The organism is Lederbergia galactosidilytica (genome assembly GCF_017873565.1).
Classification (GTDB): Bacteria; Bacillota; Bacilli; order Bacillales; family Bacillaceae_C; genus Lederbergia; species Lederbergia galactosidilytica.
Genome location: NZ_JAGGKH010000016.1, coordinates 1 through 57,671 on the forward strand (window position 1 = coordinate 1; position 57,671 = coordinate 57,671).

At 35.6% G+C, this 57,671-nt stretch carries 63 protein-coding genes, 1 pseudogene and 2 riboswitches (1 of these 66 running past the window's edge); of the genes and pseudogenes, 10 read left to right on the forward strand and 54 right to left on the reverse strand.

What is annotated here, in order from left to right; translation table 11 throughout:
- Positions 1–270 precede the first annotated feature (270 nt).
- Entirely contained in the window at positions 271–795 is a 525-nt protein-coding gene (locus J2Z23_RS15780; RefSeq protein ID WP_238482804.1) for an ABC transporter permease, read from the reverse strand.
- Positions 796–1,059: 264 nt separating this feature from the next.
- Between J2Z23_RS15780 and J2Z23_RS15785 the strand changes: the two genes are divergently transcribed.
- Complete coding sequence (locus J2Z23_RS15785; RefSeq protein WP_082881339.1) at positions 1,060–1,380, forward strand: DUF3889 domain-containing protein; 321 nt, start codon at positions 1,060–1,062, stop codon at positions 1,378–1,380.
- Positions 1,381–1,409: 29 nt separating this feature from the next.
- On the opposite strand, the gene J2Z23_RS15790 is transcribed toward J2Z23_RS15785, so the two are convergent.
- The 5 genes from J2Z23_RS15790 to bla form a co-directional block, all read right to left on the reverse strand.
- Positions 1,410–2,228, reverse strand: a complete 819-nt coding sequence (locus J2Z23_RS15790; protein ID WP_209974522.1) for a DUF817 domain-containing protein — start codon at positions 2,226–2,228, stop codon at positions 1,410–1,412.
- Positions 2,229–2,293: 65 nt separating this feature from the next.
- Positions 2,294–2,509, reverse strand: coding sequence for a helix-turn-helix domain-containing protein (locus J2Z23_RS15795; protein WP_057986494.1), 216 nt, complete (start codon positions 2,507–2,509; stop codon positions 2,294–2,296).
- Positions 2,510–2,519: 10 nt separating this feature from the next.
- Positions 2,520–3,002: a DUF2975 domain-containing protein gene (locus J2Z23_RS15800; RefSeq protein ID WP_209974525.1), complete on the reverse strand. Its 483-nt coding sequence runs from the start codon at positions 3,000–3,002 to the stop codon at positions 2,520–2,522.
- A 298-nt stretch (positions 3,003–3,300) separates the two neighbouring features.
- Positions 3,301–3,654, reverse strand: coding sequence for a DUF2200 domain-containing protein (locus J2Z23_RS15805; RefSeq protein ID WP_057986490.1), 354 nt, complete (start codon positions 3,652–3,654; stop codon positions 3,301–3,303).
- Between the two features lie 194 nt (positions 3,655–3,848).
- Positions 3,849–4,748 carry a class A beta-lactamase gene (gene bla / locus J2Z23_RS15810; protein WP_064468198.1) on the reverse strand — a complete coding sequence of 300 codons (900 nt, stop codon included), beginning with the start codon at positions 4,746–4,748 and terminating at the stop codon, positions 3,849–3,851.
- Positions 4,749–5,034: 286 nt separating this feature from the next.
- Between bla and J2Z23_RS15815 the strand changes: the two genes are divergently transcribed.
- Entirely contained in the window at positions 5,035–5,595 is a 561-nt protein-coding gene (locus J2Z23_RS15815) for a PadR family transcriptional regulator (protein WP_209974527.1), read from the forward strand.
- Positions 5,588–6,082: a DUF4188 domain-containing protein gene (locus tag J2Z23_RS15820; RefSeq protein WP_057994754.1), complete on the forward strand. Its 495-nt coding sequence runs from the start codon at positions 5,588–5,590 to the stop codon at positions 6,080–6,082. The genes J2Z23_RS15815 and J2Z23_RS15820 overlap by 8 nt, the downstream gene beginning before the upstream one ends.
- A 229-nt stretch (positions 6,083–6,311) precedes the next feature.
- Here the strand turns inward: J2Z23_RS15820 and J2Z23_RS15825 are convergent, their stop codons facing one another.
- The 10 genes and pseudogenes from J2Z23_RS15825 to J2Z23_RS15870 all read right to left on the reverse strand — a co-directional run bounded on the left by J2Z23_RS15825 (position 6,312) and on the right by J2Z23_RS15870 (position 15,830).
- Positions 6,312–6,887 (reverse strand): sugar O-acetyltransferase, encoded by a 576-nt coding sequence (locus J2Z23_RS15825; protein WP_057986482.1) that lies wholly within the window; start codon positions 6,885–6,887, stop codon positions 6,312–6,314.
- 590 nt (positions 6,888–7,477) lie between these two features.
- Positions 7,478–8,740, reverse strand: a complete 1,263-nt coding sequence (locus J2Z23_RS15830; RefSeq protein ID WP_064468206.1) for a cation:dicarboxylate symporter family transporter — start codon at positions 8,738–8,740, stop codon at positions 7,478–7,480.
- 132 nt (positions 8,741–8,872) lie between these two features.
- Positions 8,873–9,024: riboswitch (cyclic di-AMP (ydaO/yuaA leader) on the reverse strand.
- Positions 9,025–9,423: 399 nt separating this feature from the next.
- Positions 9,424–9,984, reverse strand: coding sequence for a GNAT family N-acetyltransferase (locus tag J2Z23_RS15835; RefSeq protein WP_057986480.1), 561 nt, complete (start codon positions 9,982–9,984; stop codon positions 9,424–9,426).
- Between the two features lie 390 nt (positions 9,985–10,374).
- Complete coding sequence (locus tag J2Z23_RS15840) at positions 10,375–10,920, reverse strand: histidine phosphatase family protein (RefSeq protein ID WP_057986478.1); 546 nt, start codon at positions 10,918–10,920, stop codon at positions 10,375–10,377.
- A gap of 114 nt (positions 10,921–11,034) precedes the next feature.
- Positions 11,035–11,742 carry a nucleotidyltransferase domain-containing protein gene (locus tag J2Z23_RS15845; RefSeq protein ID WP_338018437.1) on the reverse strand — a complete coding sequence of 236 codons (708 nt, stop codon included), beginning with the start codon at positions 11,740–11,742 and terminating at the stop codon, positions 11,035–11,037.
- Between the two features lie 195 nt (positions 11,743–11,937).
- Positions 11,938–12,465, reverse strand: a pseudogene (locus tag J2Z23_RS15850) (DNA topology modulation protein).
- Complete coding sequence (locus tag J2Z23_RS15855; RefSeq protein WP_057986473.1) at positions 12,462–13,019, reverse strand: histidine phosphatase family protein; 558 nt, start codon at positions 13,017–13,019, stop codon at positions 12,462–12,464. The pseudogene J2Z23_RS15850 and the gene J2Z23_RS15855 overlap by 4 nt, the downstream one beginning before the upstream one ends.
- A gap of 110 nt (positions 13,020–13,129) precedes the next feature.
- Positions 13,130–13,606: a GNAT family N-acetyltransferase gene (locus J2Z23_RS15860; protein WP_209974529.1), complete on the reverse strand. Its 477-nt coding sequence runs from the start codon at positions 13,604–13,606 to the stop codon at positions 13,130–13,132.
- A 487-nt stretch (positions 13,607–14,093) separates the two neighbouring features.
- Positions 14,094–14,924, reverse strand: a complete 831-nt coding sequence (locus J2Z23_RS15865; RefSeq protein ID WP_238482805.1) for a formate/nitrite transporter family protein — start codon at positions 14,922–14,924, stop codon at positions 14,094–14,096.
- Positions 14,925–15,419: 495 nt separating this feature from the next.
- Entirely contained in the window at positions 15,420–15,830 is a 411-nt protein-coding gene (locus tag J2Z23_RS15870) for an Lrp/AsnC family transcriptional regulator (RefSeq protein ID WP_057986470.1), read from the reverse strand.
- A gap of 130 nt (positions 15,831–15,960) precedes the next feature.
- On the opposite strand from J2Z23_RS15870, the gene J2Z23_RS15875 reads away from it, so the two are divergent.
- Positions 15,961–16,722 (forward strand): MBL fold metallo-hydrolase, encoded by a 762-nt coding sequence (locus J2Z23_RS15875; protein ID WP_057986468.1) that lies wholly within the window; start codon positions 15,961–15,963, stop codon positions 16,720–16,722.
- Positions 16,723–16,953: 231 nt separating this feature from the next.
- Here J2Z23_RS15875 and J2Z23_RS15880 read toward each other — a convergent pair whose 3' ends face one another.
- The 9 genes from J2Z23_RS15880 to J2Z23_RS15920 form a co-directional block, all read right to left on the reverse strand.
- Positions 16,954–17,535, reverse strand: coding sequence for a DUF4256 domain-containing protein (locus tag J2Z23_RS15880; protein ID WP_057986466.1), 582 nt, complete (start codon positions 17,533–17,535; stop codon positions 16,954–16,956).
- Between the two features lie 417 nt (positions 17,536–17,952).
- Entirely contained in the window at positions 17,953–18,192 is a 240-nt protein-coding gene (locus J2Z23_RS15885; RefSeq protein ID WP_057986464.1) for a hypothetical protein, read from the reverse strand.
- A 240-nt stretch (positions 18,193–18,432) separates the two neighbouring features.
- Positions 18,433–18,639 carry a copper chaperone CopZ gene (gene copZ / locus J2Z23_RS15890; protein WP_057986462.1) on the reverse strand — a complete coding sequence of 69 codons (207 nt, stop codon included), beginning with the start codon at positions 18,637–18,639 and terminating at the stop codon, positions 18,433–18,435.
- 57 nt (positions 18,640–18,696) lie between these two features.
- A complete protein-coding gene (locus J2Z23_RS15895; protein ID WP_057986460.1) occupies positions 18,697–21,081 on the reverse strand; it encodes a heavy metal translocating P-type ATPase in 2,385 nt (794 codons plus the stop codon).
- Between the two features lie 12 nt (positions 21,082–21,093).
- Complete coding sequence (locus tag J2Z23_RS15900; protein WP_057986458.1) at positions 21,094–21,396, reverse strand: metal-sensing transcriptional repressor; 303 nt, start codon at positions 21,394–21,396, stop codon at positions 21,094–21,096.
- Between the two features lie 1,042 nt (positions 21,397–22,438).
- Entirely contained in the window at positions 22,439–24,340 is a 1,902-nt protein-coding gene (locus J2Z23_RS15905) for an endonuclease MutS2 (RefSeq protein ID WP_057986456.1), read from the reverse strand.
- A gap of 1,192 nt (positions 24,341–25,532) precedes the next feature.
- Positions 25,533–25,928, reverse strand: coding sequence for a YbaN family protein (locus J2Z23_RS15910; RefSeq protein ID WP_338018438.1), 396 nt, complete (start codon positions 25,926–25,928; stop codon positions 25,533–25,535).
- Between the two features lie 581 nt (positions 25,929–26,509).
- Positions 26,510–27,601: an NAD(P)-dependent alcohol dehydrogenase gene (locus tag J2Z23_RS15915; RefSeq protein WP_057986454.1), complete on the reverse strand. Its 1,092-nt coding sequence runs from the start codon at positions 27,599–27,601 to the stop codon at positions 26,510–26,512.
- A gap of 409 nt (positions 27,602–28,010) precedes the next feature.
- Positions 28,011–28,643, reverse strand: coding sequence for a LysE family translocator (locus tag J2Z23_RS15920; RefSeq protein WP_057986452.1), 633 nt, complete (start codon positions 28,641–28,643; stop codon positions 28,011–28,013).
- Between the two features lie 218 nt (positions 28,644–28,861).
- Positions 28,862–28,958, forward strand: a riboswitch (guanidine-I (ykkC/yxkD leader).
- A 62-nt stretch (positions 28,959–29,020) separates the two neighbouring features.
- Between J2Z23_RS15920 and J2Z23_RS15925 the strand changes: the two genes are divergently transcribed.
- Both J2Z23_RS15925 and J2Z23_RS15930 read left to right on the forward strand, forming a co-directional pair.
- On the forward strand, positions 29,021–29,362 hold the full coding sequence (locus J2Z23_RS15925) for a DMT family transporter (RefSeq protein ID WP_057986450.1): 342 nt from the start codon (positions 29,021–29,023) through the stop codon (positions 29,360–29,362).
- Positions 29,362–29,676 (forward strand): DMT family transporter, encoded by a 315-nt coding sequence (locus J2Z23_RS15930; RefSeq protein WP_057986448.1) that lies wholly within the window; start codon positions 29,362–29,364, stop codon positions 29,674–29,676. Before J2Z23_RS15925 ends, J2Z23_RS15930 begins: the two co-directional genes overlap by 1 nt.
- Positions 29,677–29,878: 202 nt before the next feature.
- Here J2Z23_RS15930 and paiA read toward each other — a convergent pair whose 3' ends face one another.
- Both paiA and J2Z23_RS15940 read right to left on the reverse strand, forming a co-directional pair.
- Positions 29,879–30,397, reverse strand: coding sequence for a spermidine/spermine N(1)-acetyltransferase (gene paiA, locus J2Z23_RS15935; RefSeq protein WP_057986446.1), 519 nt, complete (start codon positions 30,395–30,397; stop codon positions 29,879–29,881).
- A gap of 24 nt (positions 30,398–30,421) precedes the next feature.
- On the reverse strand, positions 30,422–30,874 hold the full coding sequence (locus J2Z23_RS15940; RefSeq protein WP_057986444.1) for a MarR family winged helix-turn-helix transcriptional regulator: 453 nt from the start codon (positions 30,872–30,874) through the stop codon (positions 30,422–30,424).
- 146 nt (positions 30,875–31,020) lie between these two features.
- Between J2Z23_RS15940 and J2Z23_RS15945 the strand changes: the two genes are divergently transcribed.
- On the forward strand, positions 31,021–31,473 hold the full coding sequence (locus tag J2Z23_RS15945) for a GNAT family N-acetyltransferase (RefSeq protein WP_057986443.1): 453 nt from the start codon (positions 31,021–31,023) through the stop codon (positions 31,471–31,473).
- A gap of 125 nt (positions 31,474–31,598) precedes the next feature.
- Here the strand turns inward: J2Z23_RS15945 and J2Z23_RS15950 are convergent, their stop codons facing one another.
- A complete protein-coding gene (locus tag J2Z23_RS15950; protein ID WP_057986442.1) occupies positions 31,599–31,925 on the reverse strand; it encodes an AzlD domain-containing protein in 327 nt (108 codons plus the stop codon).
- The gene (locus J2Z23_RS15955; protein ID WP_057986441.1) at positions 31,922–32,647 is read right to left on the reverse strand and encodes an AzlC family ABC transporter permease; all 726 of its coding nucleotides are present in this window, start codon (positions 32,645–32,647) and stop codon (positions 31,922–31,924) included. Before J2Z23_RS15955 ends, J2Z23_RS15950 begins: the two co-directional genes overlap by 4 nt.
- 95 nt (positions 32,648–32,742) lie before the next feature.
- Here J2Z23_RS15955 and J2Z23_RS15960 point away from each other — a divergent pair, with 95 nt between their 5' ends.
- Complete coding sequence (locus J2Z23_RS15960; protein WP_209974531.1) at positions 32,743–33,294, forward strand: helix-turn-helix domain-containing protein; 552 nt, start codon at positions 32,743–32,745, stop codon at positions 33,292–33,294.
- A gap of 656 nt (positions 33,295–33,950) precedes the next feature.
- On the opposite strand, the gene J2Z23_RS15965 is transcribed toward J2Z23_RS15960, so the two are convergent.
- The 11 genes from J2Z23_RS15965 to J2Z23_RS16015 all read right to left on the reverse strand — a co-directional run bounded on the left by J2Z23_RS15965 (position 33,951) and on the right by J2Z23_RS16015 (position 43,685).
- A complete protein-coding gene (locus tag J2Z23_RS15965; protein ID WP_238482807.1) occupies positions 33,951–34,868 on the reverse strand; it encodes a sensor histidine kinase in 918 nt (305 codons plus the stop codon).
- Positions 34,869–34,891: 23 nt separating this feature from the next.
- Entirely contained in the window at positions 34,892–35,641 is a 750-nt protein-coding gene (locus J2Z23_RS15970) for an ABC transporter permease (protein ID WP_057986438.1), read from the reverse strand.
- Positions 35,634–36,557, reverse strand: a complete 924-nt coding sequence (locus J2Z23_RS15975; protein WP_057986437.1) for an ABC transporter ATP-binding protein — start codon at positions 36,555–36,557, stop codon at positions 35,634–35,636. Before J2Z23_RS15975 ends, J2Z23_RS15970 begins: the two co-directional genes overlap by 8 nt.
- Before the next feature lie 79 nt (positions 36,558–36,636).
- Positions 36,637–37,329, reverse strand: coding sequence for a response regulator transcription factor (locus tag J2Z23_RS15980; RefSeq protein ID WP_209974534.1), 693 nt, complete (start codon positions 37,327–37,329; stop codon positions 36,637–36,639).
- Positions 37,330–37,377: 48 nt separating this feature from the next.
- A complete protein-coding gene (locus J2Z23_RS15985) occupies positions 37,378–37,797 on the reverse strand; it encodes a hypothetical protein (protein WP_057994759.1) in 420 nt (139 codons plus the stop codon).
- A gap of 688 nt (positions 37,798–38,485) precedes the next feature.
- Positions 38,486–39,247 (reverse strand): CPBP family intramembrane glutamic endopeptidase, encoded by a 762-nt coding sequence (locus tag J2Z23_RS15990; protein ID WP_057986433.1) that lies wholly within the window; start codon positions 39,245–39,247, stop codon positions 38,486–38,488.
- 346 nt (positions 39,248–39,593) lie between these two features.
- Positions 39,594–40,202, reverse strand: coding sequence for a class I SAM-dependent methyltransferase (locus J2Z23_RS15995; RefSeq protein WP_174517087.1), 609 nt, complete (start codon positions 40,200–40,202; stop codon positions 39,594–39,596).
- Between the two features lie 38 nt (positions 40,203–40,240).
- Entirely contained in the window at positions 40,241–40,693 is a 453-nt protein-coding gene (locus tag J2Z23_RS16000) for a MarR family winged helix-turn-helix transcriptional regulator (protein WP_057986431.1), read from the reverse strand.
- A gap of 230 nt (positions 40,694–40,923) precedes the next feature.
- Positions 40,924–41,475, reverse strand: a complete 552-nt coding sequence (locus tag J2Z23_RS16005) for an NADPH-dependent FMN reductase (protein WP_064468191.1) — start codon at positions 41,473–41,475, stop codon at positions 40,924–40,926.
- 525 nt (positions 41,476–42,000) lie between these two features.
- Entirely contained in the window at positions 42,001–42,885 is an 885-nt protein-coding gene (locus tag J2Z23_RS16010; RefSeq protein WP_057994761.1) for a helix-turn-helix transcriptional regulator, read from the reverse strand.
- A gap of 386 nt (positions 42,886–43,271) precedes the next feature.
- Complete coding sequence (locus J2Z23_RS16015; RefSeq protein WP_057986425.1) at positions 43,272–43,685, reverse strand: MarR family winged helix-turn-helix transcriptional regulator; 414 nt, start codon at positions 43,683–43,685, stop codon at positions 43,272–43,274.
- A 131-nt stretch (positions 43,686–43,816) separates the two neighbouring features.
- Between J2Z23_RS16015 and J2Z23_RS16020 the strand changes: the two genes are divergently transcribed.
- Positions 43,817–44,863 carry an NADH:flavin oxidoreductase/NADH oxidase gene (locus J2Z23_RS16020; RefSeq protein WP_209974536.1) on the forward strand — a complete coding sequence of 349 codons (1,047 nt, stop codon included), beginning with the start codon at positions 43,817–43,819 and terminating at the stop codon, positions 44,861–44,863.
- 395 nt (positions 44,864–45,258) lie between these two features.
- Here J2Z23_RS16020 and J2Z23_RS16025 read toward each other — a convergent pair whose 3' ends face one another.
- From J2Z23_RS16025 to J2Z23_RS16035, 3 genes are all read right to left on the reverse strand, one after another.
- Positions 45,259–45,432 carry a hypothetical protein gene (locus J2Z23_RS16025; protein WP_209974538.1) on the reverse strand — a complete coding sequence of 58 codons (174 nt, stop codon included), beginning with the start codon at positions 45,430–45,432 and terminating at the stop codon, positions 45,259–45,261.
- Positions 45,423–45,608, reverse strand: a complete 186-nt coding sequence (locus tag J2Z23_RS16030; RefSeq protein WP_057986422.1) for a hypothetical protein — start codon at positions 45,606–45,608, stop codon at positions 45,423–45,425. The genes J2Z23_RS16025 and J2Z23_RS16030 overlap by 10 nt, the downstream gene beginning before the upstream one ends.
- Before the next feature lie 144 nt (positions 45,609–45,752).
- Positions 45,753–46,043 carry an alpha/beta fold hydrolase gene (locus J2Z23_RS16035; RefSeq protein WP_209974540.1) on the reverse strand — a complete coding sequence of 97 codons (291 nt, stop codon included), beginning with the start codon at positions 46,041–46,043 and terminating at the stop codon, positions 45,753–45,755.
- Positions 46,044–46,493: 450 nt separating this feature from the next.
- Between J2Z23_RS16035 and J2Z23_RS16040 the strand changes: the two genes are divergently transcribed.
- Entirely contained in the window at positions 46,494–47,210 is a 717-nt protein-coding gene (locus J2Z23_RS16040) for a ferredoxin reductase domain-containing protein (RefSeq protein WP_057986419.1), read from the forward strand.
- 409 nt (positions 47,211–47,619) lie between these two features.
- Here the strand turns inward: J2Z23_RS16040 and J2Z23_RS16045 are convergent, their stop codons facing one another.
- The 11 genes from J2Z23_RS16045 to J2Z23_RS16095 all read right to left on the reverse strand — a co-directional run.
- A complete protein-coding gene (locus tag J2Z23_RS16045; RefSeq protein ID WP_238482814.1) occupies positions 47,620–48,303 on the reverse strand; it encodes a Pr6Pr family membrane protein in 684 nt (227 codons plus the stop codon).
- Positions 48,304–48,392: 89 nt separating this feature from the next.
- Positions 48,393–48,998 carry an ABC-2 transporter permease gene (locus J2Z23_RS16050; RefSeq protein ID WP_057986416.1) on the reverse strand — a complete coding sequence of 202 codons (606 nt, stop codon included), beginning with the start codon at positions 48,996–48,998 and terminating at the stop codon, positions 48,393–48,395.
- On the reverse strand, positions 48,991–49,857 hold the full coding sequence (locus J2Z23_RS16055) for an ABC transporter ATP-binding protein (protein WP_064468189.1): 867 nt from the start codon (positions 49,855–49,857) through the stop codon (positions 48,991–48,993). The genes J2Z23_RS16050 and J2Z23_RS16055 overlap by 8 nt, the downstream gene beginning before the upstream one ends.
- Positions 49,858–49,862: 5 nt before the next feature.
- Positions 49,863–50,234: a GntR family transcriptional regulator gene (locus tag J2Z23_RS16060; protein ID WP_057986412.1), complete on the reverse strand. Its 372-nt coding sequence runs from the start codon at positions 50,232–50,234 to the stop codon at positions 49,863–49,865.
- A gap of 15 nt (positions 50,235–50,249) precedes the next feature.
- Entirely contained in the window at positions 50,250–50,549 is a 300-nt protein-coding gene (locus tag J2Z23_RS16065) for a YfzA family protein (protein WP_238482808.1), read from the reverse strand.
- 281 nt (positions 50,550–50,830) lie between these two features.
- Positions 50,831–51,334 (reverse strand): PadR family transcriptional regulator, encoded by a 504-nt coding sequence (locus J2Z23_RS16070; RefSeq protein WP_057986408.1) that lies wholly within the window; start codon positions 51,332–51,334, stop codon positions 50,831–50,833.
- 4 nt (positions 51,335–51,338) lie between these two features.
- Positions 51,339–53,801: an ABC transporter permease gene (locus tag J2Z23_RS16075; protein WP_057986405.1), complete on the reverse strand. Its 2,463-nt coding sequence runs from the start codon at positions 53,799–53,801 to the stop codon at positions 51,339–51,341.
- Entirely contained in the window at positions 53,770–54,489 is a 720-nt protein-coding gene (locus tag J2Z23_RS16080; protein WP_057986403.1) for an ABC transporter ATP-binding protein, read from the reverse strand. Before J2Z23_RS16080 ends, J2Z23_RS16075 begins: the two co-directional genes overlap by 32 nt.
- Positions 54,490–54,656: 167 nt before the next feature.
- The gene (locus tag J2Z23_RS16085) at positions 54,657–55,754 is read right to left on the reverse strand and encodes a PQQ-dependent sugar dehydrogenase (protein ID WP_057986401.1); all 1,098 of its coding nucleotides are present in this window, start codon (positions 55,752–55,754) and stop codon (positions 54,657–54,659) included.
- A gap of 141 nt (positions 55,755–55,895) precedes the next feature.
- The gene (locus tag J2Z23_RS16090) at positions 55,896–56,936 is read right to left on the reverse strand and encodes an NAD(P)-dependent alcohol dehydrogenase (protein ID WP_057986399.1); all 1,041 of its coding nucleotides are present in this window, start codon (positions 56,934–56,936) and stop codon (positions 55,896–55,898) included.
- A gap of 304 nt (positions 56,937–57,240) precedes the next feature.
- On the reverse strand, positions 57,241–57,671 hold the 3' portion of the coding sequence (locus tag J2Z23_RS16095; protein ID WP_057994768.1) for a YfiT family bacillithiol transferase. It continues 79 nt past the right edge of the window; 431 of the gene's 510 nt are visible here — the last part of the coding sequence; its start codon lies beyond the right edge, outside the window — the gene reads right to left on this strand; it ends in the stop codon at positions 57,241–57,243.

The following is a 57,671-nucleotide window of genomic DNA, read 5'->3' on the forward strand; positions in this document are numbered from 1 at the left end:
CTCCGTCGGTTCGGGATTTTGCCGCCGGCTTCCTTCAGATTCCACCTCACGGTGGACACCCTTGCCTTAAGCTAACAGTTCCTACTGCCAAGCCTGTAGTGGACTTTCACCACCAAGTTATAGCCCATGCCGGGCGCACTATAAAAACCGCCCCATGTGGGAACATGGAACGGCTTTGGTATCACCTCTTCCAAGAGAATTCACCGAAGTGAGTTAAGATGAGCACCAATAAGGATAACTATGTTGAATAGATTAGTTCATCTATTCGACCTATTCTGCCAATAAACCGTAAACAGAAATCTTTTTAATTCTCCGAGATACAAACATAGAGACAATATAGGCTAAAATTAAGATCCCTGCACAAACCATTAGAATAATCGAGAAATGAACAATAAAGTCTAAACGCTTTACCCCCGCACTTGATAGTAATATGGAAAGCATAGGATTCGTAAAAAAGTAGCCAAGTAGCCCCCCCATTACAACCCCTATGATAATTATAGGCAAAAAACTAATGGATATTTGATTCTGCAATTGAATCGTGGAATAGCCAATTGCTTTCATAACACCAAACTCTTGCTTACGCTTAATAATGATCGTTTTAATCACCAGATACAGGATCAGCACAACGACTATAACAGTAATGCTTAAGACCATTAACATAACAGCAAACACGGCAGCTGTATACATCCCTGTTTGGCTTTCGATATTTTCATCGATATCTAAAATTTCAGCTACGGATTCCCCGTATTCTTCTTGGACATTATCAATAAAGTCTTTATTCGATATTCCATCCAAGTACACATAAAGAGTCGATGATTTTCCTTGAATGTATTTCCTTTAATTGGATACTCATCTCATCACCCTTCCCTTTTTACAAATCTATTTATATGTGGAATCATATCTTTTCTTTCATACTTAAAACCTAATCAAAGCTCCGTTCTTAACAGGCAACTCTTACTCCAACGTTTTCATAAGGTTTAACGTATAGATTGAATCAACAAGTAAAGAATAAAGTAAAAAGAAGGTGAAAAAATGATAAGAACCCTATCCATATCGTTAATGATTGCCTTATTCTTTTTTAGTGATTTTATTCCCCAAAAACCTCATCTTGATGTAAAAATAGCAGAAAACGAGCCGTCGTATAGTGAATGGGGAAAAATAGCAATGGAAAAGACGAAAGAAAAATATCCTCAAGCAAAAATTGTAGATTATCTTCATCTTGGCAAAGAAAAAGGTGCAAAATACTCCACAGAAAAATTTAAGCTATGGTTAAAAAGGGATCAAAAAGAATTTGGTGTATTTGTTAATATAAAATTTGATAATGAAACAGAGCAAATTATAAATATAACATACCAGAAAACAGACAGATCAAATTTATAGTTGCAGGGATTTAAAAAGCATGAACTCTCCTAATGTGAACTTCCTTTCACACGCTTCAACATGGCCACAATTAAAAAACTAACTATTACTAATAAGACCCAAGAACTAACTTTACCTAGATGCACAAGACTCCATGCCTCTGCCTGATTTGGATATTTCCAGGCACCAAAGAATGTGGCAAAATTTTCTGCAATCCATATAAAAAATCCAATCAATACAAAAGATAGAGCAAGTGGCATCCGATATTGGGAGTCATTCACTTCATATGTGACCCATGTTTTCCAGAAGACCAGGATAACAAGTGCGGCTAACCACCATCGAATATCGATCCAATAATGATGGGTAAAAAAATTCAGGTAAATGGCCGCAGCAAGCGGTGCAACAAGTAAAAACGGCGGCCATTTGATGAGATCAACCTTCAACCTTCTCCATGCCTGGCAAAGATAACTCGCTACACTAGCATACATAAAACCACTATATAAAGGTACACCAAATATTTTGAAATATCCTTCTTCTGGATAAGACCAAGAACCCATATGTACTTTAAACAGTTCGAGAGCAAGCCCGATTAAGTGGAACAATGTAATTACCTTCAGCTCATCCCCTGTTTCAAGACCAGAACGCACCATCCACCACTGCATACTTAGGCAAATGATAAGTAGCCAATCATATCGTCCAAGGAACGGCAAAGGAATAATTTGAGTCAAAGCTAAAGAAGAAAAGATCACAACAGGAAACAAACAGGATAGCGCCTGCTCCCAACCGAAACGGAAGAGTTGTTGACAGGCTTTTGTCATTTTCCCCTTCAAAGTCTTTCTCTGCAATTCGTTTTGAATGGTTACGTTCATCAGCAATCCCTCATTTTCTTGAATATCATTTTTAGAAGCTCTATCTTCTTAAAAACTTCCTACTCCTAAGTCTTTTCATCACTTTCGTATTCCAAAAGATCACCTGGCTGACAATCCAACGCCTTACAAATTGCATCTAATGTTGATAGGCGAATCGCTTTTGCTTTACCATTTTTTAATATCGAGAGATTCGCCATTGTGATTCCAACCTTCTCCGAAAGTTCTGTCACACTCATCTTCCTTTTTGCTAGCATGACATCAATATTGATTATAATCGCCATCTCATTCACCTCAGACCGTTAAGTCATTTTCTGATTTTATATCGATTGCCTCTTTTAAAAGTCTTTGAAGAACAGCAGAAAAGACAGCAATCACCATGGAAGCAAAAACAATGACTAATCCAATCAAAATAATTCCTGGGGCATCATCGATCTCTGCCATAAGATATAAAAGCGGCATCCCCATTAGATAAAAGAGACTAATTGCAATCGCACAATACTTTATTTTTTTTAAAGCTTTTACAGATATATCTGCGAACGCTTTGTTTTTGTCAATATAAGTTAAAAGTTTGAATGCCTGATACAATGCAAAGAAAAACGGGATCGCGGACGCATACATCACAATTAAAATCCCGTAAAGTATATAAGCGAATTCCGATTGACTTTCTGTTGCCTCTATAGCGATCATGGGTAAACCAAATATACATAAAGCTAGAATCGGTGTGCCAATCAGAAAGACAGTTATTTTTAAAAAGAGTGTCGAACCTCGTTTCACAAAAAACACCTCACTTATTCAACGTCAAAATGATTCTAACATGTCATTTATCGATTTACAATAAATTTTTATCATTTTAGATGCTATTTTTATTGCTTAACGAATAAACCCAAGTAAATTCCTCTAAGTATGGCTCAGTAAAATTTTAAATTATTTTCTACACCATGTTGCTTAAAAACAGAAGAAGAATCCATTTTTAAAAAATGGATTCTTCTCTAACAAATTTTAAATTTTGATTTCAAAAAGATGGTTGAGCATGTTTTATTGAACACATTTGATAATGCAATTCTTTTTTTGCTTAGGGTTTTCGCAAAATCTTCTCCATCGCTTTTCCTTTTGCTAATTCATCAATTAACTTATCCAAATAGCGAATTTCCTGCATTGTTGGTTCTTCGATATCTTCCACTCGGATACCGCAAACTACACCTTTGATTAAAGCTCGGGAAGAATTCAATTGGGGAGCCTCTGCGAAGAAGGTCTCAAAGTCTGTCTCTTTTTCCAATTGTACCTCTAACTCTTCCTGACTATAGCCTGTCAACCAGCGGATGATTTCATCGACTTCTGATTTTGTCCGTCCTTTTTTCTCTGCCTTTGTAATATAATGGGGATAGACTTTTGCGACACTCATTGTATAAATCTTATGTTTAGTCATAGCACATTCTCCTTTGATGACTCTATTAAATGCCCGATTTTTAGATTCAACCCAATCCAGCTATTAACTTAATTATATCAAAGTTTTTTATACTTTATGGAACTCCCCTATTGTGCTTGGTAATATCACTTTTTATTTCCTAGCTTTCTCCTCACTATAGTACTAATTTATCTTCTTTTTATAGCCATCCTTGCTCACTCCTGAGCGCTGTCTTTAAGTCCAGCAATGACTGTTTCAGCTGCTTGCTCAATTAGTTTATCATCATAATCTGCATCCTCTGTAGCACGATCAGATAGTATTGCTAGAATAATAGGATCTTCGTTTGGCGGCCAGATTATAGCAATATCATTTCTTGTACCATATAAAGCGGCTCCGGATTTATCCGCTACTTCCCAGTCCTTTGGTACCCCAGCACGAATTAATGTATCACCCGTAGTACTGCGTTTCATCCAATCTACTAACATCAAACGTTTTTCCTTTTGTAGTTCATCTTCAAGTGTAAAGGCCTTAAGACTAGTAGCAAGCGCCTTAGGTGTACTTGTATCATGAGTTTCTCCTGGTTTAACCTCATTTAAACTTGGCTCAAAGCGCTCAGGTTTTGTGATATCATCTCCTATTTTCTTCAGTGCTTTTTTGAATTCATCAGGTCCCCCCAGTTCCTTTAAAATGAGATTTCCTGCCGTATTGTCACTATAGCGTAGAGATGCTTCACTTAACTCACTAAGGGTCATTCCTTTATCCACATATTTCTCCGTAATTGGACTATAATTTACAAGGTCACCCTCTGCAAATATTACTTTTTGATTGAGATCTTCAATAGAAATTTGTTGCAACAATGCCCCTACAGCTAAGGCCTTATGAGTAGATGCATAAGCAAAACGCTCATCCGCTCGGTAAGAGATCGTTTCCCCAGTACCAGTATCGAGCGCAAAGACGCCAAGCCTAGCATCAAATTCTTCTTCAAGTTTAGCAAAATCAGCGTCCTGGTGTTTAGGTTGAGCTGAATCTTTACTATCCTCAGCACAACCCGCTATTACCAAACATAAAAGCAATAACATAGGTAATGTACTAAACGTCAAGCTTCTTAATTTCATAATATCCAACCTCTTTCTAAATTATTAACATCCTTGCATGTGCACCCATTATTACGACTGTTTGCTTGCTAAAATAGGCCATAAAGGATTAACCTCCTTAAAATACTACACTTGTAGTATTAAGCTGTCAAATATTTTTTTAAAACCTTTTATCAAAAATCGCTTATCCTACTGTTTAGCTGTACATTACCGCAAAAAATAATCTACATTTCATCATTGACATAGAAATAGCCTATATCGTAATATGTATCCAAAAGATACATATCAATTAGATAGGTGGGATTCAATGAAAAAATATAATCATACAACCTATGCTATTCTTGGGATTTTGACAACGGAATGCAGAACAGGATATGCGATTAAACAACTTATAGATCGAAGTTTAAATCATTTCTGGAAAATCAGCTATGGTCAAATTTATCCTACTTTAAAATTAATTATTGAAGATGAATTAGCAACAGTCCAAACCTTATCAGAAGAAGGAAAGCCTGAACGAAATGAATATTCTTTAACTGCTAAAGGTATAGAAGTTTTAAAAGATTGGTTGGAAGCGCCGATTGAACAAATACCAGTTGAACGGAATGAAGTTTTATTAAAATTGTTCTTTGGCCGCCATCAATCCAAAGAAAACAGCTTGCTACATTTGGATAATTATAAGCATAAGTTGGTTGAATCCTACCAAGTTTATCAAAATATCGAAGAAGTCATTATCAGCAACCAACAAAACAATGAAGACGTGACCTATTGGTTATTTACTTTAGATTATGGAAAAAGAGTAACAAAAGCTGCGATTGAATGGTGTGAGGCAACGACAAATTATTTTAATAAGGAGGATCATCATGGCTAAAAACATCCATACTGGACGTTTCACTACTGAAAATAATGATGATATTGTCGTCTTTCTAATTGGAATGCGTGTGAATAAGCTCTTAGCCATCCATAAATGGGGACCTGTATTTACCGCAATGCCTGGCATGATCAAAGAGCTATATACTCATAAAGAGGAGTTGGGCTTTCTCTCCTTGGAAAGCTATTTCGGCCTAAGAACTACTGTTATGATTCAATACTGGCGGTCTACTGATGATTTATTAGCCTATGCGAAAGGGAATAAACATCTGCAAGCATGGAAAAACTTCAATACTAAAGTCGGAAGTAATGATGCTGTCGGTATATATCATGAAACTTACGAACTAAATAAAGGGCGTTATGAATCAGTCTATGTGAATATGCCTTTATATGGATTAGGAAAGGCGATGAAACATATCCCTATTACGAAAGAAACTATAACTGCAACAAAACGCCTTAAACGGTATACCTTACGTGATTACAGCTAATTTTATCGACCCTACATTCATTTCACTACACTCTTTTTGCCATCAATTCCCCTGTGATGATTGCCCACCCCTCAGCATAGAGAACAGCTTATAGCAGAACCCGGAAAAGAAAGGATAGCTATATAAATACAAAAACAGCCTTTTCCCAATTGAACTAGGAAAAGGTCATTTGCATAAAACTTAATTAAACAGCCGTAAGTGGCGCTTTCTCACGGTTGAAGTAAAGTATTTAAAAAGTAGGGGTTAACCTTTCTATTTGTTTAATAATTTTAGCGGGGTTCCCCCCCACTACCACGTTATCTGCTACATCCTTCGTCACAACTGCTCCAGAGGCAATGACAACATTATCACCTATCGTTACTCCCGGATTGATAATTGCACTTCCACCAATCCAAACATTATTTCCGATCGTAATCGATTTTGCATATTCTTTACCCGAATTCCGTTCTCCTGGATCAAGTGGATGTGTTGCTGTATAAATCTGCACACTAGGTCCAAGCATACAATTATCTCCAAATCGCACTTCACAAACATCTAAGATTGTACAGTCAAAGTTCGCAAAAAAGTTTTCTCCGACATATGTGTTATATCCATAATCAAATCTAATATTTGGTTCCATATATACATTTTCTCCAGTTGAACCAAGTAATTCCTTTAATAATTGAGTCCGTTTTTCTCCATCTGTTTCCAAAGTTTGATTATATATTCTCACCTTTCTTCTAGCTTCCTCACGTTCAGTTAATAACACCGGATCTGCGGGATCGTACATTTCCCCAGCCAACATTTTCTCTTTTTCTGTTTTCATTTTTTAAGACCCACTTTCTCATCTTCTCTTTAGTAACCAATTTTACTAGCACTATTCCTCAATGAATTAGTTCCAAGGTTTTAATCCTTCCAAATCATCTTTTAGCAAAAAATTTACTTATGTTGAGTCAATTTCATAATAGAGATTTTAACCTTCAAATCCGAATAACGTTGATTTCCGCTTCTGGTGGATGCTTTCCGGAGGGGCGTGCGGTGAGCTTCCTCGTCGCTTGCTCCTTCGGGATCTCACCTGTCACGCTAACGCTAATCCCCCAAGAGTCGCCACCTTCCGCTTCAATCAACTAAGTTAAGGCAATATATTGACTAACTATTCAATCCCTTTTAACAATAACGTTCGTGTATTGATCATTAATAAGCAATTATGAAATTGATTCATGTTATGTTATGAAACTTAATTTTGTAATACTGATAAGTACGAAATAACTTATTAAATAGGTTTAATAAGTGACGTTGATAATATATCATAGACTATTACAAGAAACAAGAACGACATTTTCTCGTTCATGTCCTAAATTTAGCAAAGAAAATGAAAAAACACTCACCTCGATTGGGAGTGTTTTTCAAATAATATTATAAAGGTTGTTCAATTAGTTCTTCTTCAGTTGGAGGATTAAATTGGCCTTCCCATTTCGCAATAACTATTGCTGCAAGTGAATTCCCGACAACATTCACTACAGTGCGGCCCATATCAAGAATCCTGTCGATTCCTGCAATGAATGCTAACCCTTCAGCAGGTAAGCCGATTGTACTAAATGTAGCAAGTAACACGACAAACGATACGCCTGGGACTCCAGCCATTCCTTTGGATGTTACCATCAATACTAACATTAAAGTAATCTGTTGTCCGATGCTTAATTCTATTCCATACATTTGTGCAATAAATAACGAAGCGATCGCTTGGTATAAAACAGATCCATCTAAATTAAAAGAGTAACCTGTTGGAATAACGAATGAAGCAATATGTTTCGGACTTCCTGCTTGCTCCATCTTGTCCATAATTCGTGGAAGTACTGTTTCTGAACTTGATGTAGAGAAAGCCAAAATCAATTCTTCTTTAATCATTTTTAATAATGTAAAGATCCGAAACCCAACAACTCTAGCCACCAAACCTAATATAACAATGATAAAGAATGCCATCGTTCCATATACCGTAAAAGCTAACTTACCTAAGGGAATCAAGGATTTAAAACCATATTTAGAAATTGTTACACCGATCAAGGCGAATACCCCAATTGGTGCATATCTCATAATTAAGTTTGTGACATAGAACATCGCATTGGCCATACCTTCAAAAAATTTCAATACTGGCTTGCCTTTATCACCAATTGCTGCGATTCCAAGTCCAAATACAACAGCAAAGAAAATAATCGCTAGCATATCGCCTTCAACCATCGCTTGGAGTGGATTAGTTGGTACGATATGCAAAAGGGTATCTGCTATTGATTTCCCCTCTTGTTCTTTCGATGTTTCGACATAACTTGAAATATCACTTTTCTCAAGGCTGTCCATATTTAAACCAGCGCCAGGCTGAAATAAATTACCGGCAATAAGACCAATCCCAATAGCAACCAATGTCATCCCAATAAAATAAGTTAATGATTTAGCACCAAGTTTACCTACGGATTTCAAATCTCCAACTCCAGCAATGGCAACGATAATACTAGAAAGAACAATCGGGACAACAATCATCTTAATTAAGCGAAGAAACAGGTCACCGAATGGTTGTAAGATCCCTTGTGCCGTATCGCTTCCGTAGAAGATACCGCCAATAACTATCCCTAAAATAAGACCAATAAAAATCTGGTTAGCTAAACTTAATTTAAATTTTTTCATCAATTACCCTACCTTCTCGTTCGTAATATATATGTGTTTAGGCAAGGAAAACAAAGATGATTGAAATAAAAACGATAATTGACCAACAAAAAAAGACACGGGTTGTGTCAATTCCCACCATATCATATACTCATTTGTTTCCTTAAACGCTGACGAGGTTAGCTTTCGGGTTAGGACTATGGGAAACAATCAGCCCATCCGTTGATAGGATTCACCCCACGCGGACATGCCGCCATAAAAATTGGGTCCCCCGCTCTTAACAAAAGATTAAGCGAAAATATTAAAAGTCGCTTTTTTATTATACTAATATAATTACTTTTTGTAAATAGCAGAAGTTTCATGGAAAAGTGTTCTTTTTGCTTAACGTACGCTATCCTTTTATTTTTCAACCTAGTTAGTTTTTCCCGATAACTTTCCGTATAAACCTCATGTATCATTATTTTGGTATATGATTGTATTTATCTAGCTAGCCAGCACTTCATCTCAAATTTGATCCTTTAGTAAGGATTTATGGTAATTTGAGCTAATACTTTTTATCTTCACAAGATTTTCCGCTACTGTTTACAAGCACCGATATTCTCCATTGTTAGTCTTCATTTATCATAGACCTTCTCTACACATAGATGGCAATCTAATCGTTTAACATGAAAGGGTTGTTATATGCACTTTCTAGAAAGGCCATCTCATACTATTTTTGCGTATATACAAGTATCTCTTAATTCGTTAGTATCTGGAGAAATAGCATCATTTTTTAAAGTCCCTTCTAAAGAAAAACCTAATTTTTCTGGGATCGCTCTGCTTTTTATATTTTTGGCATCACATCTAATCTCAACCCGTCTGGCTAGTAATTCCTGAAAGGCAAATTCAGCAATTCCTTTAACCGCTTCTGTCATATAGCCTTTCCCACTAAAACGGCTATCAATCCAGTATCCTATTTCAAATTTAGGAATCGACCAATCGATTCTGTGTAACCCAGAAGAAGCAACATATTCTCCTGTATCCTTTAAAAATACTAGTAATCTTAAATCCTCTCTCTTCATAAAGGAAATATAAGCTGACCTAATATTTACTTCTACATCTTGTTCTGACTGCTCTTTCTGTGCAAATGGCATCCAAGGTTTAAGTTCATTTATGGAGGCGGTTATCGCGCTATGTACGACCTTACCATCTCCTGGTCTTGGCATTCGAATAACTAATCGATCTGTTGTAAATTCTTCTGGAAATTCCTTCAGTACTGGATCCATTCTCTTCTCTCCTATCCATCCCCAAATCTTTTTTACTTGAATCAATTTCGTAATAGAAATTTTAGCATCAAATCCAAATTACGTTGATTTATGCTTCTGGTGGACACTTTCCAGGGGGCCTGCAAAATGCAGGCACACAGGCTTTGCGACGTACATGGACGTACAAGTGGTAGGCGAAGCAACAGGAGGCTGCGGTTCGAGCCTACCACTAAAACCTTACCTGTCATCCTACTCCCCAGGAGTCGTCATCTGTCGTTGCAATCAACTGAGTTAGGGAAATATATTACTAATAACTTGATCTTCTTTAATAATTATCATTCACCAGCCATTATTAAATTTGATTCTCCTCCTAAAATATAAACACCTGTAAATATAGTGATTATCCCCCTCTTAATTTTCCCATAAACGTTTAATAGCAACGTCATTCTGTGAGTGACTTAATAGATATATGTCTGGATTCCCTAAAGCCTTCCATTGCTCAAACCCAAAGTTTTTATCATAATGATTTAATAATAATGATATAATCCCTCCGTGCGCCACAACTATTGTATGTTCAGCATCACTTGCCAAAATATCATTTACAACTCCAATAATCCGATTTTTAGCTTCATTACTGGATTCTCCACCTTCATACTTTAAGTTCAAATCTTCGAATGTCGCTTCCAGTTTTTCCATCCAATCCGAATAAAAAATAGAACTAAGTATACGCTCAGTCAATCGGCCCTCCATCTCAATGTCAATTTTCTTCTTCTCCGCAAATGGCTTGATCGTTTGAACAGCTCTTAAAAAAGGACTAGAAATAATCCTATCAACCTTTACATCAGCTAGAAAATTAGATAATTCATTCGCTTGAACGAATCCTTTTTCTGTTAACGGAGAATTCGCGGATTGCCCTTCTGCTTCACAATGTCGAATGATATAAATATTTTTACTCATACTTCCTCCTTAACAATACTTTTTTAAAAAAACAATAGTTACTATTTTCAAAAACTATTCTATGAAAGTAATCCCCTTATAAAAGTGGGGGTAAAGAAGCTGGTGCCATCTAGATTAGTTCAGTAACTTTATCATCATCCTTAAAAACGCCCCCGCCTGTCGATTTCCTTCCACAGTGCATTCAATCCAATCAATTTCATCATCTAACAAATTCATCAAATGATTTACTGATTGGCTATGGGATCCTGGCGTATTATATTGAAAAATCAACTTTACTTTATTAAGGAGAACAAGGGGTAATGAAGATTTGAGTGTTTTCAATCCTAGTTGAGCTCGTTCAGGTCTATATCTATGCAATAATACTTTTGCAAGGTTGACTATTACATGCCGTAGCATTTCGACAGCCCATAGGTCATTGCCCCTTTGATTTGCCTTATGATATTGAAATAGAAACCAAGCCACATCATAAGCACAATCAGCAAATTCTTCGCTTGACAGCATTAAATTTTGAGTAGCTTGAAATTTAGCTAGTCGATTTTCAGGATCATATAGCACATGAAAAAAATCCTTCTTATCAAAAGTTTTTTCCGTTACAGTATATAAATCAACATGAAGCAGATTATCAAAAACAGCTATGATCTGCGGTGCTATGATAAAATAGTCCTCATAAAATAATATATTCCGATAAGATTCTAAATGGCTTAATCTCTGATTCAAAAAGGCTTCCTTCTCTTTCTCATCTACTAGACAATAAAGATCAACATCCGAATACTCATCATATTCGCCTCTCCCCATGGAACCTTTTAAAAAAATGGCCTTCACCGCTTATCCTTCTTTAAACTTTGCGAAATAGTTTGGACAGCATCTTCTTGCTTCATCCTTATACCTCCCAAAAAAACAAATGTCTCCTTTGAAATTAAACTTCTTTTTAGTTAGCCTTTTCATAACTGAATATTCAATCTCTTAATGGTATTGTATTACAATTTGAAGTTTCAAGCATTCTAAGTCATCTTCTATTTACAAGCTACCCTGTACATGTTCTTCTACCTTATTTAAAAATTGTTCCACCTCACTCGGGGAGTGTAAGACAATGATTTCTTTCTTATTTGAATAGGAGGCTAATTTTTTTAAGATCATCGGTTTTTGAGATTGCGGATATTCCCATACCCATTTTAAAAATCCAATTGAAATCCTTTCTTCGCATCCTTCCCCCATATCTGGTCGGGTCCTGTTTCGGTATTGAATCCACCGTTTTATAACACGATATACACAGATGGTTCGTGGAATATCTAAAAAAATAATTGCATCGGCTTTCTTTAAACGAATATCGATCGTTCCACCATAATTCCCATCAAAAATCCAACTATCCTTTTCTACCAACTCACTTTGAACAACTCTTTGTTCTTGTTTAGAGACTCCAATCTACCCAGGTTTCCAAAATAACGCATCAAGATGAAATACTTCAATCTTTAATATTGCTCCTAGCTTTGTTGCTAACGTAGATTTCCCTGAACCACCAGAACCAATAATAGCGATCTTTTTCATTTCTTCCATATCCTTTGCACGTTTATAAGCTTCTTGCCATTAAATGAGCATTTATATATATCAGGCATTTCGAGTGCCTGCCAAAAATCGAATCCATATGTATGGTCAAAATAGTTCATGATTAACACCATAATATTTCCATGTGTACCGACCACAATATTTTTACCTTTATGCCTTTCTAATACTTGTAAAATAGCACGGCTTCCTCTTTTTTGAGCGATCCTATTTGATTCGCCACCACTCCAAGAAAAATCATCATCTTTCCATACTTTTGTAATGGCCATTCTAAAATCTTCTACAGGCTTTTCCGCTAAAACTCGTTCTTTAAAATCATTTTCTATTTGAACTTCTTTATCGATGGCATTAGCCAAACCTTCGATTGTTTGAATTGCTCGTTTATAGGGACTTGAATAGACAAACTCAATATTTTCCTTTTTTAATAATTTTGTAACTGTTTGTGCATCTGCAAAACCTCGTTCAGATAAGGGTCTCTCTAACTCATCTGGTGTATAAATAGAATGGGCATGTCTAACTAAATATAAATTCGTTAGCAATTGGACCAACTCCTCACTCTAACTGTAAATGTATTAAAGACAAAACTAGCGAAATCATGTCTAGATTGCTTATGATTAAGTTCTCATCTAATTACTTAGACCGCTATCTTTCACGATAATTCTTTTAGATACCAAGCGTCTGTCGCATTATGTTCTGAACCATCCAGCGGGCTATCAAGTAGTTGGAAACCGAATTTACGGTACAGGAGAGTAGCTATATGAAGTTTCTTCAACGTTTCTAAATAACAGTATGTATAATGTTGTTTAGCGAAGCAAAGGGCTACTTTCATCAACTCAGTAGACAGGCCCATACCTTGGGCTTCTGGAGAAACGTAAAGCTTTTGCAACTCACAAATCCCCTTTTTTAGGTTAAATGGAGCAATTCCAACCCCACCTATCACTTCATCTTGTCCATTCACGGCAACCCAATAGCTTGCATTTGGTTGCTGCTTATAAAACTGAGCTAGACTTCCAAGTTGAGGATCAAAATAAGCTGTTCCCGGAATATTTAAATCAAATGATTCCAAGGAACATTTAATAATTTGCTCCATCCTCCTATCTTTTTCTTCTATTTCGCGAATTTTCATATGTTCTCCCCAATTTCTCAATGAATAAATGTTTTGATTTATTTTAACATATTGTTGCAATCTTTAAATAAATATATTAAATCAATTTCCCTACAGTGCTTCCCATAAATGAAGCATATGAGGACTTTTCATATATTTCCGTATTCACTCAAGATTTATTACTTTTCTAGTTAAAACTTGATCTTAACAAAAAAGCGTATCCCTTATCATTTAAGAGTTACGCTTTTGTACAAAAAGGCCCATTTATTCATTTTGTTCTCATCGATTAAAAAGGAAATCTCCAGTGTTTAGGTTAGCCTTTTCCTTGTAGTTAACTACTAATGGTCTGTCGTATATCGAGTTGAGCCGCTCCTTTCAAAACTAGTAAATTTATGAACAGCCTGTTTAATCCAAAATTGCATTCTGAGATAGTTTCTTCACGCGCATTATATTGACTATTCTCATCGACACCCAAAAGAGAAAGCAGCCATCTTTATGACAATCAAGCTTAACTGGATTCCCTTAATTGTTTTGATGGCATTTCAGGTTGTTTCTCAACAATTCCATACGTATAAGCGGCTCCGACAAAGATAGCCCCACCGACAATATTACCGAGTGTAACAGGAATTAAGTTGGCTGCCATCCCCATTATAGTGACCGTTTCAGGATGAGGAACAAGGAGTGCAATTGATAATAGGGTCATGTTTGCCACACTATGCTCAAAGCCTGAAGTAATAAAGGCAAATAAACACCAGAAAATCATGATAAGCTTTGCTGATTCACTCTTTAATTTGACAGAGCACCAGACTGCCAAACAGACTAATATATTACATAGAAGACCGCGTACAAACAACTCCATAAATGGCGCATTCATCTTTACACTTGCTGTGGTGACAATAAAATCAGCCGTATCACCTATTGCTAAACCTGAATAGAAAAATAGAATGGCTACAAGGACAGAGCCGGCAAAATTCCCCAAGTAACTAAAAAGCCATACGTAAGCTGTTTCTCCCCATGTTGTCTTTTTCATGAGTGTTCCTATCGTCATAATCATATTATTACCTGTAAATAAATCCGCACCAGCCATAATTACTAAGCTAAGTGCGATCCCAAATGAGATTCCCATTACGATTTTAGTGCCACCGAATTGGGAAGGAACCAATAAGCCACCAATAGTGAAAATAAGGATAATACCTAAGCCAATAAAGAAACCTGCCAACATGGACATCGTGACGTACTTGCTTTTGCTTGTTTTTAATTGATTTACTTTTAAAGCCGCTGTATTTGCAAACGTGTTAAGCGCCTCTCTCATTTTTCTCTTCTCCTCTCTCTCCTTCATATTCCCTTTACATAAACTTCGTATAATGATTTTTTTTCTATGCCTTGCTTGCTTAATTTCTCTTTTGTAAGTATTGGAGTTGATGGGAGTAAAGATTGATTCCTTCATCCAATCTCACTATATTTCTTTTTACTCAAAATTAAATGTGAACTATTCCATAATAAAATAAATGTTTATATTGTGAAACTATTCACATATTATTATACATAATTTTTTTCTTTTGTGCCACGGGTTTTATAAGTTTTATCCTACTATTTTTCTTCTTTTTAATTATGTAGGGATAGCGTCAAATTAAACAACTGTTTCCTCAACAACTTGTAAGGAATATGACAGCCAGTCTTCCTAATATAAAAATACTTCTATAATTTAAAAAAACTAACTAGAGACAGTCATGACGAGATTCAATGCTTACATGTTGCTTTAGAATTAAGTTTGATCATTTTTTCATTTAAAAATGACCAAACCCTCTCTCTTTCACGACTATTTGAGCATTTATTATGGGGCAATGACGATGGATAATTTGTAGTTTGCATGCTTGTTCAATGCTTTCAAAAAATCATTTAATCTTTCATTTGTAGGGAATTGGCATTCGAGGAGATAACAACCATCCCCACTAATTTTATAGTTATGAAGAACATATTGTTCCTGGGTTTGTAAGAACGACAAATAAGGCTGATGATAAGTGGTAGGCATCATAATCGTGATGAAAGCATGGATAAAGTAGCCAAGTTTTTCTCGATTTACGCTAATCGTATATCCCTCGATCACTCCTTGATCCTCTAATTTAGCCACTCTAGCTGCAACAGCGGGTCCAGTCAAATGCACTAACTCGCCTAAATCTTTCATTGAGAGCCGGCTATTCTTGGATAGTTCTTCTAAAATACGTTTATCCGTATGATCTAACATTTCTTGAACTCCTTTCAATAATAAAGTCAAAAGGGCAAAAGACTTTATTTTATCTATGTATCGCTGAATAGGACTTAGTATAAAATATACATGGTTTAAACAAAATCTCAAAAAAAAGGAGTTCATTTATATGAATATACAGCACATTCGTAATGCAACATTAGTCGTAAATTATGCTGGGAAAAAATTTTTAATTGATCCCATGCTATCGGAAAAAGGGAGCTTTCCACCATTTCCGAATTCCCCAAGACAAGACCAATCCAATCCTTTAGTGGGTTTGCCCACAAGCATTGACCAAATTATCCATGATGTAGATGGAGTGATCGTAACCCATTTGCATGATGATCATTGGGATGAAGTAGCTAAAGAATTATTGCCAAAAGAGCTGAAAATTTTCTCCCAAAATGAAGAAGATGCAACTGAAATCCGCCATGCTGGCTTCCATAATGTAGAGGTTTTACAAGAGGATACCGTTTTTGAGGGGATCCAATTAATTAAAACAAAAGGTGAGCATGGAAGAGGTGAAATCCTCCAAATCGCTGGTCAAGTATGTGGAATTGTCTTCAAACATCCAAGCGAAAAAACACTTTATGTAGCTGGAGATACGGTTTGGTATGGCGCTGTCCAAGATACAATCGACACACATAAACCAGAGATCATCGTCGTCAATGCTGGAGATAACCAATTCTTTGAAGGCGGTTCTCTTGTCATGGGGAAAGAGGATGTCTATGAAGTCTATAAAACTGCGCCTCAAGCAAAAATTATTGCTGTACACATGGAAGCTGTCAATCATTGGAATCTATCAAGGGAAGAATTAAAGAGCTTTGCTAGGGAGAAAGAAATGGCTTCTAACGTGCTTGTACCAGATGATGGAGAATCCTATACATTTTAATCAAACTATGACCATAGGCCAAAAAGATGCTTAAGGCGTCTTTTTGACCTTAATATATCGACTAGATCGATGTAAAGAGATCTTCTCGTTCTATTCAAATGTTCTTAATTTCAATAGTGACTCCTCGATCTTTCACTGTTGGCAAATAATTTCTCATATATGGCTATTTTGTTCTAGTATCCACTCCAGAATGTATCATCACTGAAATGGGTGTACTTACTTGTACAAATCTCAAACTCTTAGCAAGCCGCGGAACCCTCTGGAACCATAGTAAGAATCAGCACCATTATGATAGACAAAGACATGCCCAAAGCGATAGTCACAAAATAGGGCGCCGCCAAGCTCTCGAATATCTGTAGGAGTTTGCACCCAGCTCGACGTTTTCTTATCAAAGTTTTCAAGTTGCTGTAACGTTCGATATTGTTCTTCCGTTAAAATTTCAATCCCCATCTCCATTGCCATATCGATAGCGTTATTTTCTGGTTTATGTTTTTTCCTTGCCTCTAGTGCTTCACGGTCATAACAAACACTTCTGCGACCTTTAGGACTTTCCGCTGAACAATCATTAAAAATAAATTCATTCGCTTGTTCATTGAACTCCACAACATCAGGTTCACCGCCCGTTCTTTCCATTTCATTAAGCGACCATAGTTTTTCTGCATTAGCTACCAGTTTAGCTTGAACTTTATCCCATTCTAAACCTTCGTGACGATGCATGTTTTTCTCAAAGCGTGCTTTTAACACTTTTAGTAACTCTTCCTGTTGTTCTAGAGACAACTCATTTTGATTACCGGCTTTTCCGCTTTCTGTCATAATCAATTCCTCCCTTACTGGTTTCATTTTTAATAATGCTTTTATTTACAATAAATTAATTAGTTTCACTCCTTCTTATTCTTTTCCATTTACATTATTGTATCAAAGTTTATTGTATCGATATAGATTAACTAAGTATGCCCCTTAATGTTGATGTTCCTCATCGAAATAATAAAGACTCGTTATCAGATGGCTGTTACTGCAGGAAATGGTCTCTGGAGCTAAAAAAACAACGGCGAATAGTGAAAGTGATTTAGCAAGAGTATAAAGACTTTAAACAGTTTGTGCAATGGAAGTAAAGAGATCAGCCCTTTTGTTTCGGTATATCGTGAGGAAAAGGGCTCTCTTTTTATTTAAAGCAAATAGTTGGTAAAGCTGTAATGTTCTTCTCTTGCCACGTATGATCAGTTTTGTCTTTTATGATAAATCCTCTTCGTCAACAAAACGTAGCATCCCTTTTCCAACAGAAATAACATCTGTCTGATTAAAAATTATACAAGCTTTGCCTCCGACATATTTATCTGACTCAAATTCACCGAGAACTGTAACATAACCTTTCTCAAAAAAATAGATAAGTTGCTTGTCATTTTCTTGAGATTCAAAGGCTGCTAAGTCATTATGTAAATATGCTTTAATTGGTTTTTCATATAATCTCATGTAAATTTCTTCCTTTATTATTAGTATAACAGTTGGTATTAAAAATTTGAGCAAGGTGCAACTTTAGTTTCCAATCTCTGCCTTAGAAATATGATTAAGTGAGCTGATATTCTCAATTATCCTGTCATGATTCTAGATACAAGTCTTTCAAATTTTAATAACTTCTCTTCATTAGTAGGCTACAAAAAAAGAAAAGCTGATTTTCAGCACAGAAAACCAGCTTTTCTTTTATATTTATATTTAGGCTTCGACATCATAGCCTTGTTCTTCAATTGCTTCTTTCATAGCATCAACATTTACTTTTGAGTCATCAAAGGTGACAGCAACTTTACCTGCCTCTAAATTTACTTCAGCCGCAGATACGCCAGCTAAATTTTTCAACGCGCCTTCAACAGCTTGTTTGCAATGTCCACATGTCATGCCTTGCACATTTAAAGTCTTCTCCATGCTTTTCACCTCCTTCAAATTGCTTTTTAAGGTAGCTTAAACAGGCACTTACGTTTTTTATAATTTCACTCGTTTTAACCGCAGTGAATTGGACACAACACTAACCGAACTTAATGCCATAGCTGCACCGGCAATCCATGGGGCAAGTAGCCCAATCGCTGCAACTGGAATTCCTGCTGTATTATAGCCAAAAGCCCAGAAAAGGTTTTGCCGGATATTTTTAATCGTTGCATGACTAATCCTAATGGCTTTCGGAATGAGCAGTAGTTCTCCACCAAGAATGGTGACATCTGCCGCTTCAATTGCTACTTCTGTACCTGTCCCAATCGCAATACCAATATCTGCTGTAACTAATGCAGGGGCATCGTTCACACCGTCACCAACCATAGCTACCTTTTTACCTTTAGCTTGAATTTCTTTTACTTTATCCGCTTTTTCTTCAGGTAAGACTTGGGCAATCACATGTTCAATCCCAACTTGTTTAGCAATGGCTTGGGCTGTTCTTTCATTATCTCCAGTTAGCATAATCACTTCCAAGCCCTGTTCTTTCAACTCTTTAATGGCTTGTGGTGCAGTTTCTTTAATCGTATCTGCAACCGCAACTATTCCCCGATACTTTCCATCAATTGCAATTAACATCGCTGTCTTACCATTGATTTCAAAATCAACTAATTTCTCTTCATTAGCTCCAATATCAACGTGATAATCATTCATTAATTTTCGATTCCCAACAAGAACTTGTTTGCCAGATACTTTGGCTTCAATACCATGGCCGGGTATCGCAGTAAATTCATCCACATCGACAAAATCAATCTCTTTCTCTGTTGCATGAGCCACAATCGCACCAGCAAGTGGATGTTCAGATCCCTTTTCTGCACTCGCCAATAATTGTAACGCCTCTTCATCCCCAGTAAAATCTGTTACTTCTGGTTTTCCTTTTGTGATCGTGCCTGTTTTGTCAAGAACAATAGCCTCTAGCTGATGCGTTCTTTCTAAGTGTTCCCCACCTTTAAACAGGATTCCACTTTCAGCAGCTCTTCCTGTTCCAACCATAATTGAAGTTGGCGTTGCAAGTCCTAACGCACATGGACAGGCAATCACAAGTACCGCAATTGCGGCAACTAAGGCAGATTCAAATTGACCAGGCTGGACAAAAGCAATCCATATGATAAATGTTAGAATAGCAATTCCGACAACGATTGGTACGAAATAACCAGAAATAATATCAGCTAATCGTTGAATGGGTGCTTTTGATCCCTGTGCCTCTTCGACCACTTTCACAATTGATGCAAGAGCCGTATCCTTTCCTACCTTTGTCGCTTCCATTTCAATCGAACCGTTTTTGTTTATCGTTGAGCCAATCACGGCTGTCCCTACTTCTTTTTCAATCGGTATAGATTCACCTGTAAGCATCGATTCATCGACCGAGGTTCTTCCCATTACTACGATACCATCTACGGGTATCTTTTCTCCTGGTTTAACAACTAATCGATCACCAACAACAACTTCATCTAATGGGATCATGATTTCCTCGCCATTCCTTTTGGCGCGCGCTTCTTTTGCCTGTAAATTAAGTAAAGAAGATAAGGCATTCGTTGTCTGGCTTTTCGCTCTTGCCTCCAAATACTTACCAAACAGAATCAATGTGATTAACACTGCACTTGTTTCAAAATATAAATGTGGCATATATTCAGGGGTCCCGATCGTCTTAAATGCTTCGTATAAACTATAGAAATAAGCGGCACTTGTCCCTAATGCAACAAGGACATCCATATTCGCTCCACCATTTTTCAGGTTCTTATAGGCTCCCACATAAAATTGCCAGCCAATGATAAATTGAACAGGCGTTGCTAAAGCAAATTGGAACCACGGATTCATGAATAGATCCGGTATATTCATATTAAATAAATGGACCAACATAGTCACTAATAACGGTGCAGATAACACAGCAGAGATGATTAATTTTATTTTCTGATGTTTTAGTTCTCTTTCTTTATGTGTTTGCTTTTCCGCAACATCTGCCTTAGCTTTCGCATCATAACCAATATTTTTAATTTTTTCTATTAATGCTTTAGGATTTACTATTCCAGGATTATAATCAATTGTTGCCGTTTCTGTCGTTAAGTTGACAGTGGCCGCCTGAACTCCCTCTTGCTTATTCAATACCTTCTCAATACGATTGGAACATGCCGCACAGGTCATGCCAAATACGTCTAATTCAATATTCTCCATTAAAACTCCGTAGCCGACATTTTCAATTTTCTTCGTAATATCTTCTATTGAAGTTTTTTCCGAATTATAATCGATAGTCGCTTTTTCGGTCGTTAAATTGACTTGTGCTTTTACTCCATCCATTTTATTTAATGTTTTTTCAATACGATTGGAACAAGCTGCACAGGTCATACCTGTTATCCCTAATGTTGTATGATTTGTATCGCCCATAACAAGCCCTCCCTACTTAGAAAACTGCTTCATAACACTCATTAATTCCTCAATCGTTTCTTTCCCTTCTCCTTGTTTAATGGCATCACTGACACAATGTTTGATATGCCGTTCAGTAATCACAAAACCAACATTCTTCAAAGCAGATTGAATTGCGCTAATTTGCACTAAAATATCAACACAGTATCGATCCTCTTCCACCATTTTCTGTATTCCACGAACTTGACCTTCTATTCGTTTTAAACGGTTAACAACCTTTTCCTTTTCAGCTTGTGTTCTTGGTGTACTCGGGTGATCATGTAAGAATTTATCCAAATGAATCACTTCCTTTTTTTGCTTACGTATATACTATACCCCCATACGGTATAAAAGTCAATGAAATGCTTTCTAGTTTGTAAAAGCATGCAGTTGTATCCTTAGATCCAGTTGAAGTTTATGGGGAAAAAATCTTATCAATATTTTTGAAAATAGAGCGACAAAGCTGTTTTCCAATTCAGAAATGATGCTTTCCATCATAACGTGCCCTAGTCGTCGTGATATTATTGAAATTGTCTTAATGAACATTGAATTTATGTAAATATGGTTTAATCTAACTTCAGATTTGGCTTTCATTTCTCTTTAAAATTGTCAGTAGAGTGGTTTTTCACTCACTGGAACATTAAGTAATGCCCCCTTCATGCTCGAATTTAATTAACAGCCGAATTGTATAAGTAAGTTGAAGGGGTTTTCCCAAAACCTCTCCGCCCTAGCAACGCCGATAGACTCACTTCCTAATTTCCTCTTGCCCTATCGCCTGTAGCTAAACATCGAAAGTTGCTGGGCTCTAGAATTGGCAAGGTAAAATTTTATAAATGCTAAGCAAAAATAAAGACAGTCCAGCAGAATATTTTTATTTTGCCGAACTGTCTTTATTTTTTATAATCCAGTTATTTGAATCAATTTCATAATAGAGATTTTAGCCTTCAAATCCGAACAAGTTGATTTACGCTTCGGATGGACGCTTTCCGGCGGACGTGCGGTGAGCTTCCTCGTCGCATCACGCTAACGCTAATCCCCCAGGAGTCCCAGTTTCCGCTCCAATCAACTAAGTTAAGGAAATATATTGACTAACAATTCAATTTCCTTTAACAATAAAGTTCGTGTATTGATCGTTAATAAGCAATTATGAAATTGACTCATTTGTTTAATTTATTGCGACTTTGTGACCAACAATTTCATTATCTTGATTTAAGGGAATGATTGAAAGTTCAAGAATGAATGCATCCCCCGCTATGGCAATTTACAAATAGATGCCCTTTCTTTTTTTGATTTAAAAAGGCTTTTTAACGACTTCTACAGCTGTTAGATTCATCTTACCTCAATCCCTGTTCTTTCTGATTTCTCTTCGCATTTTACGAAGCGCTTTTTTTGAACCACGTTCTATATCATGCTGATTTTTTCGGATGTTATATTCTATAAACAAAGTGTCTAAATCATACCCTTCTGGATATAATTCCTTCCTTGATATATCTAGAGAAATACGCTTAACATTTACCTCGATAAATTCTCCATCATAGAACACAACAACATTATAGAATTTATCCATTTCTCTATATACAATTCCATAATCATTTAGTTCTAATAATTTTACTCGGTCGCCTTTTTTAAATTCATACTTCTCTTCAGTTTTTCCATTGACAATCTTGGGCTTCTTTATTTTATTCTCATTCACACGTTCTAATTGATACTCTTTGTTTTCCATATACGCTTTAGCTCTTCGTAATACACTTTCTCGTACATTCATTTTTTGCGAAATCCATAGGGCATTACTTTCCCCCGATTTTCCTATCAATAATTTATACATGGGTTCTAATGTGTCACTATTAAATTGCATGGCCGCATTCATGAAATCCTCATGCATTTCTGAAAAACGTTTTATCTCACCATAGTGAGTTGTTGCCACTGTCATACATCCCATATGGTAAAATTCCTCTAAAATTGAAATTGCAAGTGCTGCACCTTCATTAGGTTCCGTCCCACTTCCAATTTCATCAAACAGTAAAAGTGTATTATTATTTGAAACTCTCATGATTTCTGCAATATTTTTCATATGAGATGAAAATGTACTTAACGCATTTTCTATACTCTGATTATCACCAATATCGACAAAAATGTTCTCAAATACTGCTATTTCGGTTTCCTTATCCGCCATAATATGGAATCCTGACATTACAGCCAATGTTAATAAACCAATTGTTTTTAGTACGATCGTCTTCCCACCGGCATTCGGCCCTGTAATAATGAGGCTGCGATGCTCTTTACCAATTTCAAAATCTAGTGGCACAACTTCGCCGGTTAAAAGCGGATGTTTACAACGAACTAATTTTATATAGCCATGATCATTTAATTTTGGCTCTATCCCATCAATCTGTTTACTAAACTTAGCTTTTGCAAACACCATATCATATTGGCTAATAAGCTCAAGATTGATATTAATTTCATGCAGATTTTCTAAGATCATTCCTGTTAAAGTAGCTAATATTTGATATTCTTCCATGGCTTCTTCAGCTTTTAGTGTTGCCAGCTCTCCATTTAACTTTGTAACTGTATTTGGTTCGATAAAGACTGTAGAACCTTTAGAAGACACTTCAATGATTGTTCCTGCAACTTGATTTTTATAAGATGCTTTAATGGGGATAGTATATCGATCATCTTTCTTACTAATTAAAAACTCTTGAATGTATTTCTTATTGGCACTGTTATTTAGAAATTTGCCTAAACGCTCTTTAATTTTCTCTTCAACAGAGTCAATATTATTTCGGATTCGCCTTAATTCTTTACTTGCAGTTGAGGCAACATTATTTCCTTTAATTGCAAAATTAATTTCCTCCTCCACTGCTATAAATTCAGAAAGCGAATTCGCATACGAAGCTAGTACCGGTGCAAAGAACTCCTTATTCAGCATAAACTGTTTAATTTTTCTACATCCTCTTAAAAAATCAACTGTATGCACCAACTCACTTGGATCTAACATGACCCCTTTTTCAAGATTTCGGATGATATTTCCTATATTGGAAGTACCTAAAAATGGAACATGACCATCTGCATCCAATATAGATCGTGCCTCAGATGTTTCATTCAAGCGATTTTTAACAACCTTCATATTTGAGCTTGGCTCCAATTTATCTAATAATTGTTCACCTAACCCACTTACACAATAAGTTTTAATTATTTGTTTTAACTCGTTATATTGCAACTTTTCATACGTTATCTTATTCATTTTCAATACCCCTCACTATGATTTTTCATATCATACATGAAGATACCTACCTATTAGATTCCAATGAAAATTAATGACATATAATATGAAGTATGACTTTTTCACACTAAATAAGCACAAAAAAGCTGCGGGGATACCGCAGCTTTTTACAATTATAAGGGCCGTGTAACATACTTATATTGAAATAAGCCATCTAGAATCAGATTAGCTATTCCATAAATTTACACGTTTTATAAAGTAGGGTAGGTATCTTCATAGGTTTTGAAATAAATCCATGACAAAACTAGGAATGTACATTCCATAAAAAATTTCCTATTTGCCATTAAATTTATTTCATTAAATTTTTCCTATTTAGAATCTACCGCACTCACAAAAAGCACCTCTAATTTAAAGTTTTTAATCCATTGGAATCTAATTTATATATCACATTATCATGCTTAAATTAAAAAGTAAAGGAATTATTTCCAGTAAGTTTATTCGTCAACAACATAAAAAATTATCGAAAAATAAGCTTTACTAAACTCTATATAATTTATTATGCTGAATCAATTTCATAATAGAGATTTTAGCATTCAAATCCGAACAACGTTGATTTACGCTTCAGGTGGACGCTTTCCGGGGGCACTCCTGCGGGATCTCACCTGTCACGCTAGCTAATCCCCCAGGGAGTCGCCACCTTCCGCTCGAATCAACTAAGTTAAGGTAATACATGGACTAACAATTCAATCTCGTTTAACAATAACGTTCGTGGATTGATCATTAATAAGACTCATGCTAATTAGAAAAGGCAACTTGTTAATATTTCTTAAACCTCACTGTCGCCCCAATCTTTCTATGAGCTTTTAGGAGGTATACTGTTAAGGATTCGGACATGGTACAAACAAATTGTACATTGAAACCGAGAAAGGGACAGGTGATCATCTCATGCGATTTTTAAACGAATATTCAGAATCCCTCGTTAACTTCACGGTAAAAAAAGCCATTCTGTAAAATAGATGGAGCAAAATGGGCTTTATACTTTTGCTTAGAGTTTGAGCATTCTTCACTGAAATCCTTCATTATAATACCTAAAGCAGCATAATGCTACCTTCATTTTAAACGATCGCCCTTAACCAGAGCGTAATACAACATACGGAGCACCCCGGTCTGTGTTTGATAGTCAGGGTGTCTCCCGATACTCTCTATTTCACTTTTATTCTATTTCTCCCGGCTTGATTGTTTTGATTTTCTTTATGAAATAGTAGTGTTTATAGAGACCAAGTACTACCATAATGATTTGGACAAAAAGAATATCAACAATAAATAACGAAAGCACTATAAAAAAGTCAGCGATCAAATTAATACGGATTTTCTCTTTACGAGTCATGCCCCTTTTCTGGCGAAATCCTTCCACATACTTGTCATATACTTTAGTGCCCTTAAACCAATTATCAAGTCGCTCAGAACTTTTTGTAAAGCAAAAAGCCGCCACTAAATAAAACGGGCCACCTGGCAGAACAGGTAATATTGTTCCTGCAATCCCGATACCTAAAAATATAAGCCCCATAACGACTAACAGAATTTTTTTGATATATTTCAATATGATCACCTTCGTTTATCGCCATATCCCCTCGTCATTGACAAGTGATATACAATCCATGATGTTATAGCACACTGAGTATGTTAAGTATAAATACTTTTACTTGAACTGTCCAAATTCATTGTGGCGTTTAAGAGACATTTCTAAAAAACTTCATTCTGAGGCTGGGACAAAAGTGTTTTCGCTTAAGTAAAGTCCGAACTATTAGTGTGAAAATAACCCACTCCGGAAATATACTTCGCTAAGGTAATGCAATATTCGCTTTTGAGGCTTAGCATTTTTAGTTATGTCCCAGCCTCATATAGAGCGTTAATCAACATAGTTGCCTGAGTATCCTTCTATTAATTTTACCTCTTTACTCCCATTCACTTCACTATTAGGTTCTTCCCAGAACAGAAGGAAATATCAAATGATATAATAAGAAATGGAGAATTTCTGCAATAGGGGAAAACTGAATTGGAGTGGAAATTCTACAAAATATAGTTCACAGAAGCAAATGCTCCCTAATTGATTTAGGAATTGGAGAAATATTGAACTCTATAAAGGTCTGGGTCACTATGAGACCCAGACCTAAGGTTTCTCTGTATAAATTACTTGGCGATTTTTAGGATCGGTTTAATGGTTACGCCATTTTTGGAATCCTCAAAGGCTTCATTAATATCTTCAAAGTCATAGAATTTGACTAGTTTATCAAATGGGAATTGGCCTGCCTTGTAGTAATCAACTAATTCCGGAATGAAGACATTTGGTACTGAGTCACCTTCAATGACACCCATCATTGTTTTTCCTTCAGCCATTAAATCATTGTGTACATCAATATTCATTTCTGGTGTAACACCGACGATTGCAGCTACTCCAAGAGGACGTAATGCTTGTAAACATTGACGAACAACTGGGGGAACTCCTGTTGTATCGACTGCATATTTTGTTCCGCCATTTGTTAGTTCCTTAATTTCTTTCACAACATCTACTTTTGATCCATTGAATGTATGTGTAGCACCAAGCTCTTTCGCCAGCTCTAGTCGTGAATCATGAACATCAATGGCAATAATGGTTTTACAGCCTACAATTTTTGCGGCCATAATGGCACTTAAACCAACTGCACCTGCACCATAAATAGCAATAGTTGAACCGAACTCTGGTTTGATTCTATTCAAAACAGTACCTGCCCCTGTTTGGATCCCACAGCCTAAAGGCCCTAATAAAGCTAAGTCCACATCTTTATCCACCTTGACAATATTACGCTCATGTGCAATGGCAAATGTACCAAATGAAGATTGACCAAAGAATGTTGAAAGCGAGTGACCATCTTTTGATAAACGATGTGTATAATCATCATTCGTGCCACCAAAGTTCAAATCATTGAATGTTTCACAGACTGTTGGGTGACCTGTTAAACAATTATCGCAATGGCCACAATGTGCGAATGATAATACAACATGATCACCTTTTGCAAAGCGTGTAACACCTTCACCAACTTCTTCTACAATTCCTGACCCTTCGTGTCCAAGTACAGCAGGCAGAGGTGCAATTGCTTCATCACGTGCAACGGCATCTGTATGACATACACCTGTAGCTACAATTTTCACTAAAACTTCATTCGCTTTCGGTGCCGCTAACTCTACTTCCTCAAAGCGAAAATCCTGACCCTGTCCATGTGTTACTGCTGCTTTAATCTTCATAGTTGCCTCCTTGAGAACAAGTAATTTATCTCGAATTAGAGATATTCGTTTTAATTCTATTTTAATACTAAATATACTATTTGCAAATAATCTGCTTTAAACTCCCTTTTGTTTCAAAAGATAATATGCCAAAAAACACAAGTATATATACGTATCTGCTTCTTTCCATACGCCTATTTCTTCACAAACTTAACCCTTAGACACACCGATCCATTGCAACACTCGAAGTAGCAAGTTCCTAAAATCACTAGCATAGCCGCAAGTTACTTTATTAGACTATTTCCACAGTTCCCTACGGCTATTCACTTCATGCTCAAACCATCTAATTGTATATTAAATGGTCTTTCCATCCAATTTTACTAATTAGGGATACTTAATACGATGTCCCCTTTTAATATAAGAATTTGTTTCACATGATCTCTCTTACTACAATAAAAAATTGATAAACAAAATATCCTGAAAAACCAATTAATACTACCCCTGCAATGATAGAAAATCCTTTAATCATAGAATGGCTCAATACTTTCCTAGTTGTCGCCACAATTGTTAATAACCCAATATCGTGCAATAAAATTCCTGTTAACACACCTGCTGCAATAATGAAAAAATTGGTTGGCTCAGCTGCATTATATGAGTTAGTTAGCACTGCCCCAAATACACTTAACCAGAAAACAATATTCCCTGGTGATACTGCAACAAGAAAACCATTACGATAGGTAGACCACAATGATTTTGTCGGTTTTTCACCTGATAATGTTATATCTTTGTCCGCATTCTTAATTGAATCATGGCCAATTAGAAATAAAAATATCGTACCAATTAACCACATAGGAATTTGAATAGCTGGGAGCTGTAAAATGGAAGCTAATCCAAGATAAAGAGCTAAGATTAAAACAAAGTCGATCGTCATGCCACCTAACCCAACAACCCAACCATGTATAAATCCATTTTTAAGTCCTTGCTTTGTCATTTCTACTGTAATCGCCCCTACTGGCATTGCAACAGCTAATCCCGCAACAACATATGTAAAAAATAATGCCACTATCATCCCCCCATAATGACTCATAATACTATAAAACCACAAGATATGTTGTCTTTAATCTCGCACATAAGATCCTCACTCATTTTAGAATGGCCAAAATTATGAATATTTTTATCAGGGTTGTCATATTCAAAATGCCCAATACCGCTGAATAAAATCGTCTCCAGCTTCTTGCTAAAAATTTCGAACTGTGTATAATACAAGGTAATTATATAAGTAAAAATGTTTTCTAGGGTTCCGCAATTTTTAATATTGGCCTGGTCCGAGAGAAAACTCACGCTAGTCGTGTCACGGAAGGATAAAAGCCTGGGAGAAACTGTTTTACAGTTTTCTCCCAGGCTTTTTTGCTTTTTTAAAAAAATCGGAGGTGTTGTTACATGAATAAGGACTGGATCAAAGTATTTATTGCTGCATTTTTTGAAGTTCTATGGGTTATTGGGTTAAAGCATGCCCATGACATTTGGACTTGGAGTGGAACGATAATTGCGATTATTATTAGCTTCTCTGTAATGATTATGGCGGGAAGAAAACTTCCTGTGGGCACCGTATATGCGGTTTTTGTCGGATTAGGAACAGCTGGAACAGTATTTTCGGAGATTTTATTCTTTGGAGAACCTTTTAAAGTGGGGAAAGTACTACTGATTTTAGTTTTATTAGCAGGAGTCATTGGTTTGAAATTAGTTACAAAAGACAAGCTTCAGGAAGGAGAGGAAAGATAATGGCGTGGATCTCCTTAATTTTAGCAGGCTTGTGTGAAATGTTTGGGGTTACGATGATCAATAAATTACACAAAGATCGCAGTTGGCAGTCATTGGCTCTTTTAATCATTGGATTTGGAGCAAGCTTTATATTTCTTGCTTATGCAATGGAAACACTTCCTATGGGCACAGTTTATGCAATTTGGACTGGAATTGGAGCTTCTGGTGGAGCCATTCTAGGCATGATTTTATATAACGAATCTAAGGATTGGAAAAGACTCGTTTTTATCGCTATGGTTTTAGGCGCTGCCATCGGATTAAAACTTGTTTCATAAAATATATTGAATGATGATAAGGGCTGTCCAAATTTGTTAAAAAATAAAGTTTAAAAAATCGCCAAAAAGGGGAACAATTTACACGATCTACACTCTGTAGCCCTATGCCAAGAGAGTCCTTTTGGCGTTTTTCCCCTTTTGCGATAGCCCTTTCTCTTCAAATTAATAACTTTTGCCAATGCTACTAAGGCATTCCAGCAGCTTATATAAGTGTTTTGCACATTATAAGATCTATCTGCTGTTCATCACCCATATAAAAGGAATGAGCTCCACTTTGCCTAAACCCCATTTTCTCATAAAAAGCAATCGCATTTTCATTTTTTTCCCATACACCAAGCCAGATTTTCCTTTTATCAAATGCCAATGCTATTTCCACTGCTTTATTGACCAAATATTTCCCTAGTCCTAGTTTTTGATAGTTATGCTTTATATAAATTCTCTCAACTTCGAGTACATCATTTCCCATCTTTTCAGACTGAGCTTCATCGACATTGACTTTTAAATATCCAGCAACTTCATTATTAAAACAAGCAAAAAAGAATTGGGAAGAATTATTGGTTAATTCCTTTTGTAATTGTTCTAAGCTAAATGCCCTGTCCAAATAGTCTTTCATATTTTTGGGTGAATTTTGCTCCTTGAAAGTGTCATTAAATGTTTCATAGCTTATTTTTTGGAGGTTAAGTAAATCTTCATGTGTGCATTTTTTTAAACTTATCGTCATTTTGCTAGCACTCCAATAATGTCATTAATAATTTCTCTTGTTACCTTTTTTTACAAACTCCCAATCTTTTTCTATATTTTTTCTAACCCTTTGCAAAAGATTAAACACAGATTCTGCTTCACTTTCAGAAAATCCCGTTAATGCAACACTCTCGGAATACTCATTTTCTCTTTTGATAAAAGTATAAATATACTTTCCTTTCTCTGTTGGAAAAAGTTTCTTTACCTTTTTATTATATGGATCATCTTTCTTTTCAATAAAGCCATTTATTTCAAGTTTCTTTAAAGCTCGCGATACTGTTGTTCGATCAACCTTGATCATCTCTGCTACTTTTTCTTGAATGATTCCTGGATTTTCACATATGCGGACAAGGTACAAATACTGTCCTTTTGTAAGATCATATTCCTTAAATTCAATATTACTGATCGAATCTAATGCCCTAGCAATCATCCCAATTTCACGAAGTATTTCCTTCATAATTAGCTCCCTTGTATTTTTTGTTGCATATGCAACAAATTTAATATATATTAAATCTATCCTATTTTAGTTGCATTCGCAACAAAATACTTATTTATTATCTTTTATTCTTACTTATCGAAATAAATCTAGGAAGGGTGAAGTCAGTGGAAATAAAAAGAGTTACTACTCATAGCGACCTAAAAAAAGTATTTGAGATTAGAAAAGAGGTTTTTGTAGCGGAGCAAGGCGTACCATTGGAGGATGAATTTGATCATTTTGATACTCTTGATAATCTGTGTGAGCACATATTAGTCTATTACAAGGAATTTCCTGTTGGAACAGGGAGAATAAGAGTTGCCGAAGGCTTAGGTAAACTAGAAAGAATTTGTATTTTAAAGCCTTATCGTAAATTCGGACTTGGAAAGGCAATCATTCAAGCATTGGAAGAAATCGCGAAGGAAAAGGGTATATCTCGGGTTAAATTACATGGACAGACCCAGGCAGAGGAATTTTATCATAAACTCGGCTATCAGACTTCATCTACTATATTTTATGAAGACGGAATTCCACATGTTTTAATGCAGAAGGAATTAATTACAGACCTGAAAAGGTCATAGGAGGAAGAATAAGAAGGCCGGTAGAGAAATCGTATTAGTTCTCATATTACTGTTGGGATTATTCATATATAAATGAGATAATCCTCATCAACTTGGCCTGTCCCTTCTTTCCTATCAGCGCTCCCTTAAAACAAAAATCTAATGGTTGCCATACATATTATTCCCACTATAACTGTAATCGACAAACTCTTTGTCCATAATGCTATGATAAGTGTCGGGATAATCGCTGTAAGAATTCTCCAATCAATGGCTAGCAATAATTTATTATCTTGAATAATAAAACTATCAACGATCAGTGCAGTAAAAATACAAATAGGAATAAACGATAGCCATTTAATGACAATTTTCGGTAGCTGAATATTCCTTATCACGATAAACGGAATAATTCTTGGGATAAAAGTGACAATTGCACATCCTAAAATGATGAATAATATCGATAATTGAATACTCATTTGTCTTTTATCACTCCAATCGTTGCAACAATGATGGTTGATAAGAGAATGGCTAGATACGAAGGGACAAACAGACAGAGTACCAACATGAATAGAATTACATAAACAATTAATGATAGATAAAGCTTTAATTTACGATGCTCTATGTTTTCTAATTGCAACACAAGCAATGCCAGAAACATAGCTGTGAGAGAAAAATCCAATCCTAATATTTCTGGATTTGAAATCCATTTACCAAAAATAGCTCCTAGTACGCAAGATAATATCCAAAATATGTACGCTGTAACATTTAATCCATTCATCCACTTAGCATTGAAAGCTGCTTTTTTTACAATTTTATTAACAGCCACACCAAATGACTCATCTGTTAACAGGGTCCCTATCGCGATATTTTTCATTAAAGAATACTTCGTAAAATAGGGAGCCAATGTCATGCTTAATAAAAAGTGGCGTAAATTTACAATGAATGTTGTAAATACTATAACTGAAATAGGACTTTCTGCTACTAACAATGCACAAATGATAAATTGAGCTGCACCCGCGTAGACGAGAATCGATAAAAGTGCAACCTCTAGTATACTTAGATTTGACGAAGCTCCAACAATCCCCATCGCAATTCCAATACTGATATAACCAATTAAAGTCGGAACACAATCTTTTACACCCTGATAAAATGTTGTGAGGTTTTCTTCTCTATTAATTTCTTGACCTAGTTCATTCATAGCTGCACCTCTTGTCTGCTGTATTAAACATTTGTTTGTTATATCACCTGTATGTATGTTATAATGAATAATAAAAACAGTCAAGGAGCTTTCTTATGGAATTCATTCAAGAAGTTATTGCCAGCAACCTTGCTAACATAAGAAAAAAACGTGGATTGAGCTTAGATAATATGGCGAAACTGACTGGCGTTAGTAAAGCGATGTTAGCTCAAATTGAAAATGGAAAATCAAATCCGACTGTCACCACACTTTGGAAAATTGCTAACGGATTACAAGTGTCTTTTTCAGGGTTTTTAAAAGAAATGGATAAGCCAAAAGTTAAAAAAAAAAATATAAATGAACTTAATCCAGTTATTGACGATGACGGGAATTATCTTGTCTATTCTCTCTTCCCATTTCATCCAGAAAAAAAGTTTGAAATTTTCACTGTCGACTTGAAACCTGGTGTGAGTCATAAATCTGAAAAACATATAGGTGAGGAGTATGTGCTTATCCAAAGAGGATTACTTACTCTTGATATTCAAGGGGAGAAGTTTGAATTAAATGCTGATGAAACATTAAAATTCAATGCAGCCACTGAACATATTTACACAAATTCTTCTGATGAATTAGTTAGATTCTATATACTTATTTTTTATCCTGATTAATATTTGAGTGATTCCACCGAACTCTTGGATACCGTAGCGAAGGCATAATCATTGACACTATATATGGTATGCTTATCGTTACTCGCAAACTGCAACTACGCAAATCAAATATTCAAACAGAAATGCTAGTGACTACATGAAAAAAGTGAGATTTTGTGAGTATAACAACTGTAAAAATATTTGATTATTGAGCTATGCTTTATTCAAATCCAAAAACACTTTTGTTGATTCAATTTTCGTGTTCATTTTAATAGACAAGTGGCTGACATATCGGGGAATTGCGTCATTGGTACGAATGAAAAAACTTCAATTATCGCTTCTATTGGCTATTGACTCTTTGATTTTATAGGATTTCAAAAACATTATAGAAACAATTAGCAAGCTCCGCAAAAATCATAAGGGATACAAACAGATGATAATCATATTACCTGAGCAATACCTAGAGCTACCCAAATTATTGAAGGCATTTTGCATAATACCGTTGTGTTACAAACAATTCACGTAATATGGAACTTATTTTATGGGGCAAAATCACCAATGGCTGTTTGTATTTTATTGCAATGGGGATGATTCCCTCATATTATCGTCCCTATGTGTTCTCTATATATTTTGCAACAAATATTCTAAAGAAAGCAATTTACCACTTTCATTAATATTTATTCCTTTTGGGGATTATCTGTTATAATCTTCCACTCACATTTCATAAATAAGTGACCTTCTGTTAATTCGGCTGTAAGACTCCCATTCATTTTTTTCATTAACCCCTTGGCAATCGAGAGTCCAAGTCCTGTCCCTTTCCCCTTTCTTGTTTGATCTACTTTATAGAAACGATCAAACAAGTGAAAGAGATCCTCTTCTTTTAATTGTGGTGCTGGATTACTAATGGCAAGCTCAACAGTTGATTGATTACAATTTAGATTAATCGTTACATTTCCAGTGGAGTGCTTTAATGCATTTATTACTAAGTTTTCAATTACCCGTTTTACAGCTGAAGAATCAGCCTTGATCCTTATATCCTCCTTCATAATATGGATAGTCGGCTCTATATGCTTTTGATTAAACTCTTCATAAAAGCCTACCAAAACCTCTAAAATAAGGTCATGCAATTGAATCGATTCTATGTTCAATGAATAATCTGTTGATTCAATAACGGATAACTCAAAAAAATCTTCTAGTAATACTTTTAACCGTAATGCACTACTTTTTATAGTCAAAATATACTCTTTTCTTATTTCGGATGGCACATTATCATCTTCCAAAAATTGAATATAACCTAAAATAGAAGTCATTGGTGTACGTATATCATGGGAAATATTTGAAATAGCTTGCTTTAACTCATTCTCCGTCCGTCTTTTTTGTGCACTAGCCTGCTTTGTTTCATCAATTTGAATATTAATTTCCTTTGCAAGTTTTTCCAGATGATTGTCAAAAAAAGCTAGATTAATTTTTCTATCTATTTTTTTCTGGTGTCTATCCTGTAATTGTCTTGTTACACTTTGTATTTCTCTTTTTAAGAACATAAAGCGGATGAAAAAGAACAATGCCATGCTAACTGAAAATATTGTTACATACATCATTTTTCATCACCCCACTTTTGTTATTTTATTTCCTTTTTCCGAAAGACAATGCCTCCTAATCCCCCAAACACAGCAAAAGAGATGACAGGAACAAATATCATATTTAATAAATCCTTACTATTCAATGAACCTACATTTTCGATATTCCATAGTAAATAAAAAATAGAGTTTTTCACTAATGGCTCAAAGAATGGAATATACTCAGCAATGGTAGTTAGGATGCCTTCAGCCATCTGGAAAAATATAATCATAAAGGCAATGGCCTTTCCGCTATCTGTTAGGATCGTTGCAAAAAATGTCATTAACGATGCAAATGCTGCCGCATACAGGATGATGAAACCAAGCGTTTTTACAAAATAACTCCATTCAGGCATATCTGGAAAGCCCAAATAGGCACCCATTGTACCTGTTAAAAAAATCGGAATGATTATTGAAATGATTACTGCCCCTATTGAAAAAACAATTAATTTTGCAAAATAAATACGAGCTCTACTATTTCCAGAAGATACGATATTTTTCATCGTACCTGATGAATATTCCTTTGAGATAAAGAAACCAGCTAATATGCAAGGAATGAGTTTGATTACATAAATATTCGCATTAAGCAAATCTGACTGATAGAAGTTGCTAATTTTGATCAATTCTGCTCCTTCGTCAAAAATAATTAATAAAGGATAGAAAATACTTGTAGCTAACAATAGGAGGATCAAAAACCAAAATGATCGATCTTTTCTCAGTTTATACCATTCAGCTTTAATAAGATTACCCATGGCGAATTCCCCCAATACGATTCATAAAATAAGCTTCCAAATCCTGTCCCATTGGCATGAATTGTTCTATAATCAATCCATGCTTTACAAGGATTGAAGATATTTCCCCTGGGGTCTTATAATAGCTGAATAGTTTAATAACACCATCAGGCATGACTTCAAAGTCCTTCGTTAAGAGACTTGTTTCGATTACAGTGGCAGCTTTTTGCGGATTATTTACTTTGATATGCAAAAATTGCTGGCATTTTGCATTTAGCTCTGCAATCGTTAATTGTTCCAATACATTACCTTTATCAATAATCCCATAGTGGGTTGCAAGCAAATGAAGTTCGCTCAATATATGGCTAGAAATTAAAATTGTCATCCCATATTCTTGATTTAATTTTTTCAAGAGCTCTCTTATTTCGACGACTCCCATTGGATCAAGGCCATTGATTGGCTCATCAAGAATTAAAAATTCAGGTTCTCCAAGTAAGGCAATAGCTATTCCAAGCCTTTGTTTCATACCTAATGAAAAGTTCCTTGCCCTCTTTTTTCCTGTATCTTGAAGACCAACTATTTTAAGTGTCCTTTCTACACATTCTTTCCCGGGAATTCCTTTTAAAAGCCTGTGTGCTTCCAAATTTTCAGTTGCTGTCATATGCGAATAGAGTGCAGGCCCTTCAATCATGGTGCCTATCCGTTTCCTAGTCTCATTTAATTTCTGCCCATCACTATTTCCAAATAATTCAATCGATCCAGAAGTTGGTAAGGCAAGACCAGATATAATTCGAATTAATGTGGACTTTCCCGCGCCATTTTGTCCAATGAAACCATAAATGGATCCCTTTTTAATTGAAAGGTTCACATTGTTTAAGGCAACTTGATATTTAAATTTTTTTGTTAAGTTACTTGTTTTCAGTACATACTCGCTCATAAATTTCCCTCCTTAACATAATGCTTTTAGTATAGAAAGGAAACCTTAACAAACTCTTAAGGAGAATCTTAAGAATACCTTAAGTTTTGAGGCGATACCCCATTCCCCATATAGTCTCGATATATTGCTCATCTGGGTTGATGGCTGCCAACTTGTTCCGAATGTTGCTTATATGGACATTCATTATATTTTCATCTCCGTAATATGCCTCATGCCACACACTTTCAAACAAATTTTTCTTCGTAAAAACCTTTTCTGGTGATGTCAGGAAAAGAAACAATATTCCGAATTCACGAGCTGTGAGATTTAATGCCTTTCCTTGCACAAACACAGTTTTTGCTTCTGTATCAATTTCAATATCCTTATATATAAGCTTCTTCGTATTGGCTAATTTATTTATTCGTTTGTATCTTCTCAAATGGGAGTCAATTCGAGCAGATACTTCCTCAATATCAAATGGCTTTGTAATATAATCGTCTGCCCCCGTCCTTAACATACCAATCTTTGTTGGTTGATCTAATTTAGCCGAAATAATAATAACCGGAACATTACTTTGCTCGGCAATCTTTGTGAGAATTTCATCTCCAGACATCCCTGGTAGCATCAGATCAAGGAGCACCATATCCCATTCCTTCTTTTCTAGGTATAACATTGCTTCCGTACCAGAATATACTGGCTGTGGAATATAGCCATTCTTTTTTATGATGTTACACAATAATTGATTAATATCATTATCATCTTCTACCACCAAAATCCTTATTCCTTCAGTCATTTTTTTGAATCACCTTTACTTTCCGAAAGTTAGTTGGATCAGTAGTCGTTATTTTAATACATCAGCTTTATAGTTTGAGCGTATATTCTTAGGTATTTTATGATAAATATGAAGAGGGATCCCTACATCATCCTTTATCCTTATTTCTTTATCTGAATCAAATATATCAAGGAATTCCCAATATGCAATAAAAAATGCTGATCTAGGCTCATGAATAAACTCCATCCATCCCTCTGCAATATGCTCGTCCTTTTCATTGAATACATTAATTCCTGAGAAGTTTTCAATACGTCCATCTAAATAAGTCGCTTCATGTCCCTCAACACAACTATCAGACCAATCAAATTTAAACCGATTCCAGATTATTCCATACTCTTTTAAATCATCACTTAGTTGTTGCTCAACAGCTAATCTTAATTTAGGCCCCATCATCATGGAGCATCCCATGTTTGTATAATTTGGTTGCAAATTTACCTCCCCTAACTATAAACACGAACAAGATTAGCTTACAAAACAATATTCTGTTTTAAATGAAGAGATTCCGTTTTGTAAAAGATTATTTCAAACGGATTCTCGCTGAGAAGTGCTATGTATCATTTAAAAAATTAATCGCCTTATTGCTGTGCTCTGATTCTAGAATAATCTTAATTTGAATAACCTTTACTCTTATTTTCGTGCAATGACTTGATTGATTATCCATTTTACCGATAAATCTATTTCAATATCGTAGCACATATACAATTACACTACTCACTATCCATAAAAAATGGGTAAATTGCGAGGCCAAAAGTAGCTCCACGCTAAGAATATATTCCCTAAAATAACAAATGACAAATCATCCCGAACTGTAAAGAAAGCAAATAGGAACATAGCTCTTGACTAGCGGTAAAATTCAAGATTATTGAAAGGATATCAGGTTAAAAAAAGTACGGATGTGTGAAGATTATGTGTATGAAGTATTAGATGATCGGATTATAAATAAACTGTGTCTTTGAAAAACTATGTGCTAAGAAAATTCAGTTTCTATCTATTATCAGATCTCATCTTTATTTAAACATTTAAAAAACGAATATCAATCTTTGCCCACCCACTACGTTATACACACACCTAGGACAGATCATAGACATTTTTAACTAGGTTAAGAACGATTAGAAAACTAGAATAAATTTGTATCTTCTGGTTTAGGATTTTGCGCTTTTGAATCTCCTAATTTTGCTATATAATCTATCAAGAAATGAAAGACGACAAGTGGCAAAATTGAACTTATCCCAATATATAAGATAGAAAATATTACTCCAAAAACAGTTGTCCTTAAAACTCCAGTTGTAAATCCTTGATATGTGTGAGCTAGCCCGAACAATAATGAGGAAATTATTATTATTAACCAAACTGAGAAATTAGGAAATAAATACGTTAAAGCAAAGATTAGAAAACCTCTATAGATGATTTCTTCCGTAATCCCTGCTGTTAGCGAAACATAATTCCATAGTCTTTTCTCTTTATTAGTAATAGGCATAATTTCTGAATAGTCGATATTTCCCCATTCCTTTTCTTTGATTTGTGTAAATTTAGTTCTAATCTTATCACTAAATGGATAGCCAATAGAATAATATAAGATTCCAAATAAATAAAGAACCCCTATAGTTAATACAGCATAAGTAACTAATGGCCCTAATGTGTCCGTGTTAATACTTGGAATAGATAGACCAATATCTTTTAAAGTGAGTTCAGTAAAAACAACTAATAGTAAAATAAACACAGTGGGAATCCATAGACCAATTATTGCATTTTTATAGTATTTTAACCTCGCATCTTGGTTTTCTTTTAAGTCAATTTTAAATTTTTGAAAATCAAAATATCCAATAATTGGCTCATATATTATTATAAAGACGATTACTAACCAAAAACCATATTCCAAAGAATTCACTCCCTCCATTTTTCGAATAAATCTTTTAAACAATAGGAAGCTTCGTATAACTTTTAAGGAGAACTATAACAAACACTTTTAAAAAACATGACGCCTTAAAAGTAGAGGTGTTTATTTCAACCTTACTTATTAGTGGGGAAGAGGCTGGGACATAACTAAAATGCTAAGCCTCAAAAGTGAATATTGCATTACCTTAGCAGGAAATATACGTAAACTCCTGCGGGAAGTAAGAGTTCGACAAGACCCCGGAAGGCGAAGTATATTTCCGGAGTGGGTTATTTTCACGCTAATAGTTTGGACTTTACTTAAGCGAAAACACTTTTGTCCCAGCCTCTTCTTATTCATTAACTCCAAGTACACAAACAGCTGCATTGGGGTTCATTTCCTTTATTGTCGTTTTAATTTGAGAAAATCCTGCTTCTTTTAGATAACGAGCGATGTCATCCCCTAGTTTTTGAGAAGTCTCTTCTGTTGCGCCTTTCATGTACGGTAGCATCGTTAGGGCAATAAGACCATTTGGTTTCATGATTTGGCGTATTTTCTTCAATGCTTTAACAGGATCCTTCCAAAAAATAATGGAATTAACCGAAAGCACCTTATCAAACTTTAACTCAGACGGAGATATGCTACTAACTTCTCCAAGTTTTAATGTCACTTTTCCTTCTTGTATGGCTTTTATATTCCTTTTTTTTGCTTGCCGAAACATTACGGTGGAGTAATCAATTCCAACATAATGCCCGCCATGAATTAATTTTGAAATTAATTTAGTGGCAATCCCTGGACCAAAACCGATTTCTAAAACATTATCCGTTCTTTGTATATTTAACAACGAGATCGTCCACTTGTTTTTTTCGACACCAGTGGATGCCATTAAATTACCTGCGATACTGCCGAAAATGCCTTCTGGCTTCCCAAACTGTAAAGAAAACTTTTTTAAAATCCCCACCCCCAAAAACCTCCTTTTATTAATAGTGTAACAATGAATCACTCTCGCAATTTCTTTTTAGTTTGCTCCATGTTTAAAAGTAGCTGATCCAAGAGATTGAATAGTTGTGTTTTTTCACTTTGCTCAAATCCTTTTAGTAAATGATTTTCCAATTCTTCAGCCATCGGTTCTACCGTCTGGTCAATAAACTTCTTCCCTTTTTCACTTAGTAATAGAATTTTTGCTCTTAAATCATTAGGGTGCTGTTTTCTAATAATTAGCCCTTTTCGTTCTAATTGTTCAAGTAAAACAGTTAATGTTGAGGACTTGACATCAAGATAATGGAGTAATTGTTTTTGTGTTATTGCTTCACCATCCTTAAGACAAAACATCACATTTAATTGAGCATTAGTTATTCCGTATGGTTCGGCTTTTATTTGAATTAATTGGGATAAAGAATGGGAAAGTCTTTTAATATAGGCAGGTAATTGGTGTTTTTCTGGCTGATTCATCATATCATCCCTTTTAGTTAGTTAGACTAGCTAATTAAAATATAAATAATGGCTTCTTCATTGTCAAGTACATTTCGGAGAAACATTTCTTTAAAACGTGTGAATAGAATATCCGAAACAATTCCTTCACCTCTCATCATATTTTTAAATTAATATTTAGATAAAAAGAAAAAACACATGTCCAATTACTTTAGTTGTAATTGTTGCCATATGTTTTTCACACAATCTTATTAGGATTTGTTTCTGTTCATTATACCCCGTTGCAAATAAATCATTTCTTCGGCAAGTTTTTCTATTCTCTCGTTAATCCGTTTATCGGTGATTTCATCCGTTTCGGTATCAAAGGAATGATTTTGGATGAAGACATTTCCTGTTGGAACAAGTCCTTTAAAATAAGATAAGATGGATCCTAAATGGTATTCCAAGACAAGGAAATGTTTATTCGTCCACCCTGTTGCCACCATTCCTGTCACTTTATGTCTGAATGCATATTCGGGTAAGTGATCAAAGAGGTTTTTTAAAGCACCTGAAAGGGATGCTTGATAAATAGGTGTACCGAATACAAGAAAATCTGCTGATAAAATTTTTCGCACAACTTTCCGAGTATCTTCATTATAAGCTGCTAATGGGAGTCCAGCTGAAAATTCAATGTCGAAATCTCTAAGGTCAATTAATTCTGTCTCTACAGTCGGATCATGGTGTCGAGCAGCAGTCAAAACACTATGTACAGCGACAGATGTTTTTTCACCAGCAAGTGTTCCAGATACACCGACAAGTTTCATTATTCCCACCTCTTTTCATATTAAGTGAAATTTAAATCAATGTTTTTTCCATCTCTCACTGATGCAAGATGAACTCAGGCCTAAATTAACCGCTCCAAAATTGTCGCCTGAGTGACCAACATCCTGTTGGCCCAAATTAATGAGTTTCCGATCCTTTTATGTTCCTAATTCCAAATTTCCCTTCTTCCTTACACTTCTCATTGACGGCTATATTATACACCTCCATTCCATATATAAACAAGCGTTCCTAGGTCTGTGTTCCCGTTCCCCTCTCTGATGTACGAATATTTAGCAAATAAAAACAGGCACATAATAAAAAAAAGAAAGAGGAAAAAATGCCCCCCTTTCCTCTATTCTCTAGATCAATTAATGCCTTGCTATTTTACTCAAATAAAAAACGAGCAATCCAATTCCCTGCCATAAATTTTACCGCCATAATGCCAACCACAATTCCGATACCTAATATTATATGAATAGTTTGCTTTTTGAAGCTAGTCATACCATCCTACCTTTCATTAAGGACTTTTAATCTTCAAAAGATAAATTGACAGGTTCATCTAAAAGTTGAACGGAAAAATCAATATTAGTTGTCGGTGTTTGTTGATCCACTTCCGCAAATTTAAGTTCATCTATCCACACTTGCCCGCTTCCCGAGAGTAATACACCAAAGGCGATAACTGCACTATTAGTAGGAACATCTAGAACAATAGAGTAGTGATTCCATTCAGAATCTCCTATTATGGGGCGGTCACTCATATTATCAAATTGCATGACATCCCCAAGTGTGTCATCGATTCTCATCCAGAAGCCACAGAATCCATCTACATTTTTGGATTTGATAAATCCAGATAATTTTAATCTTTTGCCAAGGTATTTCTCAGCTTTAAATTGTTGCATCATCGTCGCGAATTCTTCTTGAGATTGAGTGGAAACAGATTTTAAATATCCAGATGCATTTCCTTTATGAAAGTTTTCCCTATCAATCCCAATCTGATAGTTAAACGGATGGCTCCCACTTAATTGCCAGCCTATTAGTAACGGATCAGTCTTTTCCACCATTGTTTCCTCCCTTTGCATAGTTAATTTACTCATGATTTTACGATATTGTCCTGGCGGTAATTCATAATACTTTTTAAAGGATCGGGTAAATGATTCTTGTGTTTCAAAACGATAATAGAAAGCAATATCTATTATCCTTCTGTCCGAATTAAGTAGCATGTTAGCTGAATTAGCAATTCGTCGATAGCGAATATATTCAGAAACCGTTACACCAATCTCTCTTTGAAAAATACGATGAAAGTGATACTTGGAAAAGCCAGCATATTGAGCAATGCTCTCTAAGGAAAGTTCTTCTTGTAAGTTTTTCTCGATAAAATCAATTGTTTTTTGGATTATCGGACGGTAACTCATTCTTCCTGTAACCTCCTCACAAGTAAGATAACAAAAAAGATAGACAACTTTTTGACATATATTGCTTTTCTAAGATAATCATAATGATATTTTGTTAATCAATCCAAAAGCGTAGGCGCAAGTTTAACGACAAACAAACTTTTTAATAAAAAAGATATACGGCGAAGCATGGGCAATGCTGACTTATCGTAGGAAGAAGCTGAAAGTTTACTAGGCCAGCTAAACGATGAAACTAAAAATTTCTCCGTATCCACTAGCGACTACTTTATAATTGCCTAAACCATTTAAAAAATCGAAAGTCCTGATTTTTGCATCTGGAAACCTTCGATTCTCAAATTTTATAGATTTTCAAAAGCTAACCTGCTTTACAGAAATAAATTTATCCCTTATTCAAGAAGTCTTTTAATATTCTGTATATCTTTCTCGCTCATCTGCGACTGTAAACGATTATTAATTAAGTTTTGCATCTCCTGAATAAGTTCTGCACCTTCTTTCATAAGGAAAATATCGACAGAACGTTTATCTTTTGCATCTGTTTGCCTTTCAACCAGCCGCCCGGCTCGATGTTGTTCCAATCTTGTAACTAAGCGTGATAGAGCACTATGACTAAGACCCACTTTTGGCACTAAATCTGATAACCTCATCTTCATTTGTTCTGATTGTGTCAAATAATGCATAAGGTAGAATTCTTTTATTCCTAATTGGTAGTGATCTTGGAGTGTATAATCCATTGCTTTTAGTATGCGGTCATGATATTTCGTCAAATTCATCCAAGCATTAAATAGTTCATTATTATTCATAATCATAATCCTTTCTAGCCTTATTGATTGACATTATTATATCATGAACTATATTATATGCATGTGCAAACAAACAAAATTCCATATTTAAATGCATGCACACGCAAATTACATGAAGGGAGTTCTTTACTATGAGTCACCTATTCAGTCCTTATTCAATCAAAAATCTTACATTGAAAAATCGGATTGTGATGGCTCCGATGTGCCAGTATTCAGTCACTAAAGAAGATGGTGCCCCTAATGATTGGCACTTTGTTCACTACGTTTCAAGAGCAATCGGGGGAACAGGTCTTATCATTATGGAAATGACTAGTGTTACCCCTGAAGGGCGGATTACAAATGGTGATCTTGGTCTTTGGTCAGATGAACAAATCCCCCATTACCAACGACTTGTTCAGGAAATTAAAAAGTACGGTACAAAGGTTGGCATTCAGATTGCTCATGCAGGCAGGAAAGCAGAAGATGCCGAACAACCAGTAGGAGCTTCCGCTATACCTGTAGAAGTATTACTAGAAGAAACCATGAATGGTGAACTTAAACCTCCAAGAGCTTTAACAACCCAAGAAGTAAAAGAAACTATTCAGCACTTTAAACACGCCGCAGAGCGAGCGATAAAAGCGGGATTTGATACAATCGAATTGCATGGTGCTCATGGTTATCTCTTACATCAGTTTATGTCACCAAGCATCAATAATCGGACAGATGAGTATGGAGAAGACCTAGCGCTCTTTGGTGAAGAAGTTATAGAGGCAGTCAAAAGTGTAATGCCAGTAGATATGCCATTAATCATGCGCTTGTCTGCCATTGAGTACATAGATGAAGGCTATGGGTTGCAACACTCTATTGATATGGCAAAACGTTTTAAAAAAGCTGGTGTCGATGTTTTTCATGTCTCAAGTGGTGGGGAAGGACCTCCCGGAGAACGTAAACCGCAAAACACACCAGGCTATCAGGTTCCTTTTGCTCGCGAGTTTAAAAAACAATTAAATCTTCCAGTAATCACTGTTGGTAAGTTAAGCAGTCCAGAATTGGCAGAAGCAACCATTTCCAATGGAGATGCGGAACTTGTAGCTATTGCAAGAGGCTTGTTGAATGATCCTTATTGGGGATTGCATGCAGAGAAAAAATTAACTCACAAAGTAACCACTCCTTTTCAATATGAAAGAGGAATAAGATAAAAGAGAGACTAGGACATAACTAAAGTATTAAGCTCCAAGGATGAACAATAATATTACCTTAGCGGAGGAAATATACGCAGACTTCTGTGGGAGGTGAGGCATCAGTGAGATCCCGGAGTGCGCTAACATGGAAAGCTCACCAGCCGCCCGCTCCGGAAGTCTACTTCCGGAGCGGGCTATAAGCACTTATTAATTCAGATTTTTCTTTGGTGAAAACTTTCTCGGCCAATTCTTTTAATTTATATCCATTCTATTTCAATACTTCTTTTCCTCTAAAAATCTGAAAATACCCCTTAAGATCAGACGCTGCCTTATTTCAGAGAAGTGTTCATATGCCGATGTTGGCAGGAATAAAAGCATGGAAAATCGATAAGTAAAGAAGCTAAACCAGCTAATCAAATAGCAAGTATATGTTTCTTAAATGCATTCGCTATCTGTATTGGATTTGTAATCGGTAAAAAGTGGTATCCGTTTGGGATCGTGATGACAGATAAATTGAAATGAAGTTGTTTAAATTCTTCTACTTTTTCTTTACTAAATTCGTCCATACTGTGTTCAGCTAATAGCATAAAAAGGGCTTTTCAATTTTCTGCTTCAAGCAATAATCTTTTATTGTTACTTCATTTGATAAAGTATTTAATGCCTTTTCGTCACTATGATGGATATATACATTTTCTTTCACCACAAAGTTAGCTTGCAAATACGTTTTAAAATGTGTTCCTTCTTCTTCTGTTAATCCTTCCATGGAATGAATCGTTTCACCTATAGCTTGTTCAAGCCCTTCAAACTGTTCAATGACTGGAAATTGAATTTCCTCCTCATCATCTGCTCTTCCACCAAGGAAGTAGTAACCACCATCTAATAAGGTTAATGATTCTACATAATGAGGTTATTGAGAATAAAAAGCCTGAATGATCCAACCACCAATAGAATTTCCGATAAAATGTGCTGATGAAATATTTAGTTTGGATAAAATCTTCTCAATTTCTAATAAAAACGTGGATATAGAATGATCTTCTTGCTTCACTTGATTATGTCCAGGCAAATCAATGGCAATTATTCTATATTCCTTTAAAGACCGCGCCAAAAATTCATATACTTCTTTTCTTTCACCTAGAGCTGGCAATGCAATAATTGTTTTATCACTATCTTGATAACCATAAACGTTAAAACGACTCATCATTTCTCCCCCTAATACTAACTATTTAATTAGTATACTAAAATAGAAATACAGTTACATAACATCTGTCGCTTCGGAATAGTAATGGATGATAATACTTTCTGAATCCTTCTCTTAGAATCAATAAAAAGGAAGCCAATTTGAATAAAGCTAATTAAAAGGAGTTCCTCAAAAACTTTGTGTTTGACTATTCCCCCGTCTGATCTTCTCACCTGAAACTATTTTAGGCATATACATTAGTTTGGATTAGAACTGGATATTTAGAAAAAGTGAAATGGTAGTAAGAACCCACTAACATTAAAATTATTATTTTTAGTCATGTTCTTCTCTTTACGAATTTAAGTCATATAATCTTTTTGAAATAATCAATCCATTTAATTGAGAATTATTATCACTTGTAGTATATTAGATAGTAACGATACTTATAATTGAGCAGGGGGAGAATAGATAATGCAAATATATTGGTCGAAAATAAATAAGATTATTGATGAAACGCCGGAGGTTAAAACATATCTGGTCGATCGTCCGGAAGGCCTTACATGGGAGGAAGGAGCCCATATTCACTTGGCATTGGAAGGTTTTAACGCTGGTGATAAACCCAATCGCAGCCTGATTCGCCACATGTCAATTTCTACTTTGCCGCACGAAAATTTAATCGGAATTACAACACGCATCAGAGAGCAATGCTCTGAGTTTAAATCGATTTTAAGAAAGCTTGAAATCGGTAATGAAGTTGCAATATTTAAAATCCATTCCAATGTGCCACTTAAAAGGGAAAACAAAAATGTTTATCTGCTATCATCAGGTATTGGCCTGGCAACTTTCAGACCGCTAGTACTTGATTATTTTGAGCGTGCAGACAACGTCAATCAAATCCATTCGTTGAATATTGATTCATCAAAGGATTTCTTATTCACCGATATTTTTGCATCTGCAGCAGACAAAAAGTTCACATCACAGTTCGTTGATAACCGTAAAGACTATTATGACGAAGTGAAAAAGCTTGCGGCTGACAAGGATGGACTCTTCTATGTTGTTGGCAGTGACGAATTCCTTAAGCAGAACATTGAAGTACTGCGTGAGCAGGGCATCAAACCAGAACAGATTATGCTTGACAAGCATGATCGACAACTGCCTGAGTTTTTAGAATTTGACCTGCCAATTTAGGCAAGATAAATAAATTACTTGATAAATACTAAATAGATGTGCCATTAACGGGCGCAATTGCGGAATAAGTAGTAAAAGAGTGATATATATTACACATGACGATATATACCACTCTTATTTTTTATGACTTTTTACGATTGAGGTCATGTAATTATAAATTAAACGGCATTACTGATCTTCCGAATACTCATTTTTATTAAAGAAGGCTTGCTCCACAAATTGGGCACACTAAAAAAAGGCACTTACCCTTTAGTTAAGGAAAAGCACCCTTTTTAATAAAAGTTATAACAACTTTGAGAGAGAGTGATTAACTTCTCTTCTTCTCATTTACTATATCTTACTAATATTGTTGAACCCCTTTATGGAAAGGACAAAAAATGTTTTTTAATTTGCGTCCGTCCCTAAAAGATCATATTACCTTTTTATTACTTTTTATATACTTTGCATGTTTAAAGCGAAGAATTACTCTATTTATTAATATTAGCAGGAAACCAAGCATGCAATACACAAGAGTAAAGCCTACAATAATTAAAGCTACATTTGCATAACTGCCAACTCCATCAGGGAAATGACCATTTGGATTTAGAAAGAAATAAGGATAGAATCCATCATACATTCCTCTTATTAAGGATATAGCTCCATAAAGGATTGGAAAGGCTAACCAGTAAAAAATTATTTTATAACGATACCACTTTTTCTCTTCAAAAAAGATCCAATTCAGTAAAACCAATATTGGGATTAAGTAGTGCAAAGTAAAATTTGTAATCGTTCTAATTCCACCATATTCTCCACCACTAGAAAGGATAAAGTGGTAAGTTGATAAAACGACGATCATATATATAAGCGCCGCATTTTTACATAAGTCCATCATATGGTTTTCCTTTTTCTTTACGAATAGAACAAACAGGCTAATGGTAAAGATTATCGTCACAATGACATTCGAATGAATGGTAAACTTTGTCATTGATACACTTGGATCAGGAGAAAAAATGATATGTAATGGCACACTAATCAGTCCTATGACAGCTATTAAACTATGAAACAAAAACTTCGTGTATAAAAGTCTTTCTTTTGGAAATATTCCAGACATCATCCACCCCACAAATCAATGACTTCTTTGCAGCTGTAATCCGAACTCCTTCTAATAATAATTTGTCTTCTTATTGTACTAAAAAAACTACCTTAGAAGACTTTTTTCTGATAAATAAACGTCGCAAGCCCCCAAGAAATACCATAAAGTGCTATGACAATAACCGCTGTTCCTGTATATAAAACCAAATTGGATAAATCAGCAATAAAATCGGTTATCACCGTCAAATGTTTATTTATAAACGATATAACAGGCCGAGCAACCCATGTTAAGAGGATAAAACTAATGAGAATAATGGGTGTAATATGGCCTGGTTTAAATATTTGGAAAAGTGGAAAGGTGAAAGCTGCAAATAATAGAAACAGTCCCCCTCCAATCGCAATATCAGTCATTGTAAAAGGTTTATTGAATACAGACAATGCTATACTCGTCATCCCAATAGATAGGAGCATATAAACGATAGCACCAAGATAGCGTGATGCGATAATTTCCTTACGAGTATATGGCAAGGAATTTAATAAAATATTCGTTTTTGCCTTTTCATCGTAAGCAAAGGCATTAAAAGGAATAAAAATACTAGCGACCATAAAAGCCAAAAATGCGGGAACCTCCGTAATGACAAAAAATAAGATAAAAGGAACAAAGATTAGTAGCTGCCATTTCTGTAATATGGCATCACGTCGAATTAAATTAAACATGCTGTATCCCCCCTTTTAAGTAATACATAATATCTTCTAGTGATGCTTGTTCAATAATAACGGAATCCCCAAAAATACTTTTTACTGCTTTAATATTATCCGTTAACGCTTCAAATCCTGTTGCCGCCCGTTGAACATGAATAAAAGCCTTTTCCGTGTCTCTATCGAGAAGATCAATGCCACCTTTAACGAGTGCATAGTTTTCAGCAACATCATGAATGGATTGATTGAATACTAATTCCCCTCTTTGGATAAAGACGATATAATCTGCAATACGATCTAAATCTGTTGTAATATGGGAAGAGAAGAAAATCGTACGATTACCATCAATCATTAATTCCTGTAAAAGATCCAGCAATTCCCGTCTAAAAATTGGGTCTAATCCTGCTGTTGGTTCATCCATAATAATCAATTCTGCATGATGGGATAGTGCTATTGCTAATGATGCCTTCATTTGCATCCCTTTCGAGAAGGTTTTCACCGCTTTATTAAGTGGTAATTCGAATTGCTCAATATAGCGATAAAATAATGTATCATCCCACTGTTTATAGGCTGGCCCAACAATACGTTTTATATCTTTTAAGTTCAGCCCTTCAAAAAATACATTGTCATCGTATACAAATCCAATTCGCTCCTTGATTTCCTTCTCATGCGTCCGGTAGTCCAATCCAAATAGCTTAACCTCCCCAGCATCTGGCTTTAATAGATTCATCATCATTTTTATTGTTGATGTCTTACCAGCACCGTTTGCTCCAATGAACCCTGTCACAAATCCTTGCTTCACTTGTACATCAATATTTTTAATGGAAAAGCCTTTAAAATTTTTTGTTACGTTTTTTAATTCAACCACATTTTCCACTCCGTTCACTCCTCATATAAAATCTCCAATAATTGCTGTAGATCATCAATTGATAAACCAATTTCCCGGCTATTTGCGATCACCGCATTCAGCTGTTCCTCAATAACCTTCAGCTTTTTTTCTCTTACAAGCTCTAAATTTTGTTCAGCGACAAAAGAACCTTTTCCAACAATGGAATAAATAAATCCCGCCTTCTCCAATTCCTCATAAGCACGTTTCGTCGTTATCACACTAATTTGTAAATCCTTTGCAAGCCTACGCATAGAAGGTAAGGATTCACCCTCTTGTAGTTCACCCGTTAAAATAGACGATTTAATTTGTTCCGTAATTTGTTCATAAATCGGCTCCTTTGAACTGTTGGAAATAATAATTTGCATGCCAATCCCTCTTCTTTATTTTTTAAAAACCAGTCTTGAATTAATGTCCTGTACAGCTTGAAGTAGTATCGCAATGACGTGAAAAAGCATGATCATATTAAAAAATGGAAAACTATAAGGGGTGATCCATTCAGTAAAGAGTTTTGAATTCAAGATCCACCTTCCTATCCTGATAAATACGTTATTACTATCGTTTATGTTTGGCTCAAGAAAAGTACCATCAACCGCTATAAAGATTAATTGAACAATTAAAAATATACCAATGGTAGTCACCCAGCGTTTTATTAGACTACTATTATGTTTTTTCGCGTCCATCATTTGACCACTGCCCTCCACATGTAAATATAATGTATATATACTATATGTACATTATATACACATATAGGATGCCATGCAACCATTTTCTTAGAAAAGCAGAAAAATTTAAGTCTAGTACACGAATAAAGTTCGCTTCTAAATCTGATTATGTATAAGGATGAATCCAATTAAACAGTGTATCCTTTTAAAAAAAAGCTTAATCCACCGATCAGATTGGCTAAATGAACAAACAGAAAGAGCATATTTTGAAAAATCCTTCTCAAAACATGCTCTTATTATTAACGGTTTCGATTTTCAACTTGATTCATCCAGTTTAAATCAGCTTCTAAATGTAATAGCATACCTGTAATTAATAAATATCTATTTTCATCCCCTTGGAGCAATAACTCAGTTTTTAATTTTGTTAATTCCATCACTTCATTAATGATTATTGCCTTTTGCTGTTCAAGCATCTTCTGTTCCTGTTTAAAATGAATGTTACGAGCGCAACTCCATTTAAAGAAAAAGTCTTCTTTTGTTGTATGATAAGGTACAGGCTCTAACAACCACTTTTCCAACTCATCTTTACCTTTTGGCATTAACTCGAACAATTTTCTTTCCTGATCGTCCATTCCTGGTGATGAGACAAGCTGGTCACGTATTAGGCGATCAAGAGTAGTATAGATCTGACCAGGATTAATTTTCCCTTTAATACCTAGTAGGGAATCCAAGCCTAATTTCAGTTCGTAACCATGTTGTTTTTGCTGGAATAATAATGTTAAAATTCCGTATTTTACTGACACCTTATCAACCTTCTTTGAGCGATGATTGGATATCCATTTTACTTGCAGTTTTGCTGGAAATCCAGGCTGCGCAAAGACTTAATGATACTCCGGCAACCATAGCTAGTATAATATTACTAATAGGTAATTGGAAAGAAATAAATCCTTCCATCAGCTGAGATTTACTTGTTACATATATTAAAATAACACCTGTTGCGATACCGCCGATTACTCCCGATATTCCGATAAGCATACCTTCAGCGAGAATCATGTTTCGAACCTGTTGTTTGGTAAAACCGAGTGCTCGCATCGTCCCAATTTCAAATCTTCGTTCATATGTGTTCATCAAAAGCGTATTAGCTGTACCAATACTCGCTAATCCAATCATCATACATAATAAAATTAAGATTAGTTCATTCATACCCGTAATCGCTGAAGCAGTAGATTTAATTTCTTCCTCTACTGTTTGCACCTTTGAGAGGTGATCCCCATAATCAGTCCACAACTGGTTACGTAATGAAGCGTTCATACCATCTTTCACGTGGAGCAATATATCAAAACTATTCGTCCACCCGAATTTGTCATTAAGATAGGTCTCATCCATAAATGCGACATAACCAGAATAATGGGATGTCTTAACGACACCAATAACTTCATAGTACTGCTCACCATTTGGGGTATTCATTAGAATACTCTGCCCAATATTCCCATCCCATTCTTCAAAAGCACGCTCTCCAAGTACTACAGAAGGAGTCACTTTTAACTTTTCGCTCCAACCTTCCTTTTTCTGATCAGCAAATAAGGAAGGACCGCTTTCGCTGACTGAAAGAACGGAGAATTGTCTACGTACCCCATTAATGGTCTCCCATGTAATCGGTGTCGCTTCCGTTAAGGGTTCAACATGTGTGACAGCATCATAGGAGCGCAGTTTTGTTACATCTTCAGCAGACCAAGGTACTTCAGATGTAATTCTCATATCTCCCCCATACGTACCTTTAATTTCTTTCTCAAATCCTGTTGGCGCCGACTCTATCACTGCAGCAAGCAATAATATAATCGAGATGCCAACAGTTAGAATTGTAGCTGTATTGGCATTACGATTTATTTGTTGGGAGAGATTTTGGCTAGCCAGAATGCCGGGATAGTTAAAAACCAAATTTAATATAGGTTTTATTATTTTATTTAAACCGATCAAAAGTAAAGGAAACAAAAGAATGATACCTGCCAAGACAGCCACATATGTAAAAGCATGATCTATCCATACAAAGCTTAGAAGCCCTACTCCCACAATTCCCCTAAGGAGATACGGTCTTGATGATGCAGCCGAATTATTTTCCTTTTTTAATGTTAGTAAAATGGATGTCTTGCCTGCATTATAAATAGGAATTAGAGAAAAGATAAGCGGAAATAGCAATCCAATCATAATAGCTAGTATCGTAGGTAGTTTCCAGTTTAAAGTGTAGACCATATCAAATTCGAATACACTAAGAAGCGCTCGCATAAATAGATCGCCCAACCATATACCAAGTGGAACACCAATAGCTGTACCAATTAAAGCTAAAAGTAGCATTTCAACAAGTACAAGTTTAGAAACAGAGCCTTGTGTATAACCAAAGCTTTTCATGATTGCAAATTCCTTTTTCCTTTCTATTACACTTGTATATATCATATTAAAGACAATAAACCCACTAATAAATATCGACAATCCCGCAATTAAATAAAAGAAGGTGTAAAGACCGCCTATATCGTTACTCTGTAGATCATCCGCAACAACAGGCTCTATATATACACTAGAACCATGGGAACTTTGTTGAAAGGAGTGAAAAAGTTCCTCACCATCCCCCTTGGTCTGAAAGCGCATATAAGAAAGCTCCTCATCTTTTCCGGTCCATTCCCTTAGCATATCGAGTGGGGCCATAATCCGAAAGCTGGTTGATTGAGCCTTTTCCCAATTACTAGGACTTGCAAGCAATTGGGTATACTCAACAATAGCTGAAATCTTCGCTTCCCCTAAATTCGTGAACCGTACTGTATCTCCTACTCTTTTTCCTAAAAGGTCTGCAACAACTTCTGGTATTATTACTCCTTCATTATCTAAGCTACCTGCAATAACTGGGAGTTTTAATAATGGACTATTTTGGTCACTTACTCCGGTAATTCGTACAGATCGTTCACTTAGAGAGTGATTATCTTCAAGTTCAAAGAAAGCTTGCTTATCAAGAGCAAGCAATGTATTTGTAACAGCGGGATCACGTTGAATGGATGAAATCATTTCTTCAGAATATGTATGTTCATCACTTAAGACCCAATAATCAGCATTAGCGACATACATTTGCTCATAATAATTAAACACATTATTTGTTGTTTTGTCGGCTATTAGCATAGATGTTACAAAAGACACCCCTAATATAATCGCAAGCAGTGTAAAGAAAAACCTCTTTTTGTTCTGAGTTATATTACGCCATGAAATTCGCCAAATATTTAGCATAGTCACCATCCTTCCTAGATATCACTTGATCTACAACCCCATCTTTAAAAAGGATGATGCGATCTGCAAAACCAGCCGCAAAAATATCATGTGTGACCATCACAATGGTTTGCTTGTTTTCACGATGAAATTTTAAGAATAAGCCGAGAATCTCTTCTGCCCTAGCTCGATCTAAATTACCAGTTGGTTCATCAGCTAATAAGACAGTCGGATTATTAACAAGTCCCCTTGCAATTGCAACACGTTGCTGCTGACCACCACTTAACAGATTGGCACGTTTACGATTAAGTCCCGCTAATCCTACAGATTGAATTAATTCATGGATCATCTTAATTCGTTCATTTGTTACCTTTCCGTCTGCATGAAGAGGAAATGCAATATTTTCCTCAACAGTTAATGTAGGTAGTAATTGATAATTCTGAAAAACAAACCCTAGATTTTTCCTCCGAAATATCGTTCTCTCTTTTTCTTTCATTCTATTTAAAAATTTATCATTAATTTGTATGTCTCCCTTAGTAGGTACATCAAGCCCACCTAATAATTGAAGTAAGGTACTTTTTCCTGAACCACTAGGTCCCATTATCGCCACAAATTCCCCTTCTTCAATATTTAAATCAATTCCTTTCAACACTTCTGTCTTCTCTTGTCCTTGTAAAAATTCCTTTGTAAGCCCGCTCACTTTTATCATAATATTCCCTCCCCTTCTTGACCCATTACATTATATACTAAGTATATAACTTAATAAAGGATAAATATTTCATTTACCAAAATTATAAATAAAAAAACTTCCAATCTATATATACATAGTATATATAGATTGGAAGTACTAAGTTGTAAACAAAAAATTGTATTGAGCTATTTACTTGCTAAAAAATCAAGTGGGATGCGGTATAACCGATCATCTTTTTCTTGTGGATTACCGCGGCCATCTGAATTATTGCTAATGAAGTAAAGATGATCATCTTCAATTAGTACATCTCGAATTCTGCCGAGACCCGTTATAATTTCACGAGATTTACCTGTTTCAAGGTCAAATTCTAAGATAGCTGCCCCTCTTAACGCAGCAACGTACAATTTACCATGATCATTATCCATTCCAGATGGTGCCCAAGTTGCTTCTGTTCCAGAAGTGAATAAAGGGCTGATCATCCCGTCTTGTTCTTCATTCCCTTCGATAATGGGCCAGCCATAATTTTTCCCAGCCTCCATTTTATTTATTTCATCATTTGCACTGTTTCCGTGCTCACTTGCATATAGATTTCCATCAGGTAACCAGGTTATTCCTTGTGGATTTCGGTGGCCATAACTGTAAACATATGAATTCGAAAACGGATTATCATTCGGGACCGATCCATCAAGATTCATTCTTAAGATTTTCCCGCCTAAAGAATTGAGATCTTGCGCTATATCTGCTTCAGACGCATCACCAGTTGTTGCATACAGTTTCCCATCAAGTCCAATTTTGAGTCTTCCGCCATGATGATAGGATCCACTTGGAATTTTATCAAGTAGCACATCCTCCTCACTCCATACCTTATTATTCAAATGGAGTGTTATAATCCGGTTAAACTGTCCCGAACTATCTGCATACGTATAATAGGCATATGCTAGACTCGATTCATGGAAGTCGGGGGCAAGCACAAAGCCTAATAATCCTGCTTCTGCTGCTGTTGCAAGATCCTTCTCGAGTTCCACACGATGTCTTTCCATTTCTCCATTTGCTATTTTTACAATGGATCCAGATCTTTCTGTCAGATAGTAAGTATGATTGTTTTTTTCAATTGACCAAGGAGCATCAAGATTTTCCACTATCACTTCTAATTCATCTTTTTCTTGCTGACTTGATGGGGAGTTTTGCTCATTAATATTTTGTACAGCATCCCGTTGATCATTTGAAGAACACCCTACTAATAAAAACATTGCCATATATATGCTTATAATTTTTTTCAACATTAACCACCTCTCCTACTAAAAAAGTGTCCAAAAGCTGGGCTTTTTAGACACCTAAAAATTTGGTTCACCTAAAGGAGCTGGCAAAAGTTCTTTTCTATTGTTGTCTTACTTCTCGTTTTACCGAATAGCAAATCGATAATGTCACATTGTGCTAATATCAATGACAAATCGGTACTTCACATCTGAAGCCAATACTCGTTCATATGCTTCGTCAATTTGATCGGCCGAAATGATTTCAATTTTAGGTACGATATGATGTTCTGCACAGAAATCTAACATTTCCTGTGTCTCACGGATCCCTCCGATATTTGAACCTGCAAATGAACGGTTACCATTAATAAGAGAGAAAACATTTACTGCCAATGGTTCCGCAGGCGCACCAACATTTACTAGAGCACCATCAAGTCCTAATAATGAGAGGTAAGCATTAATATCGATTTTTGCACTTACCGTGTTAATGATCAAGTCAAACGTATTAGCAAGTGTAGTAAATGTCTCCTGATCACTTGTCGCATAGTAATGGTCTGCCCCTAATTTCAGACCATCGTCCTTTTTCTTCAATGTTTGTGACAGAACAGTAACCTCAGCACCCATAGCATGTGCTATTTGGACAGCCATATGTCCAAGACCACCCATGCCAACAACAGCTACCTTTTTGCCTGAACTAGCTCCCCAATGGTTTAGTGGTGAATAGGTGGTAATGCCTGCACAAAGTAATGGAGCTGCCTCGTCAAGCTCAATGCTATCAGGAATGCTTAATACGAATTTTTCCGTAACGACTATGTGAGTAGAGTAGCCACCTTGAGTAAGCTCACCATATTTGTCAACACCAGCATAAGTTTGTGTATTTCCTTTTAGACAGAATTGCTCCTCATCTTTGAGACAGCTCTTACATTCGCCGCAGGAATCAACCATACATCCGACTCCTACACGATCACCAACCTTATACTTTGTCACTTTAGCTCCGACATCTGTAACAATTCCCGCAATTTCATGTCCAGGTACAAGTGGATAGTTTACAGGACCCCAATCCCCATGTGCAGTATGAATATCCGAATGGCAAATGCCCGCATATTTAATTTCAATCAGAACATCTTGTGAATCAAGGGTACGTCTTTGAATTTCAGCTGTTCGAAATGGTTTGTCTGGGCCGTCTACTGCACGTGCTTTAGCTTTGATCATAAATAAAACCTCCAATATAAATACTTTTCAAGAGAATTTTAGGTTAAAGTATCAACTAGGCTGAATTTACCCCATTAGCTATTACCAAGCCAATCTTATCCTCTCGTAAATCAATGTTAATCCTTAGAGTCAACTCGAGGTCAAGCGTTTTTCTCCAACCATTAAAGTATCTAGATGGAATGGGTGCTTTTTTCTTCTAGAGAACTTTGATCATAATAAATACCGTGAAAACTTCTGTAAATATTCCTTATTTTTTAGAAAATGGCTCATCAAGGTTCGATAAGCCATTTCCATACATATCGTATTATCTTGATAATGCGATTTTTATATGGGCTAGGTGATGTTCTTCGTGCCAAGCTAACTTTGCAACCTTTGTTGCCACTGTTATTTTTCCATCTATCTGGTGAATAAAAGCTCGATCTAATTGTTTTTCGGTTAAACTATGGCCTAAAGATACAATACGCTCATTTAGCCCCTCTAACATTTTAATAGAACTTTCTACAGGAAGCTCTGTATCCGGTTGAACCGCCCATTTATCTTGATCAAAGTTTGGCACCGTTGGATTCTCATCCGTTAAAGCAAGTTTCAAACGTTGATACATATTCAACTGAGAATCTGCAATATGATGAACAAGCTGATGAACTGTCCAGCTACCTTCACGATAAGTTCTGCTTAATTCTTCATCATTTAATGAATCAACAGTTTCTCTTAATCGAAGTGTGTAAGTTTCAATTT

Bases quoted from the DNA above. Each gene is read 5' to 3' on its own strand.
- J2Z23_RS16015 (WP_057986425.1), bottom strand. From the start codon at position 43,685: ATGAATAATAATGAACTATTTAATGCTTGGATGAATTTGACGAAATAT.
- J2Z23_RS16065 (WP_238482808.1), bottom strand. From the start codon at position 50,549: ATGGACGCGAAAAAACATAATAGTAGTCTAATAAAACGCTGGGTGACT.
- J2Z23_RS15950 (WP_057986442.1), bottom strand. From the start codon at position 31,925: ATGAGTATTCAATTATCGATATTATTCATCATTTTAGGATGTGCAATT.
- J2Z23_RS15820 (WP_057994754.1), top strand. From the start codon at position 5,588: ATGGCTAAAAACATCCATACTGGACGTTTCACTACTGAAAATAATGAT.
- J2Z23_RS16030 (WP_057986422.1), bottom strand. From the start codon at position 45,608: ATGGAAGGATTAACAGAAGAAGAAGGAACACATTTTAAAACGTATTTG.
- J2Z23_RS15965 (WP_238482807.1), bottom strand. From the start codon at position 34,868: ATGTATGTAACAATATTTTCAGTTAGCATGGCATTGTTCTTTTTCATC.
- J2Z23_RS16060 (WP_057986412.1), bottom strand. From the start codon at position 50,234: ATGCAAATTATTATTTCCAACAGTTCAAAGGAGCCGATTTATGAACAA.
- J2Z23_RS15980 (WP_209974534.1), bottom strand. From the start codon at position 37,329: ATGACTGAAGGAATAAGGATTTTGGTGGTAGAAGATGATAATGATATT.
- J2Z23_RS15870 (WP_057986470.1), bottom strand. From the start codon at position 15,830: ATGTTAGATCATACGGATAAACGTATTTTAGAAGAACTATCCAAGAAT.
- J2Z23_RS15915 (WP_057986454.1), bottom strand. From the start codon at position 27,601: ATGAAGATTAAAGCAGCAGTAACACATGGACAGGGTCAGGATTTTCGC.
- J2Z23_RS16050 (WP_057986416.1), bottom strand. From the start codon at position 48,998: ATGTTTAATTTAATTCGACGTGATGCCATATTACAGAAATGGCAGCTA.
- J2Z23_RS15970 (WP_057986438.1), bottom strand. From the start codon at position 35,641: ATGGGTAATCTTATTAAAGCTGAATGGTATAAACTGAGAAAAGATCGA.
- J2Z23_RS16020 (WP_209974536.1), top strand. From the start codon at position 43,817: ATGAGTCACCTATTCAGTCCTTATTCAATCAAAAATCTTACATTGAAA.
- J2Z23_RS16010 (WP_057994761.1), bottom strand. From the start codon at position 42,885: ATGAGTTACCGTCCGATAATCCAAAAAACAATTGATTTTATCGAGAAA.
- J2Z23_RS15895 (WP_057986460.1), bottom strand. From the start codon at position 21,081: ATGGGCGATACAAATCATACAACATTAGGGATAACAGGTATGACCTGT.
- J2Z23_RS15960 (WP_209974531.1), top strand. From the start codon at position 32,743: ATGGAATTCATTCAAGAAGTTATTGCCAGCAACCTTGCTAACATAAGA.
- J2Z23_RS15925 (WP_057986450.1), top strand. From the start codon at position 29,021: ATGAATAAGGACTGGATCAAAGTATTTATTGCTGCATTTTTTGAAGTT.
- J2Z23_RS15875 (WP_057986468.1), top strand. From the start codon at position 15,961: ATGAATATACAGCACATTCGTAATGCAACATTAGTCGTAAATTATGCT.
- J2Z23_RS15790 (WP_209974522.1), bottom strand. From the start codon at position 2,228: ATGAACGTAACCATTCAAAACGAATTGCAGAGAAAGACTTTGAAGGGG.
- J2Z23_RS15955 (WP_057986441.1), bottom strand. From the start codon at position 32,647: ATGAATGAACTAGGTCAAGAAATTAATAGAGAAGAAAACCTCACAACA.
- J2Z23_RS16075 (WP_057986405.1), bottom strand. From the start codon at position 53,801: ATGCTAAATATTTGGCGAATTTCATGGCGTAATATAACTCAGAACAAA.
- J2Z23_RS16035 (WP_209974540.1), bottom strand. From the start codon at position 46,043: ATGAGTCGTTTTAACGTTTATGGTTATCAAGATAGTGATAAAACAATT.
- J2Z23_RS15885 (WP_057986464.1), bottom strand. From the start codon at position 18,192: ATGAGATTATATGAAAAACCAATTAAAGCATATTTACATAATGACTTA.
- bla (WP_064468198.1), bottom strand. From the start codon at position 4,748: ATGAAATTAAGAAGCTTGACGTTTAGTACATTACCTATGTTATTGCTT.
- J2Z23_RS16040 (WP_057986419.1), top strand. From the start codon at position 46,494: ATGCAAATATATTGGTCGAAAATAAATAAGATTATTGATGAAACGCCG.
- J2Z23_RS15880 (WP_057986466.1), bottom strand. From the start codon at position 17,535: ATGACAGAAAGCGGAAAAGCCGGTAATCAAAATGAGTTGTCTCTAGAA.
- J2Z23_RS15840 (WP_057986478.1), bottom strand. From the start codon at position 10,920: ATGAGTAAAAATATTTATATCATTCGACATTGTGAAGCAGAAGGGCAA.
- J2Z23_RS15815 (WP_209974527.1), top strand. From the start codon at position 5,035: ATGAAAAAATATAATCATACAACCTATGCTATTCTTGGGATTTTGACA.
- J2Z23_RS15805 (WP_057986490.1), bottom strand. From the start codon at position 3,654: ATGACTAAACATAAGATTTATACAATGAGTGTCGCAAAAGTCTATCCC.
- J2Z23_RS15860 (WP_209974529.1), bottom strand. From the start codon at position 13,606: ATGAAAATTCGCGAAATAGAAGAAAAAGATAGGAGGATGGAGCAAATT.
- copZ (WP_057986462.1), bottom strand. From the start codon at position 18,639: ATGGAGAAGACTTTAAATGTGCAAGGCATGACATGTGGACATTGCAAA.
- J2Z23_RS15930 (WP_057986448.1), top strand. From the start codon at position 29,362: ATGGCGTGGATCTCCTTAATTTTAGCAGGCTTGTGTGAAATGTTTGGG.
- J2Z23_RS15865 (WP_238482805.1), bottom strand. From the start codon at position 14,924: ATGAAGGAGAGAGAGGAGAAGAGAAAAATGAGAGAGGCGCTTAACACG.
- J2Z23_RS15825 (WP_057986482.1), bottom strand. From the start codon at position 6,887: ATGAAAACAGAAAAAGAGAAAATGTTGGCTGGGGAAATGTACGATCCC.
- J2Z23_RS15830 (WP_064468206.1), bottom strand. From the start codon at position 8,740: ATGAAAAAATTTAAATTAAGTTTAGCTAACCAGATTTTTATTGGTCTT.
- paiA (WP_057986446.1), bottom strand. From the start codon at position 30,397: ATGACGATAAGTTTAAAAAAATGCACACATGAAGATTTACTTAACCTC.
- J2Z23_RS16000 (WP_057986431.1), bottom strand. From the start codon at position 40,693: ATGAATCAGCCAGAAAAACACCAATTACCTGCCTATATTAAAAGACTT.
- J2Z23_RS16080 (WP_057986403.1), bottom strand. From the start codon at position 54,489: ATGATAAAAGTGAGCGGGCTTACAAAGGAATTTTTACAAGGACAAGAG.
- J2Z23_RS16090 (WP_057986399.1), bottom strand. From the start codon at position 56,936: ATGATCAAAGCTAAAGCACGTGCAGTAGACGGCCCAGACAAACCATTT.
- J2Z23_RS15975 (WP_057986437.1), bottom strand. From the start codon at position 36,557: ATGAGCGAGTATGTACTGAAAACAAGTAACTTAACAAAAAAATTTAAA.
- J2Z23_RS16045 (WP_238482814.1), bottom strand. From the start codon at position 48,303: ATGATGTCTGGAATATTTCCAAAAGAAAGACTTTTATACACGAAGTTT.
- J2Z23_RS15795 (WP_057986494.1), bottom strand. From the start codon at position 2,509: ATGGCGATTATAATCAATATTGATGTCATGCTAGCAAAAAGGAAGATG.
- J2Z23_RS15785 (WP_082881339.1), top strand. From the start codon at position 1,060: ATGATTGCCTTATTCTTTTTTAGTGATTTTATTCCCCAAAAACCTCAT.
- J2Z23_RS16005 (WP_064468191.1), bottom strand. From the start codon at position 41,475: ATGAAACTTGTCGGTGTATCTGGAACACTTGCTGGTGAAAAAACATCT.
- J2Z23_RS16025 (WP_209974538.1), bottom strand. From the start codon at position 45,432: ATGCTATTAGCTGAACACAGTATGGACGAATTTAGTAAAGAAAAAGTA.
- J2Z23_RS15940 (WP_057986444.1), bottom strand. From the start codon at position 30,874: ATGAAGGAAATACTTCGTGAAATTGGGATGATTGCTAGGGCATTAGAT.
- J2Z23_RS15905 (WP_057986456.1), bottom strand. From the start codon at position 24,340: ATGAATAAGATAACGTATGAAAAGTTGCAATATAACGAGTTAAAACAA.
- J2Z23_RS16085 (WP_057986401.1), bottom strand. From the start codon at position 55,754: ATGTTGAAAAAAATTATAAGCATATATATGGCAATGTTTTTATTAGTA.
- J2Z23_RS15835 (WP_057986480.1), bottom strand. From the start codon at position 9,984: ATGGATCCAGTACTGAAGGAATTTCCAGAAGAATTTACAACAGATCGA.